At 50.6% G+C, this 57,355-nt stretch carries 54 protein-coding genes, 1 pseudogene and 1 other annotated feature (2 of these 56 running past the window's edge); of the genes and pseudogenes, 39 read left to right on the top strand and 16 right to left on the bottom strand.

From position 1 onward, the window contains the following. The 3 genes in view from ACFQ0N_RS25865 to ACFQ0N_RS25855 are tightly spaced (at most 2 nt apart) and all read right to left on the bottom strand, a layout consistent with a single transcriptional unit that may run on beyond the window. Window positions 1-490 carry the 5' portion of a uracil-DNA glycosylase gene (locus tag ACFQ0N_RS25865; protein ID WP_379331759.1) on the bottom strand. The gene continues 98 nt to the left of window position 1, outside the view, so 490 of the gene's 588 nt are visible here — the first part of the coding sequence; its start codon is at window positions 488-490; the stop codon falls past the left edge of the window. Beyond that, entirely contained in the window at window positions 487-1,272 is a 786-nt protein-coding gene (locus ACFQ0N_RS25860) for a DUF72 domain-containing protein (protein ID WP_379331757.1), read from the bottom strand. Before ACFQ0N_RS25860 ends, ACFQ0N_RS25865 begins: the two co-directional genes overlap by 4 nt. A 2-nt stretch (window positions 1,273-1,274) precedes the next feature. Further along, on the bottom strand, window positions 1,275-4,391 hold the full coding sequence (locus ACFQ0N_RS25855) for a DNA polymerase III subunit alpha (protein WP_379331755.1): 3,117 nt from the start codon (window positions 4,389-4,391) through the stop codon (window positions 1,275-1,277). Window positions 4,392-4,548: 157 nt separating this feature from the next. Here ACFQ0N_RS25855 and ACFQ0N_RS25850 point away from each other — a divergent pair, with 157 nt between their 5' ends. From ACFQ0N_RS25850 to ACFQ0N_RS25840, 3 genes are read left to right on the top strand one after another with little or no spacing between them, the layout of a single operon-like run. After that, window positions 4,549-5,640 (top strand): endospore germination permease, encoded by a 1,092-nt coding sequence (locus ACFQ0N_RS25850; RefSeq protein ID WP_379331843.1) that lies wholly within the window; start codon window positions 4,549-4,551, stop codon window positions 5,638-5,640. After that, the gene (locus tag ACFQ0N_RS25845) at window positions 5,624-7,129 is read left to right on the top strand and encodes a spore germination protein (protein ID WP_379331753.1); all 1,506 of its coding nucleotides are present in this window, start codon (window positions 5,624-5,626) and stop codon (window positions 7,127-7,129) included. Before ACFQ0N_RS25850 ends, ACFQ0N_RS25845 begins: the two co-directional genes overlap by 17 nt. Before the next feature lie 7 nt (window positions 7,130-7,136). Then, window positions 7,137-8,315, top strand: coding sequence for a Ger(x)C family spore germination protein (locus ACFQ0N_RS25840; protein WP_379331751.1), 1,179 nt, complete (start codon window positions 7,137-7,139; stop codon window positions 8,313-8,315). A 111-nt stretch (window positions 8,316-8,426) separates the two neighbouring features. Here ACFQ0N_RS25840 and ACFQ0N_RS25835 read toward each other — a convergent pair whose 3' ends face one another. After that, window positions 8,427-9,437: a glycoside hydrolase family protein gene (locus tag ACFQ0N_RS25835; protein WP_379331749.1), complete on the bottom strand. Its 1,011-nt coding sequence runs from the start codon at window positions 9,435-9,437 to the stop codon at window positions 8,427-8,429. Between the two features lie 129 nt (window positions 9,438-9,566). Between ACFQ0N_RS25835 and ACFQ0N_RS25830 the strand changes: the two genes are divergently transcribed. From ACFQ0N_RS25830 to ACFQ0N_RS25810, 5 genes are all read left to right on the top strand, one after another. After that, window positions 9,567-10,436, top strand: a complete 870-nt coding sequence (locus ACFQ0N_RS25830) for a helix-turn-helix domain-containing protein (protein ID WP_379331747.1) — start codon at window positions 9,567-9,569, stop codon at window positions 10,434-10,436. A 126-nt stretch (window positions 10,437-10,562) separates the two neighbouring features. After that, complete coding sequence (locus ACFQ0N_RS25825; protein WP_379331745.1) at window positions 10,563-11,375, top strand: alpha/beta fold hydrolase; 813 nt, start codon at window positions 10,563-10,565, stop codon at window positions 11,373-11,375. 62 nt (window positions 11,376-11,437) lie between these two features. Next, window positions 11,438-11,872 (top strand): YciI family protein, encoded by a 435-nt coding sequence (locus ACFQ0N_RS25820; RefSeq protein ID WP_379331743.1) that lies wholly within the window; start codon window positions 11,438-11,440, stop codon window positions 11,870-11,872. Window positions 11,873-11,913: 41 nt separating this feature from the next. Beyond that, a complete protein-coding gene (locus ACFQ0N_RS25815; protein WP_379331841.1) occupies window positions 11,914-13,128 on the top strand; it encodes an RNA polymerase sigma factor in 1,215 nt (404 codons plus the stop codon). Window positions 13,129-13,143: 15 nt separating this feature from the next. Beyond that, entirely contained in the window at window positions 13,144-13,485 is a 342-nt protein-coding gene (locus tag ACFQ0N_RS25810; protein WP_379331741.1) for a DUF1801 domain-containing protein, read from the top strand. A gap of 87 nt (window positions 13,486-13,572) precedes the next feature. On the opposite strand, the gene ACFQ0N_RS25805 is transcribed toward ACFQ0N_RS25810, so the two are convergent. Continuing rightward, window positions 13,573-14,334, bottom strand: a complete 762-nt coding sequence (locus ACFQ0N_RS25805) for an N-acetyltransferase (protein ID WP_379331739.1) — start codon at window positions 14,332-14,334, stop codon at window positions 13,573-13,575. 169 nt (window positions 14,335-14,503) lie between these two features. On the opposite strand from ACFQ0N_RS25805, the gene ACFQ0N_RS25800 reads away from it, so the two are divergent. The 3 genes from ACFQ0N_RS25800 to ACFQ0N_RS25790 are packed head-to-tail and all read left to right on the top strand — an operon-like array spanning window position 14,504 to window position 16,911. Continuing rightward, the gene (locus ACFQ0N_RS25800) at window positions 14,504-14,731 is read left to right on the top strand and encodes a FeoA family protein (RefSeq protein WP_379331737.1); all 228 of its coding nucleotides are present in this window, start codon (window positions 14,504-14,506) and stop codon (window positions 14,729-14,731) included. Further along, window positions 14,728-16,737 (top strand): ferrous iron transport protein B, encoded by a 2,010-nt coding sequence (feoB, locus tag ACFQ0N_RS25795; protein WP_379331735.1) that lies wholly within the window; start codon window positions 14,728-14,730, stop codon window positions 16,735-16,737. The genes ACFQ0N_RS25800 and feoB overlap by 4 nt, the downstream gene beginning before the upstream one ends. A 21-nt stretch (window positions 16,738-16,758) precedes the next feature. After that, window positions 16,759-16,911 carry a FeoB-associated Cys-rich membrane protein gene (locus ACFQ0N_RS25790; protein WP_379331733.1) on the top strand — a complete coding sequence of 51 codons (153 nt, stop codon included), beginning with the start codon at window positions 16,759-16,761 and terminating at the stop codon, window positions 16,909-16,911. Here the strand turns inward: ACFQ0N_RS25790 and ACFQ0N_RS25785 are convergent. Together ACFQ0N_RS25785 and ACFQ0N_RS25780 are read right to left on the bottom strand one after the other, a co-directional pair. Next, window positions 16,908-17,474, bottom strand: a complete 567-nt coding sequence (locus ACFQ0N_RS25785) for a hypothetical protein (RefSeq protein WP_379331731.1) — start codon at window positions 17,472-17,474, stop codon at window positions 16,908-16,910. The genes ACFQ0N_RS25790 and ACFQ0N_RS25785 overlap by 4 nt on opposite strands. A gap of 241 nt (window positions 17,475-17,715) precedes the next feature. After that, window positions 17,716-18,144 carry an exosporium protein C gene (locus ACFQ0N_RS25780; protein ID WP_379331729.1) on the bottom strand — a complete coding sequence of 143 codons (429 nt, stop codon included), beginning with the start codon at window positions 18,142-18,144 and terminating at the stop codon, window positions 17,716-17,718. Window positions 18,145-18,409: 265 nt separating this feature from the next. Between ACFQ0N_RS25780 and ACFQ0N_RS25775 the strand changes: the two genes are divergently transcribed. After that, the gene (locus ACFQ0N_RS25775) at window positions 18,410-19,156 is read left to right on the top strand and encodes an SDR family NAD(P)-dependent oxidoreductase (protein WP_379331727.1); all 747 of its coding nucleotides are present in this window, start codon (window positions 18,410-18,412) and stop codon (window positions 19,154-19,156) included. A gap of 155 nt (window positions 19,157-19,311) precedes the next feature. Here the strand turns inward: ACFQ0N_RS25775 and tyrS are convergent, their stop codons facing one another. Beyond that, complete coding sequence (gene tyrS / locus ACFQ0N_RS25770) at window positions 19,312-20,574, bottom strand: tyrosine--tRNA ligase (RefSeq protein ID WP_379331725.1); 1,263 nt, start codon at window positions 20,572-20,574, stop codon at window positions 19,312-19,314. Window positions 20,575-20,646: 72 nt separating this feature from the next. Continuing rightward, window positions 20,647-20,886 (bottom strand) — a binding site (T-box leader). Window positions 20,887-21,131: 245 nt separating this feature from the next. Between tyrS and ACFQ0N_RS25765 the strand changes: the two genes are divergently transcribed. From ACFQ0N_RS25765 to ACFQ0N_RS25735, 7 genes and pseudogenes are all read left to right on the top strand, one after another. Further along, window positions 21,132-21,533 (top strand): DUF6157 family protein, encoded by a 402-nt coding sequence (locus ACFQ0N_RS25765; RefSeq protein WP_379331724.1) that lies wholly within the window; start codon window positions 21,132-21,134, stop codon window positions 21,531-21,533. Between the two features lie 23 nt (window positions 21,534-21,556). Then, window positions 21,557-22,246: a Crp/Fnr family transcriptional regulator gene (locus tag ACFQ0N_RS25760; RefSeq protein ID WP_379331722.1), complete on the top strand. Its 690-nt coding sequence runs from the start codon at window positions 21,557-21,559 to the stop codon at window positions 22,244-22,246. 117 nt (window positions 22,247-22,363) lie between these two features. Beyond that, the gene (locus ACFQ0N_RS25755) at window positions 22,364-23,551 is read left to right on the top strand and encodes an NAD(P)/FAD-dependent oxidoreductase (RefSeq protein ID WP_379331720.1); all 1,188 of its coding nucleotides are present in this window, start codon (window positions 22,364-22,366) and stop codon (window positions 23,549-23,551) included. 13 nt (window positions 23,552-23,564) lie between these two features. After that, on the top strand, window positions 23,565-24,437 hold the full coding sequence (locus ACFQ0N_RS25750; RefSeq protein WP_379331718.1) for an RNA polymerase sigma-70 factor: 873 nt from the start codon (window positions 23,565-23,567) through the stop codon (window positions 24,435-24,437). Between the two features lie 132 nt (window positions 24,438-24,569). Further along, a pseudogene (locus tag ACFQ0N_RS25745) lies at window positions 24,570-24,788 on the top strand (VOC family protein); the annotation flags it as partial. Next, window positions 24,772-25,311, top strand: a complete 540-nt coding sequence (locus tag ACFQ0N_RS25740) for a hypothetical protein (protein WP_379331716.1) — start codon at window positions 24,772-24,774, stop codon at window positions 25,309-25,311. The pseudogene ACFQ0N_RS25745 and the gene ACFQ0N_RS25740, both read left to right, overlap by 17 nt. 212 nt (window positions 25,312-25,523) lie before the next feature. Beyond that, a complete protein-coding gene (locus ACFQ0N_RS25735) occupies window positions 25,524-25,679 on the top strand; it encodes a hypothetical protein (protein WP_379331713.1) in 156 nt (51 codons plus the stop codon). A 56-nt stretch (window positions 25,680-25,735) separates the two neighbouring features. Here ACFQ0N_RS25735 and ACFQ0N_RS25730 read toward each other — a convergent pair whose 3' ends face one another. The 3 genes from ACFQ0N_RS25730 to ACFQ0N_RS25720 all read right to left on the bottom strand — a co-directional run bounded on the left by ACFQ0N_RS25730 (window position 25,736) and on the right by ACFQ0N_RS25720 (window position 29,560). After that, the gene (locus tag ACFQ0N_RS25730; RefSeq protein WP_379331711.1) at window positions 25,736-28,243 is read right to left on the bottom strand and encodes a DUF4832 domain-containing protein; all 2,508 of its coding nucleotides are present in this window, start codon (window positions 28,241-28,243) and stop codon (window positions 25,736-25,738) included. 122 nt (window positions 28,244-28,365) lie between these two features. After that, entirely contained in the window at window positions 28,366-29,016 is a 651-nt protein-coding gene (locus ACFQ0N_RS25725) for a cysteine hydrolase family protein (protein WP_379331709.1), read from the bottom strand. A gap of 13 nt (window positions 29,017-29,029) precedes the next feature. Beyond that, entirely contained in the window at window positions 29,030-29,560 is a 531-nt protein-coding gene (locus tag ACFQ0N_RS25720; protein ID WP_379331707.1) for a hypothetical protein, read from the bottom strand. Between the two features lie 275 nt (window positions 29,561-29,835). Here ACFQ0N_RS25720 and ACFQ0N_RS25715 point away from each other — a divergent pair, with 275 nt between their 5' ends. The 7 genes from ACFQ0N_RS25715 (at window position 29,836) to pbp4b (ending at window position 39,403) form a co-directional block, all read left to right on the top strand. After that, window positions 29,836-30,870 carry a serine hydrolase domain-containing protein gene (locus tag ACFQ0N_RS25715; protein WP_379331705.1) on the top strand — a complete coding sequence of 345 codons (1,035 nt, stop codon included), beginning with the start codon at window positions 29,836-29,838 and terminating at the stop codon, window positions 30,868-30,870. Between the two features lie 43 nt (window positions 30,871-30,913). Continuing rightward, entirely contained in the window at window positions 30,914-32,236 is a 1,323-nt protein-coding gene (locus ACFQ0N_RS25710; protein WP_379331703.1) for an ABC transporter substrate-binding protein, read from the top strand. A gap of 41 nt (window positions 32,237-32,277) precedes the next feature. Further along, window positions 32,278-33,195: a carbohydrate ABC transporter permease gene (locus ACFQ0N_RS25705; RefSeq protein ID WP_379331701.1), complete on the top strand. Its 918-nt coding sequence runs from the start codon at window positions 32,278-32,280 to the stop codon at window positions 33,193-33,195. A 14-nt stretch (window positions 33,196-33,209) separates the two neighbouring features. Beyond that, window positions 33,210-34,034, top strand: coding sequence for a carbohydrate ABC transporter permease (locus ACFQ0N_RS25700; RefSeq protein ID WP_379331699.1), 825 nt, complete (start codon window positions 33,210-33,212; stop codon window positions 34,032-34,034). Continuing rightward, the gene (locus tag ACFQ0N_RS25695; protein WP_379331697.1) at window positions 34,021-35,043 is read left to right on the top strand and encodes an N-acetylglucosamine kinase; all 1,023 of its coding nucleotides are present in this window, start codon (window positions 34,021-34,023) and stop codon (window positions 35,041-35,043) included. The genes ACFQ0N_RS25700 and ACFQ0N_RS25695 overlap by 14 nt, the downstream gene beginning before the upstream one ends. Further along, complete coding sequence (gene murQ, locus ACFQ0N_RS25690) at window positions 35,024-35,962, top strand: N-acetylmuramic acid 6-phosphate etherase (RefSeq protein WP_379331695.1); 939 nt, start codon at window positions 35,024-35,026, stop codon at window positions 35,960-35,962. The genes ACFQ0N_RS25695 and murQ overlap by 20 nt, the downstream gene beginning before the upstream one ends. Window positions 35,963-36,085: 123 nt before the next feature. Beyond that, window positions 36,086-39,403, top strand: a complete 3,318-nt coding sequence (pbp4b, locus tag ACFQ0N_RS25685; RefSeq protein ID WP_379331693.1) for a penicillin binding protein PBP4B — start codon at window positions 36,086-36,088, stop codon at window positions 39,401-39,403. A 396-nt stretch (window positions 39,404-39,799) separates the two neighbouring features. Here pbp4b and ACFQ0N_RS25680 read toward each other — a convergent pair whose 3' ends face one another. Beyond that, window positions 39,800-40,375 (bottom strand): manganese efflux pump, encoded by a 576-nt coding sequence (locus tag ACFQ0N_RS25680; RefSeq protein WP_379331691.1) that lies wholly within the window; start codon window positions 40,373-40,375, stop codon window positions 39,800-39,802. Between the two features lie 201 nt (window positions 40,376-40,576). Here ACFQ0N_RS25680 and ACFQ0N_RS25675 point away from each other — a divergent pair, with 201 nt between their 5' ends. Together ACFQ0N_RS25675 and ACFQ0N_RS25670 are read left to right on the top strand one after the other, a co-directional pair. Further along, window positions 40,577-41,245 carry a DUF1232 domain-containing protein gene (locus ACFQ0N_RS25675; protein WP_379331689.1) on the top strand — a complete coding sequence of 223 codons (669 nt, stop codon included), beginning with the start codon at window positions 40,577-40,579 and terminating at the stop codon, window positions 41,243-41,245. 41 nt (window positions 41,246-41,286) lie between these two features. Next, complete coding sequence (locus ACFQ0N_RS25670) at window positions 41,287-42,030, top strand: MerR family transcriptional regulator (RefSeq protein ID WP_379331687.1); 744 nt, start codon at window positions 41,287-41,289, stop codon at window positions 42,028-42,030. A gap of 128 nt (window positions 42,031-42,158) precedes the next feature. Here the strand turns inward: ACFQ0N_RS25670 and ACFQ0N_RS25665 are convergent, their stop codons facing one another. Beyond that, complete coding sequence (locus ACFQ0N_RS25665; protein WP_379331685.1) at window positions 42,159-44,912, bottom strand: alpha-mannosidase; 2,754 nt, start codon at window positions 44,910-44,912, stop codon at window positions 42,159-42,161. A gap of 153 nt (window positions 44,913-45,065) precedes the next feature. Here ACFQ0N_RS25665 and ACFQ0N_RS25660 point away from each other — a divergent pair, with 153 nt between their 5' ends. After that, window positions 45,066-46,193, top strand: coding sequence for a GntR family transcriptional regulator (locus ACFQ0N_RS25660; protein WP_379331683.1), 1,128 nt, complete (start codon window positions 45,066-45,068; stop codon window positions 46,191-46,193). Window positions 46,194-46,518: 325 nt separating this feature from the next. Here the strand turns inward: ACFQ0N_RS25660 and ACFQ0N_RS25655 are convergent, their stop codons facing one another. Beyond that, window positions 46,519-47,001: a YfbM family protein gene (locus ACFQ0N_RS25655; protein WP_379331681.1), complete on the bottom strand. Its 483-nt coding sequence runs from the start codon at window positions 46,999-47,001 to the stop codon at window positions 46,519-46,521. A gap of 137 nt (window positions 47,002-47,138) precedes the next feature. Between ACFQ0N_RS25655 and ACFQ0N_RS25650 the strand changes: the two genes are divergently transcribed. The 10 genes from ACFQ0N_RS25650 (at window position 47,139) to ACFQ0N_RS25605 (ending at window position 55,863) form a co-directional block, all read left to right on the top strand. Continuing rightward, window positions 47,139-47,888: a cyclase family protein gene (locus ACFQ0N_RS25650; protein WP_379331679.1), complete on the top strand. Its 750-nt coding sequence runs from the start codon at window positions 47,139-47,141 to the stop codon at window positions 47,886-47,888. After that, complete coding sequence (locus ACFQ0N_RS25645; protein WP_379331677.1) at window positions 47,816-49,840, top strand: beta-N-acetylhexosaminidase; 2,025 nt, start codon at window positions 47,816-47,818, stop codon at window positions 49,838-49,840. Before ACFQ0N_RS25650 ends, ACFQ0N_RS25645 begins: the two co-directional genes overlap by 73 nt. 20 nt (window positions 49,841-49,860) lie before the next feature. After that, window positions 49,861-51,186 carry a M20 family metallopeptidase gene (locus ACFQ0N_RS25640; RefSeq protein WP_379331675.1) on the top strand — a complete coding sequence of 442 codons (1,326 nt, stop codon included), beginning with the start codon at window positions 49,861-49,863 and terminating at the stop codon, window positions 51,184-51,186. A gap of 2 nt (window positions 51,187-51,188) precedes the next feature. Then, the gene (locus tag ACFQ0N_RS25635) at window positions 51,189-51,569 is read left to right on the top strand and encodes a Rid family detoxifying hydrolase (RefSeq protein WP_379331673.1); all 381 of its coding nucleotides are present in this window, start codon (window positions 51,189-51,191) and stop codon (window positions 51,567-51,569) included. A 27-nt stretch (window positions 51,570-51,596) separates the two neighbouring features. Then, entirely contained in the window at window positions 51,597-52,355 is a 759-nt protein-coding gene (locus ACFQ0N_RS25630) for an SDR family NAD(P)-dependent oxidoreductase (protein ID WP_379331671.1), read from the top strand. Window positions 52,356-52,370: 15 nt separating this feature from the next. Continuing rightward, a complete protein-coding gene (locus tag ACFQ0N_RS25625; RefSeq protein ID WP_379331668.1) occupies window positions 52,371-53,471 on the top strand; it encodes an alanine racemase in 1,101 nt (366 codons plus the stop codon). A gap of 70 nt (window positions 53,472-53,541) precedes the next feature. Then, window positions 53,542-54,114, top strand: coding sequence for a DUF1697 domain-containing protein (locus ACFQ0N_RS25620; RefSeq protein WP_379331666.1), 573 nt, complete (start codon window positions 53,542-53,544; stop codon window positions 54,112-54,114). A 45-nt stretch (window positions 54,115-54,159) separates the two neighbouring features. Further along, window positions 54,160-54,933: a TetR/AcrR family transcriptional regulator gene (locus tag ACFQ0N_RS25615; protein WP_379331665.1), complete on the top strand. Its 774-nt coding sequence runs from the start codon at window positions 54,160-54,162 to the stop codon at window positions 54,931-54,933. A 381-nt stretch (window positions 54,934-55,314) separates the two neighbouring features. Beyond that, a complete protein-coding gene (locus ACFQ0N_RS25610; RefSeq protein WP_379331839.1) occupies window positions 55,315-55,563 on the top strand; it encodes a helix-turn-helix domain-containing protein in 249 nt (82 codons plus the stop codon). Between the two features lie 66 nt (window positions 55,564-55,629). Continuing rightward, window positions 55,630-55,863 carry a hypothetical protein gene (locus tag ACFQ0N_RS25605; RefSeq protein WP_379331663.1) on the top strand — a complete coding sequence of 78 codons (234 nt, stop codon included), beginning with the start codon at window positions 55,630-55,632 and terminating at the stop codon, window positions 55,861-55,863. Window positions 55,864-56,076: 213 nt separating this feature from the next. On the opposite strand, the gene ACFQ0N_RS25600 is transcribed toward ACFQ0N_RS25605, so the two are convergent. Together ACFQ0N_RS25600 and ACFQ0N_RS25595 are read right to left on the bottom strand one after the other, a co-directional pair. Next, entirely contained in the window at window positions 56,077-56,847 is a 771-nt protein-coding gene (locus ACFQ0N_RS25600) for an ABC transporter permease (RefSeq protein WP_379331660.1), read from the bottom strand. After that, on the bottom strand, window positions 56,844-57,355 hold the 3' portion of the coding sequence (locus ACFQ0N_RS25595; protein WP_379331658.1) for an ATP-binding cassette domain-containing protein. The gene runs 376 nt beyond the window's last position; 512 of the gene's 888 nt are visible here — the last part of the coding sequence; the start codon falls outside the window, past its right edge; it ends in the stop codon at window positions 56,844-56,846. The genes ACFQ0N_RS25600 and ACFQ0N_RS25595 overlap by 4 nt, the downstream gene beginning before the upstream one ends.

Raw genomic sequence — 57,355 nt, 5'->3', positions numbered from 1 at the left:
AGGTTGGCATAATGTGAACCCCGTCTTTCTCCTGCCATACGCCGCGGATTTCCGTAATTTTTGCCTTTCGGTCCACAATAGCCTGTACGGCTATGCTTCCCAGGCACACGATAACCGCCGGGCGAATCAGTTCAATTTGCCGGATTACAAGCGGAAGAGCTTCCTTGACTTCCGAGGTGCGCGGCGTCCGATTTCCGGGAGGTCTTATTTTGAGTACATTCGTCACATAAGCGTCTTCCCTGCGAAGGCCTGCCCGCTGCAAATATTTATCCAGCAGCCTTCCCGAATTACCGACAAACGGGCGGCCTGCAGCGGCTTCTTTTTCCCCGGGAGCCTCCCCCAGCAGCAATAGACGGGCGTGATCCGGTCCTTCCCCGAATACAAGCCGCTCATCCGGATCCGGTATAAAGAGGCGCTGACAGACGGCATGCAATGCTTCCAGATTGCCGATCGCTTGCCAATCCTGAGGTACGGCCGCTTCGACGGTCATTGGGGTACGGCCTCCTTTTTCAGCAATTCTCGCAGCATCCGTCCGTTGATGACGGCCTGCGCCCGGTAATGGTTGTTCATACTGACGAAAGTCTTTTCCGTTTTCTCCATAAGCTTGCGAATATTTGGCACCCAGTCTTCCAATTCCTGTTCGTTATACAAATAGTCATACCGTTCATACGCCTCTTTATGATGCCACCATTTTTTATAGTTCCGGCCATGGAAGCGAATATAGCCAATGGGGCCTGATGCTCTAACGATCGGCGGAACGAGCGTTTTAAACTGCGGCTCGTCCACGCATACATAGCCCAATTGTTCTTCATCAAGCAGGTCGAATATGCGTTCATCAATCCATTCTTCATGACGAAATTCGACGACAACGGGAATGTCACCCATTAATTCTTTAAATTCCTTTAAATAATCGCGGTTTTCATCCCGATTGCGGAAGCTGGTTGGAAACTGGGCCAGTACACATCCTAGTTTGCCCACTTCTATTAATGGCTGCAATGCTTCCTTAAAATCGTGAAAATGTTGTTCGTTATCTTCCCTTTTGTGCGTCATCCCTCGATATGCTTTGATCACGAACTGAAAGTTCTCGGGGGTTTTTTCCCGCATATGATACAGCATAAACCGGTTAGGCATCGCATAAAACGATGAGTTTACCTCTGTAAAGGCAAATTCCCGGGCATAAAAGGAAAGTCTCTCTTTTTTGTCCAGATCTTCCGGGTAAAAGACCCCGCGCCAATCCTCGTAACTGTAACCAGCCGTTCCGATCAGTAGCATGCTCATCCTCCAAGCGCCTTGATTTTGTCCGCAACGACCTGCACTTGCCCGTTCTGCATCCGGACGTTGCCCTCAAGTAATATGCCCCTAGGATGCAATTCGTATAAGAAATTGTTGTATGCTTCGGGATACAAAACGACTTCGACCATTTCGGTATGATCCTGCAAGAGTAGCATAAGCACGTATTCACCGCTATTGGTCGGATACCGCCGGCTGTGGATGACTGTTCCGCATATGCGGACACGTTTATTATTGCTGAAATGAGATAATGCTTGGATGGGAACGATGTTGTAACGCTGCAAAAAAGCTTTCCATTTCCCCGATGCAGACGGCTGCAGCGCAAAACCGAGCAGCGCCATTTCCATCTTTCTTTTTTCCGGTTCGGTAAAATCGGGGAGCGTTGCGAATACTGAATTGCCGCTCTCTGTCCGCGGAAAACCGTTCAAGTAAGCGATCATCTCTCGGCGGTGGCCAAAATGATCGCAGGCGCCCGCAGCAATCCATGCTTCGAGCACCGGCCTTTTGATCCGGCTCGCTTTCATCCGTTTCACCCATTCGGGAAAATTTTGAAATTGGCCATCGCGGCAGCGGGAGCGCAGCAAGGAGATGACCGATTCCGGACCAGCGCCTTGAACCGCATCCAGACCTACGCGGATTCCTTCCGCTTCGGCATGAAACCCAAACCCGCTCCGGTTAATATCGGGGCCAAGCAAGGAAAGTCCCATTTTGGAGATCTCTCTAATATATACTTTTTTATCGTAATACCCTCCCTCTATACTTAATAAGGAGGCCATATAATCTTTCGGGAAATGCGTTTTTAAATAAACAGTCCAGTAGGCCAGATAAGCGTAGGACACACTATGGGCTTTATTGAAGCTGTACCCGGCAAACCGGACCAAAAAATCGAATACGGCCAAAGCATCCTGATTCTTAACGCCTCGTTCTGCCGCTCCCCGGAGAAACTGCAGCTGGTGGCTGGACAGCGCTTCGACTGATTTTGCGGACAGCGCACTCCGGAACAAATCGGCTTCACCCATAGAACATCCTGTAACCGCTTGAGCGATGCCCATCACCTGCTCCTGGTAAAGAATCAAGCCGTAAGTCGGCGAAAGTATGTGCTCCAGCTGAGGCAGTATCACTTTAAAATTTTCTTCTCCCCGGTGCCGGCGCAAATATGTTTCCGCGATTCCCTCATTCCATGCTCCAGGACGATATAAAGCAAGCAGATCGGCTAAATGGCCGATGCTATGCGGCTGCATTCTGCGCATTAACCGGCGGATTCCCATACTTTCCAGTTGAAAACATCCTAGCGTATTCCCGCTGCCGATCGCGCGATACGTGTCCGGGTCGTCCAGGGGGATCGCGCCCACCTCGAGTTGTTGGCCCGTTCGTTCACGAATCGAAGCGAATGTATCGTGAATGATCGTCAGATTGCGCAAACCGAGCAGGTCGATTTTCAATAAGCCTATTGTCTTGAGATCTTCCTTAGTGAAGGGAGTCACCGGTTCCCCGTTCGGCCTTCGCTGCAGAGGAATTGTGCTGGCCAAATGTTCATCCCCGAGTATAATCCCCGAAGGGTGGGTGGAATGCTGGTGAGGCAATCCTTCAAGCCGTTCGGCGAGTTGAAACAGCGACTTGAACGGCTCCTGACCGACAGGCAGCTTGTTCAGCTCCGGCAGGGTGTCAAGACAGTGGCGGATTCCGCCTTTTCCGGAAAAAGAAGGGAGCAGCTTTGCAAGCAAATCAACTTGTTTTTTCGGCATGCCCAACAAAGTCCCGGCTTTCCGCACCGCCCCGCGCGTCCCGAACGTGTTCAGTACGCCGATATGCGCAATTCGGTCTGCTCCGTATTTGTCTTTGATGTACTGCAGCAGTTCGTGGCGCCTTCTTTGGCAAACGTCCACATCGATATCCGGCAAATCAGCCCGATCCGGACTCAAAAAGCGTTCAAACGAAAGGCCGTGCAGAAGCGGATTAACCTCTGTTATGCCAAGCAAATACGCCACAAAGCTTCCTGCGGCGGAACCTCTTCCCGGACCAATGGGGATTTGCCGGTTTCGCGCATACTGAACGATATCCCACACAATCAGGAAATAGTCTGAGAGCCCTCGTTTTGTAATGACCTCAATCTCTTGGTTCATTCGCTCAGTCCTTCTTTGCTCTTCTGAACCTTCGAAAGCTGGAACAGACGAATCAAATCGGCGCCGCATGCCATCCAGGCATAGTTGGTATAATGCTTCATTTGCGCTTCGCGGCGAATTGGCAGCGTCTATTCCTGCCGTAGCGGAATCGCTGCACAAATGGCCATCTGCGCTCCGCGCCTGTGTAATAGGAAAGCTTGGCAGCTTATATGCTCCTTGTTCCAGTTGAAACCGGCATCGCTGCGCGATGCGGACAGTATTTGCCAAAGCGTCCGGGAGATGGCTGAATTTCGCCTTCATTTCAAGGGGGGAAGGGAGATAAAACGGCCCTGTCTTGCACGGGGCTTCCGGCCTTGGCCGCTTTTTATCATATTGGATCATATGAAGTAAAGGGGCGTCTTCGGGAGTGAGGTAATGCACGTCATGAGTAGCCGCTAACGGGATTTTCAATGCTCGGGAAAGATGAACGGTCCGTTCGAGCCACAAATCATCATCTTTAAATCCGTGATGCTGTACCTCCAGAAAGAAATGTTCCTTCCCAAACCATTCTACATATTGAAGTGCTTCTTTTTTTGCCAGATCCATTCGTCCGCTCGTGATCAGGCGATGGATCCTTCCGGTTCTGCCGCCGCTCAAAGCAATGATATCGCCATGGAAGGCTGGAGGATGAAATGAGCCGCTGTTCAACAACTTGACGATCTGCTCGTAGCCCTGAGCGGTAGCCGCCAATAAAATGAGAGATTCTCCTTCATCGACAACTTGCATTTCGCAGCCGATAATCGGGTGGATGCCGTATTTCTCTGCAAGTTTGCAAAATGGAATCGATCCGTTGATTGCCCCCTTATCGGCTATCGCCAGCGCATCCATACCCCATGATTCGGCCGTTTGCAAAAGTTCCTCCAAGCGGCATGACGCTTCCCTCAAACTGTATTCTGTATGAACGTGAAGATGGACGAAGTTTGTCGTAGGCCTATCCATGCCAGCCCTCCTTTGGGTGGGAACGTTTGTTTCCATTATATCTGCATGAATGATTGCTGTCTATTGGAGGTTATTTCCGGGCGTATAAACAATTGAAGGGAGGGGATTATACCGAATAATGTAAAATATTGAAAGATTGGAGGGATTGTGAGTGGAGATGTCCTTCTCTAGATTGCAAATTATATTTTTATTGCTGTTATCGCTTGGCATCTCGAATCATGTGCTTATTATCCCTCATCTTCTTCAGGCCGCGGGGCGCGATGCCTGGGTCAGTATTATGATCGCTTACATAGGACTGATTGGTTGGAGCTTGATTTTATTTCTGATCTTAAAATCAATGCGTACTTCATCTTTTGACAGTTGGCTTGAAGAACGGATCGGAAAATTTGGATGCTGGATCATCAGCGCCGGGTTCGCTTTATATTTGCTGGTCGCGGGAACGATGATTATTTTCGATACGACGAAAAATATAAACATCTATTTTCTTCCGAGAACGCCTGATACGATTATCATTCTCAGTTTTGTTCTATTGTCTTTCGGTGCAGCACGATCCGGACTAAGAACGCTAATATACTTATCCACTATTTTGCTCCCTATCGTATGGATATTGGGAATTGGCGTATCGATGATGACGATGGACAGCAAGGACTATGGCATGTTGTATCCCGTGTTTACAGAAGGAATAAGCCCTGATCTCCGTGGAGGGGTAGTTGTGTTTGGCGGGAGTGTAGATTTGCTGGTGCTGTTGCTTTTGCAGCATAAATTGAACAAACCGTTAAATTACGGCACTGTATTTATACTGCTAACGATACTGGTAGGGCTAATTATGGGACCAACAGTGGGAGCTACCGCTGCATTTGGCCCTTACCAGGCAGGAAATTTGCGCTTTCCGGCATTCGAACAATGGAGGCTGGTCATGATCGGCAGGCAAATATCCCATGTTGATTTTTTGGCAGTATTTCAGCTGATGGCCGGAAGTGTGATGAGGACGGCTCTTGTTATTCATTTATTATCCGATCTGATCGGTAACCGATTCCCGAAATATCGGCTAACGGTTAAGCTAATCATTACGGCAATGATGTCCTTGCCATCGCTATTGCAAATCAGTGACATCAGGATACAGAAGATTACTCATGATTACTTCTACATCTGCTCGCTATGGTTCGGGCTCGTTCTAACGGCAGTGCTCCTTGCTGTAGCCTATTTTCCGCGCAGGAGAGGGGGGAATAAAAATGAATCCATCGTCTGAGGAAGCTGCACTTTTTGCCGAATTAGATATGCGGCTGCGGAGCGGCGACCTGCTGATCGAACAGTTGAAGGGTGCATTCTCGCGCTATGCGGATATCTCCTTTCCAGAGCTCCCGCAACTGGAGCAAGCACGCCCGCAAACAGATAAGCAGATAAATAAGTTAACGGTATTCTATTGTGAAGGTATGGTCGATAAAATTCAACTGAATGAGTACTTGGCGAAGATATGTCAGCACGCCCTCAACCAACCGCCAGCAGGAGCAAACGAAAGCTCGAAATATGTGGACGACTTGCCGTTATTCGAAATTAAATTTTCAATCGGCGACATGATCACAAAGCTGTTTACCGGCAGTGTGATTGTTTATCTGGAAGGGGATCCGAGCTTCTGGGCGGTCGGGCTTGCCAATGTTCCGCAACGGGCGCTGCAAGAATCCAATACGGAAATTTCGATCAAAGGGCCGAAGGATGCTTTTACGGAAGATATGTATACAAATATATCGCTTATTCGCAAACGGATGCAAACGGGATTGCTGTTCAGCGAACAGTTCGTCATCGGGAGCTTGAGTAAGACGCGTGTAACTTTGCTCTATTTAAGCCATAAAGCGAACCCGGACATGCTTGCCGAAGCGCGTAAACGATTAGAAACCTTTCAGGCGGAAAGCATTGTAAGCAGCGGCCAGTTGGAGCAATGGCTGTCAAACCGGACGTTTTCATTATTTCCCTTGATCGATTATATCGGTCGCCCCGACTTTGTCATTGAAACGCTATTGCGCGGGCGGTTCGCCATTATTGTAGACGGATCCCCCATGGTGCTGATCGGACCAAGCAACTTTCTGGAACTGTTAAAGACGCCGGAAGACGTTCATTTCCCTTATCATTTTGTGATGTTTCAAAGGGCTCTGCGAATTTTTGCCCTGCTGCTCAGCATTTTGTTGCCTGGTTTCTGGATCGCGATTGCAACCGTCAATCTGGATCAAATTCCCTTTGCCCTTTTGTCGACGGTCATCACTTCCCGGGAAGGTATTCCGCTTCCTACCATTCTCGAAGCGCTGCTGTTAATTTTTCAATTCGAACTGCTTCGGGAAGCTGGCATCCGGCTGCCAAAAGCAGTTGGACAGACGATCGGCATTGTCGGCGGTCTGATCATCGGCGATTCCCTCATCCGGGCAGGCCTTGCCTCCCCTACTTTGCTGGTCGTGATTGCGATATCGGCGGTATCGACGTTTTCCTTGGTGAATCAGTCGTTGTCGGGTGCCGTCAGTTTGCTTAGGGTGTTCATTTTGTTAATCTCCTCCTGCCTCGGCATATACGGTTTTTTTCTGAGCATGTTTGCGGTTCTGATCTATCTCTGCAGGCTCGATTCCTTCGGCCTCGCCTTTCTTGAGCCGATCACCTCATTGCGATTTAAAGAGTGGCTGAGCGCGATATTAAAGAATCCGTTCAGAAGATCCCGATTCTCGTCATCGATGATAAACAAATGGAAAAGGTGAGCAACCATTGAAGCGAAAATCGTTATGCATGCTTTTATTAACCGCCGTCTTGACGGTCGTCTCAGGCTGCACCATCACCACTGATATCCAGGATATTGAAAAGATGAATTATGCGTCAGCCGTTGGGGTGGATTACAAGGACGGAAAATATTATGGGTATATCCAGTTCATTGATTTCCAGTCGATTGCGAAAAAGGAAGGCGGCGGCCAGAAACAACCGGCAAGAATATGGGTGGGAGAAGGTGTTGGAAACTCTTTTGAGGAGTCGTTTTTTGATCTCTACCGAACAGCTCAAGAGCGAATATATTGGGGGCATGTGACAGCTGTATTGATTACCGAATCGGCATTTAAACAAGGGTTCGAAAGCATCTCTGACAGCTTAAGCCGATATTATGAATTTAGGCTGACACCCTGGGTGTTCGGCACCAGAGAGTCGATCAAGGATATCTTTTCGTCAGCTGGTTTCTTCGGAGAATCTCCGCTCAGTACGATTCTCCATGCACCGGAAGGGACTTACACGCAGACCTCCCTGATCAAATCTATTAAGCTTCACCGCTTGATTGCTCAAGTCTATGAGCCGGGATATACATCTTGCATCCCGGTGCTTGCATTGAATAAAAAGCAATGGAAGGAAAAAAACAAGCCGGAGCCGAAACTAATGATTGATGGGGCGATTTTTCTCAAAAACAAATCGTTTCGAAGCTATATCTCTTTAAAAAAGCTGAACGGGCTTCGATGGATCCAGCACGGTTCGGAACGTGCGGGTATTCCTGTGCCGAATAAAGCGGCGCCAGTGGCACAAATCGTTGTCGACAATCCGAAAACCAAACTGAAGTTTGTCAATCGGGGAGACGGACCGCAGTACAAGATCAAGATGAAAGCGACAGCATACATCGTAAACCGAAGCAGTAATAACTTATCAGAGCTCCAGCAATTAACCGATAAGACCAAGGAAGCTATTGAAAAAGAAATTAGGGAAACATTCCAGGCGGGACGGGAGAAACAGACAGATGTTCTGAACCTTGAGCACAATCTCTACCGGAATCATTACCGTGAGTGGAAGGCTTTGTCGCCTGCAGAAACTAAACTGCTTGCCGAAGATGTGATCCGTGAAATTAAGATCGATCTCAATATAACGCATTCCAGTTCGAAGAAAAATGCAAGGATCAGGGAAGTAATCCACTAATACAGGCTGACAGTGAAGCGGATCTGATCGGACCGGAACGGACCGTGGATCCGTTATCTGAAGCACGATAGCCCTCGCGGTGAACTTACGCCGCGGGGGCTTTTCTCTAACTTAATTGTCCGTCAACGGCTGTGAAGCAGCTACGGCAATCGTCCTGAATTCATTGCCAAAGTTAACTGTAATATCGCCAGGCTGGCTTGGCCGGCAGGCACAATAGAAATGATATAAAATACCTTCATGACGGATCACAGAAGGCTTATGCGCATGCTTGCTGTCGAGGCTCCCTTCCGGACCGCTGCGTACTATCGGTTCAGGATGCTTCTCCCATGTCAGCAGATCGTCGGATAAGGCGATCCCCTCTTGCGCATGCTTGCCGTCATAGCCGAAAAAAAACATCGCCCATTTGTCCCGATGCTTCAGCACGCACGGATCGCTGGCGAACTTGCTGTCCCAAGCTTCGGGCGTAACTTGCAGCAGCGGATTGCTGGCCGCTCTCGTCCAGTTGACCAAATCGGGCGAGGTGGCCAGCCCTGTTTGCTCGATCCAGCCGATGGATTTATCGGCTTCGTTTTTGGCATTGTAGTACAGATAGAAGAGGCCATCATGCTCGACCAGACATTCCTTGTACAAGCCGCCCTTCTCCCATTCGGCGCCATCCTCTGGAGAAAGAATCGGATCTGGAAGCCGGTTCCACGTCAGCAGACTTGGATCTTCTGTCCAGGCCAGCCCGATGCGGCCCGGGCCATTCTCATAGCCGTCTCCGGGATAGGCATGATAGACGAGCCAATATTTGTTGTCCCATTTTTTGAGCGCGGGCTGTCCGTTCATATCGTTCTCGCGCAGCATCCAGCACCCGGCGGCATTCAATGAATCCCATCCATTCCCTCCGCCGCGCCGCAAAATCAGGCCAAGCGGCTGCCAATCGAGCAGATTGTCGCTGATCGCCAGCCCTGTCTGGTAGCCGTGGCCGTCAAAGCCGACATACATCATGTAAAATTTGTCCTGATGACGGAATACGAAGGGACAGTCGACAGCATGCTCGTCAAATGAGCCGGCAGTACCAGAGCCGGTAAGTACCGGTTTACCCCATTTGTAAGGGGTTAAGTAGTCGGCAATATTCATGACAATCGCTCCTTATAAATCAGTAATTTGATCTTTTCATAACGATACTAGCACGGAAAATCGTTTATTCCCATGACTGGATCAGGTATAATTTTGATCAAATCCGACTTTAAGGAGAGCAACAATTTAATGGAGATATGTCCTACGTTGCAATTTGAATGCAATCCGTTTCCGGCATATATCTCTTCTGGAAAGGTGATTTATAAGCCGGAGGATATGCATCCGGAGCGGATATTTTCGACCTTTGTAGCGATGTTTATTGAGGAAGGCGTGCTGTATTTTACAGAAGGAGATCAAGCATTTACGCTTACACCGGGGCAATGGTTCATCCAGACACCGGGCGTTCGGCATTATGGGCATCGGGCTGGCGGCGTGCGGACGGTGTTCCGCTTTGTTCATTTTTTGCCGCAGGCTGGCTGGCGCATCGAAATGCAGGAGCAGCCGGCAGTTCACGTAAAGCAGCTTGATGGCGGAGAAGGTGTGCGGGCTCCCTATTACGAGGTATCGCTGCCAATGCGCGGCGTATATCCTTATCCGGACTGGCAGGAGTTATTCGAGCGGCTGCGCCAAGAACATCCGCCCGGCAGAGGGGCGCTGTACAAGCAGCAGCGCTTTCTTGAGCTGCTGGAGCGGATGGTGTGGCTGGAAGGGGAGAGCGGGGCGAAGGCTGATCCTGTGGCTGGGGTGGTGACGCATATCCAGCAGCATTATACGGAGCCATTGACAGTTGCGGCGCTGGCCAGCCGCTTTCACATTTCGCCCGATTATTTGACCCGGCGGGTCAAGCAGGCGATCGGCATGACGCCATCGCAGCTGCTTATTCAATGCCGGATCAATAAAGCGAAGCAGTTGCTTGTCCATACGAATATGGCGGTTCAGCAAGTAGGTGAGGAAAGCGGCTTTAATGATATTGCCGTATTCAGCCGGCTGTTCAAGAAGCATGCTGGGCAGTCTCCGTCGCATTACAGGAACGCGCAGTGGGGAAGGGAGAAGGGATGAGACGTCGAAATTTTTAGGAAAAAAATTTTTTTCGATATGTCGATTTTGCCGTCAGCTGTTCGTCGTCTTATTAGAGGCTTAGAAGAAGTATTACAAAATCTATTACAACAGAAGAGGGGATATATTATGTACACGGTAACTTCAAAGGACGGCACGAAGATCGTATATGACAAATCCGGTAAAGGACCTGCGCTTATTCTGGCAGCCGGGGCGTTCAGCTATCGGAAATTTCCGGGGATGGCGCAGTTGGTTAATTTGTTGTCCGAGCATTTTACGGTCTACAATTACGACCGCCGCGGCCGCGGTGACAGCGGAGATACGAGGCCATATGAAACAGCCCGCGAAATTGAAGATCTGCAAGCATTAATGGAGGCAGCCGGCGGCCATGCCTATGTGTGGGGATTGTCCTCCGGCGCGGTTCTTGCTTTACAGGCAGCGGCAAGCGGGGTAAGTATGAAAAAGCTGGCACTGCATGAACCGCCATTTGTAGTCGATATGGCCGACCGGAAGCCGCCGAAAAATTTTGCCAAGCATGTTACTGAGCTGATTGAGGCTAATCGCCGGGCAGAAGCGATCAAATACTTTATGACCAAGGTCATGGGGGCGCCTTCGTTTGTTATCGGCATGATGCGCATAATGCCAGGCGTCTGGTCCAGGCTCATGTCTGTTGCTCACACGCTTCCTTATGATGCAGCCTTGCTGGACGGATATATGGACGGCAATCCGCTGCCTGCCGAACTGTGGAGTGACGTGACGATACCAGTTCTGGTGCTTGAAGGAACTGAAAGCCCGCCGGCACTTCGTCATGGCGCGCAGGCACTCGCGAGCGTCCTCCCTAATGCGCAGCTGCTGAGCAAAAAAGGACTCGGTCATACAAAAAAATTGGATGCACAGAAAATTTCTGCGGAGCTTCAAGCATTTTTTCTGGGCAATCACTAAGAACTCATGTTAATTTGGAAAGAGCAGGGATAGCTTTACCATTGAAAAGGAGGAATTGAGCGATGAGATTTATGATGATTGTTAAAGCGACTATTGATTCGGAGGCCGGGGTTATGCCGAGTCAGGAGCTGATTGAAGCCATGCAGAAGTATAATGAGGAATTGGTAAAGGCCGGCGTGCTGCTCGCCGCTGACGGGCTGATGCCCAGCTCAAGCGGCATCCGGATATCCTATCCCGAGCCTGGAGGCAAGCCGAAGGTTGTGGATGGCCCATTCACGGAAGCGAAGGAGATGATCGCCGGATATACGCTGATTGAAGTGAAATCCAGAGAAGAAGCGATTGCATGGGCGATGCGCATGCCTGATCCCCATGGGAATGGACAAGGCGAGATTGAGCTTAGGCAGGTGTTTGAGCCTGATGATTTAATGGACGACCCTGAGACGCTTGCCAAGGAAGCGGCGCTTCGCAAACAGGTTGAGGAGCAGAAAAAAGCGTGACTGCCTCCCAAATTGAACGGACAATTGATGCGATATGGCGAATGGAGTCTGCCAAGCTGATCGCCAGTCTTACGCGAATGGTGCGGGATGTTGGGCTCGCCGAAGATCTGGCCCAGGATGCGCTGGTCATTGCGCTCGAAAAATGGCCCAAAACCGGCATTCCCGACAATCCGGGGGCTTGGCTGATGACAACAGCCAAACGGCGCGCTATTGATCTGATGCGCAGATCGAAGCTGCGCAAACAGAAGTACGAGGAAGCGGCTCACAATATGAGCTTGTATACGGAAGATGATATGGATTATCGCCTGGACGGGGAGGTAGAGGACGACCTCCTCCGGCTGATCTTTATGACCTGCCACCCGGTATTATCGCAGGATGCGCGGGTTGCTTTGACGCTGCGTCTGTTATGCGGGCTTAATACGGATGAAATAGCGCGCGCTTTCGTAGCGCCCGAATCGACAATCGCCCAGCGGATTGTCCGGGCGAAAAGAACGCTCAGCGCCAAAAAGGTGAAGTTTGAGGTTCCTGCCGGAGAAGAGCTTGAGGAACGTCTAAGCGCTGTGCTCGAGGCAATTTACCTGATGTTCAACGAAGGGTATTCGGCCACCTCCGGGGAGCACTGGATTCGGCCGCTGCTGTGCCAGGAGGCGCTAAGACTGGGACGCGTGCTGGCCGAGATTATGCCGCATGAGCCGGAAATTCACGGGCTGGTCGCCTTGATGGAGCTTCAATCCTCGCGCTTAAAAACGCGGGTCAACGCTAATGGCGAACCGGTCCTGCTGATGGATCAAAACCGGGCGCAGTGGGATCGCCTGCTGATCCGCCGCGGCCTGGCGGCGCTGGAGCGCAGCCGGAAGCTTGGACGGCGGCCCGGTCCTTATTCGCTTCAGGCGGCAATTTCCGCTTGTCATGCCGAAGCAGCTACCGCGGACGAGACGGATTGGATTCGCATTGCTGCACTTTATGAAGCGCTGTCCAGCGCGGCGCCTTCCCCGATTGTAGAATTAAACTGGGCGGTTGCCATATCGATGTCATTTGGACCAGCCTTCGGATTGCAAATTGTCGACGAGCTAAGGGACAACCCAACCTTGAAGGAATACCATTTGCTGCCGAGCGTGCGCGGAGACCTGCTGGCGAAGCTTAGAAGGTTCGATGAAGCCCGTACAGAATTCGAACGGGCGGCGTCGATGACGCGGAATGTCCGCGAGCGGGAGCTGCTGCTGAAGCGCGCCGCTGAATGCGGAAATGACAAATAAAGGAGAGACGATAATATGAACCAGGAAGTAACGGATTTTATTGAGGCTTTAAAAGAACCGTGGCAAGGGGAGCTGGCCGCCGGTTTGCGTGAGGTTGTCCGCCAGGCGATACCGGATGTGCAGGAGCGGATGCAGTATAAGAAGCCCCATTTTTTGAAAAATGGCAAATATGCCGCTGTCATCTCGACCTCAAAAGATGCAGTCAGCTTTACGATCTTTAATGCTGCCGCACTGGAGCTGCCGGAAAATAAGTTTGACGGTCCGCCGGAAAGAAAAACATGGAAGCTGCGCAAAGGGGACACATTTGACTCCGGACAGTTGGCCGAGTGGCTTTCCCAAGCTTCCGGCAGCCTATAACTCAACGGTTCCGGATGAATATTGGCGCATGGAGTCTGTAAGCCGATACGCATCCGGCCCTTAAATCCGGCGGAAAGCCGGCCTATTTTACTCCGCCAGCAACTTGGCAAGCACCTTCTCAAGCTTATTGCCGCTCATAATCTCGTGGCTTACATAGCGGCCGTTGTAGAAGAAAGCGAAGGTTGTCCAGGGGGCGGGGGCGGCTTGCGCTTCTTCCCTGGTACGAATTTGATGAGCGTGGAATGGGATATTGTGCTTTCTTGCAATGGCTTCCCACTCACCCAAAATGCCGACCGCAAAAGGACACTGTGCAGTAAAATAGACGGTTATGCCGGACTCGCCCACCTGTAATTGTCGTGCCGAATCATTAAATCGCGGGTTGGGAGCGGCAGCGTTCCATTTATGAGTTACCAGCTCGAAGTAGGGAGGGGCCTGATCGGTCACGGTGAACCCATGATGAAGAAAAAAGGTTTTGTCACTAAGAAAAGGCATTTTCTTGCTGCCCAACAGATGGACAATGCCGTCCATGCCTTTGCTGCGGGCCTCTTGCTCGCAATGTTCAAGTAATTGCCGTCCGTGACCGCTCCCTTTATATTTGCCGCTTACCCAAAGACAATTGATAACCATATAATTAGGTGCATGTACAGGAACCCAGGCTGCTTCAGCAGGTAAATATTCGATAAACACTTTTGCCCGCTCATCCAGCCGGTAAAAAGTAAGCCCTTCCTCCATTCGCTCCGACAGCCAGCTCTTTTTCTCTTTGACCGCCTGCTCGTACTGTTTTGCACCTAATGCACAGCATATATGCTCGCTCTCCAAATTCTCCTGCGTCAATTCGATGAAGCTCACCGTACCTCACTCCTAATCTTCCACCATTTACAATAAATATAGCGATATTTGCAGATAAATCCTAGTGCGGCAGCAAACAAATTTATTTACAACTGATTATTATTCTCATATAATTGATTCTGAGTGAGATTGATAATGGTTATCATCAGCTTAACAGAGGTGGACGGAAATGCTGTTGACAGATATAAATAAAGGCGAAAAGGTACGGATAACAAGCACGCACCGGATGGATGCTCTCGTTCAGCGGCGCTTGATGGATTTGGGCATTATGGAAGGGACGCTGGTTATGATCAAGCGCATTTTGCCTTTAGGAGGACCGATTGCGATCGAAGCGGGAGGGCAATTGATCGGCCTCCGCCGCCGCGATGCCGGAATGATCCGAGTGGAGAGCGTATGATTAATGTTGCTTTAGCCGGCAATCCCAATACGGGGAAAACCTCGCTGTTCAACAAGCTTACCGGTTCCTACGCATATGTGGGCAACTGGACTGGGGTTACAGTGGAGAAGAAGGTCGGCGTTTTGAAAAATAAAAGCGGGCAGCTGATTGATTTGCCTGGCGTGTATTCCCTTAATCCATTATCGAGGGACGAGGGCGTCGCAACTCATTTTCTGCTGTATGATGAGATTTCGACGATTTTGAATATTGTCGATGCTTCCCAGCTGGAAAGAAACTTATATTTGACCTTGCAGCTTCTCGAATACGGGAAGCCGCTTGTCATTGGCCTTAATATGATCGATGTGGCCAAGGCGAGGGGGATTCAGATCGACGACCGGCTGCTGGCCGAACGTCTCGGCTGTCCGGTCGTGCCTATTGTGGCCCGCTCTGGGGCAGGCTGCGACGAACTGGCGGGGAGACTCTCGCCTTCCTCATGCGGGCAGCCAGCTCTGCAGATTGATTACGGCGATGCACTGGAGGGCTTGATCGCGCAATTTGTTGCTATGCTGCCGGAGCGCGAGGAGCTGCCGCCTGGCAGATGGCTGGCGCTTCAGCTTTTGGAAGGGAATCAAGTAGTCCGGGAGCTTGTATTGCAGCATTTGCCGGCTGCCGCTTTGGATGAATGGGTTCAGCAGGCGGAAAAAGCGGTGCAAGCGGAATCGGCGTCCAATTCTATCGCTCAATATATAAGAACGATTCGCGGCAACCACATTGAGTCTTTGCTCACCAGCTGCGTCACTAACACGAAGCAGATCGAACTTACGCTTACCGACCGGATCGACAGCATTGTGACCAATAAGGTGCTGGGGCTGCCGATCTTTCTACTGTTTACTTATTTGATCTTCAAATTGACTTTTGATTGGGTCGGTTCGCCGCTTTCGGACGGACTGGATGCCTTCATTACCGGCCCGCTTACCGATACGCTTGGCAGCTGGCTGGAAGCGGCCAGCACAACCGAGTTTATTCAAGCGCTTGTATTGCAGGGGATTGTTGCCGGCGTCGGCGGCGTGCTCGTGTTTGTACCGCAAATATTTATGCTTTTTTTCCTCATTTCGTTCATTGAGGATTCCGGATATATGGCAAGGGTCGCCATGGTCATGGATAAAATTATGGAGAGCATCGGCTTGAACGGCAAAGCGTTCATCCCGATGATTATCGGCTTTGGCTGCAATGTACCCGGCATTATGGCGGCAAGGACGATCGAACAGCCGAAAGAACGGCTCTTGACGATCATTTTGTCCCCGCTTATGTCATGCTCTGCCCGACTGACCGTGTACAGTTTATTCGTCGGTGCGTTTTTCAAGCAAAATCAGGCGCTGATCGTTTTATCGCTCTATTTGCTCGGTATTATGATCGCATTAACGCTGGCAAAACTGTTCTCATCTACGATTTTGAAGCAAGCAAGCTCGTTTTTCGTCATCGAATTGCCGCCATACCGTGTTCCGCAGCTAAAAACATTGCTGCAAAGCACATGGGAGAAGGGCAAAGGCTTTGTGCGCAAAGCCGGGACGTTTATTTTCGGCGGCTCTGTTGTTATATGGCTTTTAACCTATGCCGGCCCAGGCGGCCTCAATGTTGCGATGGATAAAAGCTTCCTGGCTTACATTGGCGGCGTTGTTTCTCCGATACTGGAGCCGCTCGGATTCGGCAACTGGCAAGCAGCGGCAGCTTTGATTACCGGATTCCTTGCCAAAGAAGTCGTTGTTTCCACGATGAATATTATTTATGTCGCTCCTGATATGCATACCTTGCAAGGAGTGATGGCAGACTTTTTTACGCCGCTATCGGCCTACAGCTTTTTGGCTTTTATTTTGCTGTACGTTCCTTGTCTGGCTACAGTAGCCGCGATCAAGAAGGAGACGGCCTCGGCCAAGTGGACGTGGTTCTCGGTGATCTATGCGCTGGTTATCGCCTATATTATCTCTATCCTCATTTACCAAGGCGGGCGTCTATTAGGATTCCATTAAATCAGGAGGAAGGGAAAAGGAATGATCCCAAGCATAATAATTGGTGTGCTAATTTTCGGATATGCGGGTTTTTCGCTGTACCGGTTTGTGCAAAAAAGCAAGGCGGGCAAATGCGCAGCATGCTCGCTTAACAAGAGCTGCTCCTCGAGCTGTACGCCGGAAGAAGCACGTTAGCCTCGTATACAAGTTGAGCGAGTCGTATCCCCCGTGACTCTATAAATACAAAAACACGCCAATTTTGGCGTGTTTTTGTGTTTGGTAGAGAAATTTGACATCCTCCCCCGCCTTTCCCCGGTCAGAAGATAGTTCACCCAAAACAAAGCATAATCGTTGACGCTGGCAGGCACATATTTATCGATGGTTAAATGCCCTTCGATGGTGGGGATGCCAATTTTCAGGTGTCCTTGATCGAAACGGAGCCGCCAGTTCTGATTGTCAAACAGAATCGAGATATTCGCTCGAAAGGAAGGAAAACCTTTGGTGTTGGCATGCTTCCGCCAATCTTGATACCGGCTGACAGCCAGTTTTCTTGCTTCTTGAAGCAGGGTTGATGGTAGTGGTATGGAACGAAGCAGGCGATCCAGCTCTGTTGCCTTACGTACTGGGACTTCCTGTAGGTACAGAAGGGCTTGGTTGCTAGCTTGTGAAAAGTGGGATCGCATGGTTTTATACATGTCTTGTTTTACCAATGTGGGCCGATACAAAGGAAGTTTGATCGTAATCGTAGTCAGACTCATTTCCAATCCCCCCATATCTATCATTATACCAGAACACCAGTTCGATTTCAAATAGGGAAGGAACTGCTTTAAAATCATGTCGGACAATTGAGATAGCAAAATTGCCACCCTTGTCCGAAGACGATTCATCTCCTACCTAAGCTTCCGCTTTGAGGAAGGAGTCTTCTCGTCTGTATTTGATAAAAAGAAGGCCGCCGATAACAATAGATCGGAGCCCTCTGTGTAACAGGAAATTTCCCAATTAGGTTCTCGTTTTAACGGCCAGCCCGCTAAAAGTAACCGGACCAACAACATCAGCTCTCGTATTTGCGGTTTGATTTTCTGCGGTTACTGTGTAAACATGACTGCCTGCTCTTACATTTTTATCGATCGCCTGGAATGTAACCGCATAGTTTTGTTCAGAACCAGCCGATTCAATACCTTGCAGTGTATTAAAAATCTCTCTTCCGTCACGGAAGATTCTAAAGCGGATTTGAGCGATACCGGTAACCCCCCGGACACCAACAGTTGCCACTAATTCAACCCGATTAGGTTGGGCATTCAAAACAGGTATTCTTATTCGAATTGTTGCCAGGGTAGACCTTCCAGGCGAACGTCTGATAATGATTGACTTCGCTAAGTTGAAAGTGCGCCGCGGGCTAACGGCAGCTTTATCGAGAATACGTGCCAAAAAATCATCTCCTCTTGTTTGATACCTCAAAATATGTTCGACAAAAGGAGAATGTTTGGACTACTATTTAATTGTTTTGAAATAGTCAGCTGCTGATCGATGAGCTATATTGACGCGATTGAGTGCCATACTATGGAAGGAGTGCTGGCGTATGTCCTCTAATATTTCTTGCGACGGTAAGTATCTTTACATATGATTTAATAGAACGGAGGTCTATAATAGAAGCAAGGCACTAGAAAAACATTCAAAACGGAGGCGTTTGCAAATGGCAAGACTGGAAGGGAAAGTAGCGATTGTAACAGGAGGAGCCAGCGGAATCGGCGAAGCTACGGTACGTCTGTTTGCGAGTGAAGGAGCCAAAGTCGTCATTGCCGACTTTTCTCCGCGAGGACAGGAAGTGGCCGAACAACTGAACGCCGAGGGCCGTGAAGCTTTGTATGTGAAGACCGATGTAACCAAGGAAGATGAAGTCAAGCAGATGGTCAGTGCCACAGTCGAGAAATTCGAGAGAGTGGATATTCTGTTTGCCAATGCGGGCATCGCTAAAGACAATGCCGCTCATAATCTGAGCCTCGATGATTGGCAACGTACGATTGATATAAACTTGACGGGTGTCTTCCTGTGCGATAAATACGTTATTGAGCAAATGCTTGCGCAAGGGACTGGCGGAGCCATCGTCAACTGTGGCTCGATTCACAGCCATGCCGGGAGAGCAGGGGTTACCGCTTATTCGTCAGCTAAGGGCGGGGTAAAGCTGCTGAGCCAAACGCTGGGAATTACTTATGCTCCCCAAGGTATCCGCGTCAATGCAGTTTGCCCTGGCTATATCGATACGCCGTTGATTGCCGGGCGTACGGAAGAGATGCACCAGCATCTGATCAGCTTGCACCCGATGGGCCGCCTGGGCAAATCGGAGGAGGTAGCCAAAGCCGTTCTGTTCCTCGCCAGCGATGATGCCTCGTTCGTGACCGGGACTAGCTTGCTGGTTGACGGCGGATATACAGCTCAGTAAGGTTTAGTCGGGGGCATATTCCAGGAGATGGTTGGCCGCGAACGAAAAGGAGTCGAGGTCTCTCCGGCTAGATTGTAGGCCGAGAAATGGATTTTATAAAAAAAGTGGACATTCGTTTGAAAGAACGGAAATGCCCACTTTTTTGTTCGTTTACCCTAGTCAGCTAATTTCACCAGACTGTAGTTTTTCTTGCCTTTGCGGATAATGATGAAGCGGCCGCCGATGGCATGATCCGCTGTGACGGTGAAGTCAAGATCGCCAACGCGCTCGCCATTCATCGATATGGCGCCCTTCGTAATATCCTCGCGGGCTTGGCGCTTGGAAGGCTCAATGCCCAGCTCGACCAGCCAGTCGACGATATTTTTCGACTCCTTGCTTGTTTCGAAGGTCGGCATCTCTTTGAAGCCTTGCTCGATCTCGTCTGCGGTCAGCGAGCTGATATCGCCGCTAAACAGCGCGGCCGTAATTCGCTTGGCCTGATCCAGCAGCTCTTCGCCGTGGACGAAGCGGGTCATTTGCTCAGCGAGCATTTTTTGTGCTTCGCGCTTATGTGGCTCGGTCGCAACCTTTTCAGCCAATTCATCGATTTCCTCTTTGGTAAGGAAGGTGAAGTATTTCAAGTATTTGACGACATCGCGATCGTCGGTGTTGGCCCAGAATTGGTAGAACTCGAACGGCGTCGTTTTGTTCGGATCGAGCCAGATCGCGCCGCCTGCCGTTTTGCCGAATTTAGTTCCGTCCGCTTTCAGCATTAGCGGAATGGTCAAGCCGAATGCTTTGGCCTCTGAACCTTCCTTGCGGCGGATAAGATCCAAGCCGCTCGTAATGTTGCCCCATTGGTCGGAGCCGCCGATTTGCAGCTGGACATCTTCGTGTTTGAACAGGTGCAAGTAGTCAACGGATTGCAAAATTTGGTACGTAAACTCGGTAAACGAAATGCCGCTTTCGAGCCGGCTGGCGACAACGTCCTTGGCGAGCATGGCGTTGATGCTGAAGTTTTTGCCGTAATCGCGCAGAAACTCGATAATATTAATTTTACTCGTCCAGTCGTAATTGTTCACCATGCGAATTTGATTGTCGCCCTCGGTGATGAACAGCTTTTTCATTTGTGCCGTCAGGGCATCAACGTTGGCCTGTACTTGCTCCATCGTTTGCAGGGAACGCTCGGTTTGGCGCCCGCTAGGATCGCCGATTGTCCCTGTTGCGCCGCCGATCAGAATGACCGGGCGGTGGCCGGCAAGCTGAAATCTTTTAAGCATAATAAAAGGAATCAGATGTCCGATATGCATACTGTCGCCGGTCGGATCGACACCGCAGTACAGGGAGATGGATTTTTCCTCCGTTAATGCTTTTAATCCTTCTGCATCAGTCTGTTGATTAATGGCATCGCGCCATTCGAGCTCATCAATGATGTTCATCTTATTCTCTCCTCGCAAAATTTCTTGATTTTATAGACATAAAAACAAAAAAAACGCCCCAAGTCATAAAAGACAAGGGACGATTGTTTACCGTGTTACCACCCAGCTTGCATGCCGCGACCAAAGACGAAACTGTCTAAGTCAACAATGCATGCCACTCTTGACGAGTTATCGATCGCCAATTCCGCTCGGCATTACCCGAGATACTCCAGAGTGTAATTCGCGCGCTATTGTGTGTACCGGGTTGCATCAACCCCCGGCTTTCTGAGACAGGGACGATAAGCGGCTACTGGGCTCCTTCAACGTAAATCAATATTTGATTAATGACCAGTATAGTGAATGTAGTTGCGGTTGTCAAACTTTGTTTTTCCCGATGCTTCTGATAGACGGGAACGGCAATCGTCTTGTAGCCGGTTGCGCAAGTATTATATAATTGCTGCATGGAGGGATCTATGTAAGCGAAACAAGTATTGCAAAAAAAGCAGCCTTAAAGTAATTCAAATGAAACCACAATCGACAAGCTCGTATTGTGGCTTTTTTAAAAAGGAGGGATTCACTTGAATTACTATAATACTTTCATATTAGTTTCAGAGGATTGCCCGGTTGAGGAGAGCAAGGCGCCAGAGCTGAACGGCAAGAAGAAAACAGTCGCAGCATATGAATATGAAATGCTGAAAGAAAAGCCGGCACATTATACCCAGGATGAGCTGCAATTTGAGGTGCATATGCGCCATAAAGAAATTGCGGAATCGGACCGGGACGAGGAACTGAGCAAATTTTTGGCCAAAAGCCGCGCCTGCATGCGCGCTTCGGCATTGCCCAAGCGCTATGGATACGGCATCTATTTTGATCAGGAGGGCAAGGCCGAGCTTGTGCCTGTAGAATCAGATAAATATAAGCAGATGCAAACGAGGAAGGATTTGCAAATTGTTAAAGGGATGAGATCGAAGAGAAATTGATACTTATAGCGAGGGAGTTAAAAATGACTGGAGTTATTGATTTTTTACGCGACTTCCCTTTTTTTGATAATTTAGATGAAGAGTCGTTAGGCAAAATTGCTAAATTTATTTTAAAACGCAAGTATGATAAGGGGACGAATATATTTCTGGAGGAAGACCAGGGAGACGAGCTTTATTTTATTGAATCTGGTCTTGTGCAAATCTACCGCCTAAATGAGGCGAGGGAAATTATTCTTTCGCTTCTTAAAGAGGGGGATTTTTTCGGCGAGATGGCTGTGCTGGAGGATGAGCAGGTTCGCTCCGCCTCCGCCAAAACAGTGGAGAAAACAACTCTGTATGTGCTGAAACGGCGCGATTTCGATTGGCTAATGAGCAGCAACCCGGATATTGCCATTAACATTTTGAAGACGGCTTTGACGCGGTTAAGAAGAGCCAATGAGTTGATCACCGATTTGACGGTTCACGATGCCCGCGCCCGTATTGCGAGAGGGTTGCTGCGGTTAATTGAAATGCACGGTGTCCACACAGCAGAGGGGATTTTAATTAATATGAAGCTGACGCATCAGCAGATTGCCGATATGACTGGAACGGTGCGTGAGACGGTCACCAAGGTAATGTCCGATCTGCAACTTCAGCAGATTGTCGCAGTGGAAAAAAAGATCATTCTAGTTATTGACTTGGCCAAGCTGAAGCAGTTGGTAGATACGGTCTAGCGCCTTAGTACAGGGGGATGCTTTTAAGAGCATCTCTTTTTCAATGCCTTTGTCACAAAAAATAACGCACTCTCGTTCTATTTGCAAATGCAGCAAGTAGAAAGGGAGAGAGCACTTATGAAACCATTGAACTGTGTTGTAGTCGGAGGCGGATTTGCCGGAATACATGCGCTTAAGGCGATTCGCAAAGCCTATAAGGAAGAAGATCGCCGCGGTAAGCTGCAGCTCACTTTAATCGATCGGGAGAGCAGCCATACGCGCAAAGTATTGTTTTTCCGCCCGGCTGTCAGTGAGGAAGCCATTACCGTTCCATGGGAACATTATTTGCCGGAAGATGCGCGCTTTGTGCAAGGAACTGCCTTGTATTTGACAAGTGACGACAAGCAGTTGATTTATATCGATCAAAATGGCGTGGAGCAGCGCATGCATTACGATATTTTAGTTGTTGCCATCGGCAGCGTGGTTCGCGAACAGGGGGACGGTCAGGGCGGAATCGCGCTGACGGGCGCGGCGGCAGCCGTGCAGATTCGGCAGCAGTGGCAGCGGAATTTGCAGCTTGCTGCCAAAGAGACGAATGAAATAGAGAAACAAAGATTAATGGCTGCAGCAGTTGCTGGTGCCGGCATTACTGGAGTGGAGACCGCAGCGGAGCTGGCATTTGCCATGCGTACTGAAGCCGCTAGGCTTGGTTTGAGCCAGGACGATGTACAGGTGCATTTGCTAAATTCCCAGCCGAGATTGTTTATGGAAGCTCCGCCCAAGGTGAGCCACAGATTGGAGCAGGAGCTGCAGAGCATCGGCGTCACGGCCCATCATCGCACAAAAGTGCTGCGCGAGGATGGTGGGCAATTGGAGCTGACTTCATCGACTTCGATACCTGTCGGCTTGACGGTCTGGACGCTTGGACTTGTGCCTAATCCGGGCTTGGGCAAACTGGGACTGCCTTTATCCCCCGATGGACGGATCATTGTAGATGAAAGCTACCGTGTCAAAGGAGCGCACGGAGTATATGCGATTGGCGATTGTGCGCTTGTTATTGAGCGCGAAAGCGGGAAAGTTGACCGTATGACTTGCAAAGAAGCGGTACCGCAAGCACAGCGGCTGGGGAAAATTATTTGGGCTGATTTGACCGGCTCGGATGCACCGCGGCACCGGCGCGTGCTCGAATCGTTTACAATAGGTTTAGGACCGGGACGAGGATTGTTATGGACACGTAAGTGGGGGCTAAATATAATTATTTCGGGTAAACTTGCCTATCGGATAAAAGTTTTTTTATGGGAATATTCCAGCATGCTTAATAAATAAGCGGGAGGATAAAATGAATGAGCTTAATGAGTGGTATATCCAGTATAAAGCATTGTTATTCAGTCTTGCTTATCAATTGACCGGCTCAGTGGCCGATGCGGAGGATGCTGTACAGGATGTATTTTTAAAAGTACAAGGAGTACAGCCGGCCAAGCTGCAAGAGCCTAAAGCCTATTTATGCAAAATGGTTACGAACCGCTGCCTCGATTTGCTGAAATCGGCGAGAAAGCGACGCGAGCATTATGTCGGACCATGGCTGCCGGAGCCGCTGCCGGCTACTTATGATGACAGCAGCTTTGAAGCGGTTGTGCGCCAGGAGCTGCTGTCATATGCGATGCTTGCTTTGCTGGAAAGGCTGACGCCTGCTGAACGTGCGGTATTTGTGCTTAGGGAAGCGTTGTGCTTTGATTATCCTGCGATTGCGGAGTTGACCGAAAAAAGTGAGGCGAACTGCCGCAAGCTGATGAGCCGCGCCCGCAGTAAAATGGGCATTTCTGAAGAAGAGCTGGCCGCACCCGGCGGTGCCGCAGAAGCATGGATTGAGAAATTTCTTGCCGCTCTCTCGCATGGGGAGACAGAAACGGTATTATCTATGCTGCACGATGACGTCGTCTTGTTCTCGGATGGCGGAGGCAAAGTATCAGCTGCCACTCGTCCGGTTGAATCCAGCATGCGCGTCGCCAGCTTCCTGATTGGCATCATGCGCAAGGAAGGCGGAGAAGCGGACTTCGAGCTGGCAAACGTTAATGGCCAGAGCAGTATCGTTATTCGTGAGCAGGGTCATGTTATAGCTGTCGCTTTTCTGCAGATGATCGATAATAAAGTGAAGTCGGTTTATTTTGTGAGAAATCCTGACAAGCTGCAGCATATGAAAGGGAGGAACTAGAACGGTTATGGGGAAACAGCAGGGAGCAGCGTACGATAAGCTGGACCTGCGGCCTATGCTACATGATTCGATATACACAGAGCTATTTGCGCAAATTAATGGTACAATCTGGTTGATACTATCGACCAACTGAAAGAGCTGATTGCCAAGATGCAGCCGGAAATGAATTTGGGCACTCCGTCGATTATGTTTTTCAGCGCAAATCTCGAACAATTGTATAAGGTTTATATTGCCAAAAGTATAACAGTCGGAGAAATTGTAAATATGCCGTCCGGACGCGTATTCAATTTTTCTGATGATGAGAACAATTATTTTGGTGTAATGGAGGAGTATAATGATGATACCAAATGATCAGGAACTCGACTTTTTATTTGCCGGCAGCGCAGAGCAGGTTGACGCTTTTTTGGAGCAGCATGGCGATGAGTTTAGCAAAAGTGACCGCACTGAGTTCAGTCATGCCGCCAGAGAGGAGTCGCTCGCGGCAACGCGCAGCAATGTATTTGCCTGGGTTTTTGCCATTACTATCGACTGGCGCGAGGAAGACGATGAAATTGTCCGCCTGTTCGGTAAACGGCTGCCCGGCAAGCTGGCGGCTGAATTTACGGATAAAGGCTTAACGGTCAGTTATAATGAAGCGGTCTATGAAATTCCGTTAAGCTTCTCGCCGGCAGACCGCTATATTACAATCCGCGGGGTAGCAAAAATCATTGAAGACGGCTACGAAATCCGTTTAATGAACGATTCTTATTATTCGGATACGCATGCTTTTATTCTATTGCCTCATGCATCCTGGCAGCGATTAGAGCAGCGCTACGGAAAAGAGCAAGTGGATGAAGTTTTCCGTAAAATTACCGATACATTGGATTTTCCTTAAAAACTATTATGAAATTGGCTTCAAAGAAGGAGTAGAGCTAGCTGTAACGAACCATACAAGCGCTATTCGGGCAAAATTGGGCTTCTGAATTTTCTAACGAAACTGGATATCGTTATTTGCCAAAATAGCAAGGAATAAAGCAGTATTTCGCCATCATAACGATTGTGAGATTCGTTAAAATATTTATGTTGCCATTTTTGCGAAAATAACGATTGGCAAGTTCGTTAGCTGCTTGGGGGTACTACCTTGGCTCCCCGAATATCAAGGGGCCAAACGGTGCAGTGAACAAGGAGGCTCAAATACCGGCGCGGACATTAAGGTGGATGATGGATTTGACCAATGGCGGCGTCCTGCTGCCCAATCTGTAGATAGAAGAAGACGGACATGCTGGCATCATGTCCGTCTGTTCGCATGAACGCTATCTTTAACGATAGCGTTTTTTTGTTACCTGAATTGTTACTTTAGCGATATCCGAGTAGCTTTGCCCGTCATGCACGCGGAAAGTGAACGTATCCGTGCCCGTTTTGCCGGATTTCGGCGTGTAAATGAAAGCGCCGGTGCTTGAATTGATAAGGGTAGCTGTGCCTAACCGTCCATTGGACACGATGCTGAATTTTAAAGGATCTCCGTCGCGGTCTGCTGCACTAAGCTTTCCTTTGACCGAACTGTTGCGAGTCGTATTGAACATAGCATTGAAGGCGACAGGAGGACGGTTCACTGCGGCTGGTTCGATATTAATGAATACCGTTGCTATATTGGAATACTTCTGTCCGTTGAACACGCGGAAGGTAAAGCTGTCTGCACCGGATTTTCCAAATTTTGGCGTATAGGTGAAACTACCTGCCGATGAATCTGTCAGGACAGCCTTGCCTAATTTACCGTTGGAGACGATGCTGTATTTTAAAGGCTTGCCTTCCGCATCAGTTGCAAGGAGAGTACCGTTCACCGCTTTATTCTCCTTTGTAGTAATCGTCTGATTTTGTGCGGTAGGCGGCGGCACAGGAATAATGGTTACGGTCACTGTAGCGACCGCTGAATAATTGTGTCCGTCGGATACACGGAAAGTAAACGTATCTAACCCTGTTTTGCCCGATTTTGGTGTATAGGTGAAGGTCCCGGTGCTTTTATCCTTGATGGAGGCTTTGCCCAGCTTGCCTGTGGATACAAGACTAAATCTTAACGGATCGCCGTTTTCATCTTTAGCCGTGAGGAATCCGTTTAACTGGCCGTTCTCAGCTACAGTGAAGGCAGCATCCTCTGCGATCGGCGGCATATTCGGGATAATCTTTACAACAACTGTAGCGGTACCTGAATATTGCTGTCCGTCGAAGGCGCGGAAAGTAAAAGAGTCTGTGCCGGATTTTCCGGATTTCGGAGTATAGATAAAGGCGCCGGTATGATTGTCAAGAAGGGTGACTTTGCCTAAACTTGGCTCCGAAACGATGCTGAAGGTTAATGGATTTTGGTTTTCGCTGGACCCGATTAACTTACCTTCAACAGCTGTGCCTGCTGTCGTGAACAGCTCCATATTTTCTGCTTTCGGCGGGTTTTTCGGACCCTCTTCTTTGGGAGCGACCTTCACTTGCTCGGATAAAAGATTGTAGCCTTTACCAGCATCCCATATTTTTTCATTGGCTAAGCGGACGGCGTATTCCGGGCGATTTTGCAAGGCTGCGGCTTCGTCAGGCAGCCATAACGCCAATTGGTAATCCCCCGGCTTCACATTTTCCGGTACGGAAAATTGAGTCTCGACATGTGTTTTCTCGCCAGCCGCCCAAAATCTGGGGTCAACGCCCGCGAGCGGAATATTGTACCGGTCCTTGCCGTTATCGAGTACGAGGAAAACCGGCCGCTCATTGAACATCGAGGCAAAGCCGACATTCCGCAAATTCAGTTCGATAGAAGCGAGTTGCCCCACATGAAATTCAGTTGTCCAAGCGGCATCGTCGAGAACGATTCGGTAGCCCATGCGGCGGCTGATTTCCTCGAATGCGCCTTCGCTTTTCCAGCTGCTGTAGACCGGCTGAAAATACTCGCTGGAAAGATAGCTGGTATGCAGCCTTTCCATCTCAAGAATTGCATTTTTGGATGTGGAATAAGGGGACAGATCGCAGGTTTCTCCTCCATGAGGCGTGTAGCGCGTATCTGCGCTTATATAGCTTTTCCATCGTTCGATTTCTTTGGCCGGGTAGGTGCCGACATCTGTCGCAGATGAGATAAAGCAATCGTTATGATGGCCGACGCGGGCGCGATCGCTTCCGCTGAAAGCCTCCTCGGGTTGCAGCGGGATACCGTTATTCGGCAGCAATTCTTCTTTTTTCATTGGCGTGCGCATTTGAATCATCCGGTTTTCCGGCAAAGCATTAAGCAGCGCCTTTAAAATTGGCAGAGCATTACTAGTCGTTGTCAAGTTGTTGGCGGAAGAATGCCATTCTCCCCAGGCTCCGATAAAGCCGGCCTGCAGGACAGCGATCACATCGCTATTTTGCGCCAAGAGCGGTTTTAATTGCTCGATATGGCCCAAGACGACAGATAGCGCGGCGTCATTGCCTTTGGCTGTCGAATCATACGAGAAGCGGAGCACGACTTTTATGCCCGCTTTGCGCACAGCTTGAAATTGCTCTTCAATTTGCTTGAGATATTGCGCACTGATGGGCTTTGTCCTGAACTCGTCCAATTTGATGTTCCAATAAGCGATGCTGTACCCTTTCAGTCTGGATTGGTCTGCGGCATAATATGGATCTCCAGGGCTATAATTATACATAAATCCACGCTCTGGGTTCATAAAATTTTCATTATTCTCGCGGTAAGTGCGGGTAGTCTTGTCCAGTTCAGACGATGCTTGTGCAGTTACACCCGGAAGGAGTGCTACCAACAGCAAACAACTTAGCAGCCAGCTGAGAAAGCGGTTAAACTTGCGTTTGTTTCCCATAAGATCACCTCCTGTTTTTCTAGCATATTCGCAATCTATTAAATCGGTTTGGGTGTTTTACCAATTGATAGAGTATATTTGGCGCATAAAAAAAACAGCCTTGGCGGCTGTTATAGCTATCGTTATCGTTGTCCGCCGGCTTGAATGGCGGAGATCGCTTCCTCGCTGCTGCTAATGTGTACCCCGATATTGCTCATTTCCTGCAGTCCCTTTTCATAGACTTGCGACATCGCGTCCGGGATCATCACAATGCGAAAATCGCGTTCACTCGCTTCATAGATCGACGTTCGCGGGCAATTAGGGAAATTGCAGCCGATAAATACAAGGGTGTCGATGCCCCGCTCCCGCAAAAATGTTTCAAGGCGAGTTTGGTAGAAAGCCCCCCAGCGCGGCTTATACATGACCCACTCCTGCGAGCCGACAAGTTGAAAATCGCCTTTGAGCAGCAGGTCGGCGTCCAGTGCGGTATAAGCAGCGGGGCGGATTTCGCGCACCAATTCTGCGCCTTTCGTAGAAGGGGCGGCAATTCTCGCTCCCCGCTCGACTGCTTCTCTGCGGCAAAGATCGACATTGGAGCCATCCTCCTTATAAAGCCGGATGACATGGATGACAGGCAGCTTCTGGGCGCGGCAGACTTCCAGCAGCCGCGCCATATTCGGCAGAACTGCCGAAGTGCCGGCAATCTGGGCGGGAGCTCCGTCTAAAGTAAAGTCGTTCTGTGTATCAATGGTCATAATTGCGGATGAGTTCCAATGTGGTTGTGTATAGTTCATCGTATACCTCCGTTTAAACAGACAAAAATCGGATTAAACCAAGCAAAGCAAATGCGAATAAAACAATACCGGCGCCGATACCGGTTATCGCACTGTTTGCAACCTGCAGCCGTGGGGATATATATAATGACAGGATGGAAACGGCAACAAGCAGCGCGGCTAAAATATAAAGACTGCTGTCATCGAATACCGATTTAAGTCCAATAAAATGAATGCCAACAATGAAAGCAATCCAGGGCGCGACATAATTTTTAAGTTTCCGTCTCATGAGAACAAATGCCCCGATGCCAGCTATCGCGAATTCAATATAAACAGTAATTAAGTAGGTGCTGAACGCGGTTGTTTCTGATAAAGCTGAGGCTGCATGCCAATTTGTCACACTTAAGTAGACACCAGTAAGACATAGCAGAAGCGCGACTCCGGAAGCGATACCGAGATATATGCGCCAGCTTGGGCGAGGATTTTCCTGAGCCCAGCCAAACCAACAGAAACTGAACATGCCGAATATTGAAGCATACATGGCGTAGTCGCGTATATAGTCCATAAATTCCCTCCTATAATTTAAAATGTCTTTTTACTATAGCATAAGGAAGCGACACAGTCAGCGAAAAGGAATAAATCCCTATTTGTAGCTTGTATGATCCAAATAAGTCGCCGGGGGGAGCCTGAGGTACAGGCCGTAAAAATTTTTGCAATAATATTTCAAAAAACATATTGATTTGTTAAATAAAATTTTATATACTCGGATTACAAACGAATTGCAAAGGCTTTCATCCAAGGTGTCATGAAAAATACGCCAAGCAGTTGGGGTGTCAGGGAATGAAAAATGCAGCGCCTTATGATAGTTTGATTGAGAAATGGGTTAGGGAAAAGAAATTTCCCGCTGCGGTGCTCGACATCAGTATCGGCAGCAGCTTTCGTTTTCAGAAGGCTTACGGGACATGGGAAAATGCGCAGGGTTCGTGCACAGCTACACTTGAAACATTATTTGATCTGGCTTCATTGACGAAGGTCGTAGTCACACTTCCGGCAGTCCTTATACTCATTAGCGAGGGCAAACTGAAGCTGGATGATAAGGTTGAGGCATACCTGCCGCGCTTTCGCCATCATGAGGTTGCGATTCGCCATCTGCTCATGCATTCGTCCGGCTTGCCCAGCGATCTGGAGCTTCGTCCCAGGGCGGCGGTCGGCCGCGATGTGCTGGGGGAAATTTATGAGCAGGGGCTGCAGTTCGCGTCAGGCAGCCAGACGCTGTATAGCGACCCGGGGATGATTTTGCTGGGAAAGATCATCAGCGAGCTCGCCGGAGAACCGCTGGATCAATTTGCGCGCCGCATGATCTTCGATCCGCTCAAGATGAATTCGGCCCGCTATCGGCCTAAAGGAGAGTGGAAGGAACGGGCGGCGGCGACAGAAATGGTGGACGGTCAATTTGTCAGCGGCGAGGTGCATGATGAGAAGACCTTTCAAATGGGCGGTGTCTCCGGAAGTGCGGGGCTGTTCGCTACAGCGGGTGACCTTCATAAGTATGCGCAGTGCTGGCTGAATCCGGAGCAAACAAGGCTTGCGATCGATCCCGTTCTAATGCGGGAATGTCTGGCTCATCCGCTAGAGACGCGCGGTCTTGGCTGGGAAATGTGGAACGGCAGCGATTATGTCAGCTGCGGCCAATATTTCTCGCCTGGCAGCTTTGGGCATACCGGCTTTACCGGAACGAGCCTGTGGATGGATCCGAGGTGCGGGCTGACGGTTGTCTTTCTTACCAATATGGTTCATTACGGGCGAAGCAGTCTGATGCGAACTTTGCGGCCGATGCTTCATGACTCGATTTATACCTCGCTTTTTGAGGTTTAAATACATTTATAAGGTTCTATATAAAAGGGAGGAATTACTCATCATGAAACGTTGGAGCACGGTAGCATTGACGACAGTCGTCGCATCAGCGCTGGCATTTACCGGATGCGCAAAGAAAGAAGAGCCGCCTGTCAATGAAGGTACCAATAAGGGGAATAATCAAGAGACAGAGAAAGTAGAACCGCCAAAGCAGACAGAAAAAGTGAAGTTGACGATCGGCAGCTGGAGAACAGAAGATACTGAAGCGTACAAAAAAATTATTGCCGCTTTTAATGAAACGAATCCCGATATCGAGATTGAGTTCAAACCGACGAAAAATACCGAGTACAATACGGTGCTGAACACAGCCTTGCAAACCGGCGGCGGCCCGGACATTATTCATCTTCGTCCTTACGCAGCAGGCAAACAGCTTGCCGACGGCGGGTATTTGGAGCCGCTCGACAATTTGCAAGGGATGGACGTCTTCTCCAAAGACACGCTGCTGGCGGCGACAGGCAGCGACGGCAAGGTGTATGGCGTGCCGACTGTTTTCAGCTCAACGCAAATTTTTTACAACAAAAAGCTGTTCGAGCAATACAATTTACAAGAGCCGAAGACTTGGGATGAGCTTTTGAAAGTAGCGGATACGCTGAAGCAAAACAAAGTGACGCCGTTTGCCTTTGGCTCCAAGGAAGGCTGGCTGTTGTCGCTTACGCACGGCGCTCTTGGGCCTAGCAGCTATGGCGGCAGCGATTTTACGAACAAAGTTGCTTCCGGCGAGGCGAAGCTGACCGATCCGGCCTATATCGATTCGATCAAAGCGATGAAAGATCTCGTGCCTTACTTCCCGGACAATTATGTGGGACTCGGCATGGATGATATCCGCAATCTATTCGTAACGGAGCAGGCAGGAATGTTTGTGATGGGCGACTGGGAAGTAGCGGTTATGAAAAAAATGAATCCGGATCTGCAGCTTGATCTCTTCCCGGTTCCGCCGAAGGACGCGGGCGGCAAGGCGACAGTAACCACCTGGGTTGACGGATCGTTTGCCGTCAATAAGGCATCGGCGAACAAAGAAGCTGCAATGAAATTCGTGGAGTTTATGACGACCAAGCAGTTTGGCGAAATCGTCATTAACGAATTGCAAAAACCGAGCACGATTCCTGGCGTAAGCGCCGCTGATCCGCTCGTCTCCAAAATTGCCCAAAATGCGGATACCATCGCGACGCCGTATATGGCGGTCGTTTACCTTGGCGGCGGCAACCCGACTACAAAGGCGACGCTGGAAACTTCGCTGCAAGGCATGTATCTGGATAAGATGACGCCTGAGCAAGTAGCGGATGAAGTGCAAAAAAGTGCTGATACTTGGTTTCAACCGCAAAAATAACTAAAAAATGAGTTTTCTAAAGGGGCGAGGACATGGGCAAGATGAAAAAAATTAAATGGACCAGGGGGGCGATTCACCTCTTCCCCCTCCCTGCCCTCGCGGTTTATACCTTGTTTATCGTGTATCCGATATTGGCTGCGTTCAGCTACAGTTTGTACGATTGGCAGGGGTTTCAAAAAGGGGCATTTATCGGGTTCGAAAATTTCGTCAGTCTGTTTACGAAGGAACCGTTTAATCACTTGTTCTGGAATGCATTTGGCCATAATGCGTACTATTTTATTCTTGAGATGGTTGTGCAAAATGGCATTGCCTTTGTGCTGGCATACATCATCTACTCTAAAATTAAAGGCGCGGGCTTTTTCAAAATGGCCTATTTTATCCCCCGCCTGCTGTCCGTCATCGTCGTCGGCTTTTTATGGCAGCTTATTTTGAATCCGAACAGTGGCGTGCTCAACACGCTGCTGCGCCAGCTTGGGCTAGACGCTTTGGCGAAGCCGTGGCTTGGCGATCCGGATACGGCGCTGACGGCGATCATTTTGGTCAACAGCTGGTTCGGTATCGGCTTTTCTGTCCTTATTCTGCTCGCAGGGCTGCAAAGCATTTCCCAAGAAATTATCGAAGCAGCCCGCATTGACGGCGTAACAGGCTTCAAGCTCATTCGTACAATGATCATTCCGATGATGATGCCATCGATCATTATAATAACGGTTTATACCTTTATTCATGCTTTTGAATCGTTTGAACTGATCTACGCGATGGAAGGTTCGCAGGGCGAACCGTTCAATTCAACCGATACGCTCGCGATTTTCTTCTACCGGATTGCCTTTGGCGGAGCAGGCGGCGGAGACTCGGTAGCAATCGGCCTTGGCTCGGCGCTGGCTGTTGTCCTGTTTTTCATCATTGCCAGTCTGTCTGCCGTATTCCTGTATTTTACTCGTAAAAAAGAGATTGAGCATTAAGGGGGGATGTCGACATGAAATCAAGCAGAAGCATTCGGGTTATGCAATATGGCATTGCTTATTTGCTGGCCTTCATCAGTCTCTACCCGGTTTTCCTTATGCTGATCTCGTCGCTTAAGACTAACATTGATATTTTCAAGCATCCGATGGGGGTGTCAACGAAATTAAGCTTTGCTGCTTATGAGAAATTGATTGACCAGCTGCCCTATCTCGATTATTTGACGAATAGCGTTCTCGTCAGCGTCGTTTCGGTAGCGGCAATCATTGTGAGCGGCTCGCTTGCTTCTTTTTACATTGCCCGCTACAGATTTCGCTGGAATGGCGCGCTGTTCTTCTTTTTCCTGCTCGGGATGATGATTCCGATCAAGCTGGGCATTGTGCCTTTATTTCTCTTGATGAAGCAATTCGCCATCATCAATACGCAGTGGTCGCTCATTTTCGTCTACACGGCGATTGGCATTCCGCTTTCGGTTTTGATTTTGACCGGATTTTTCCGCACGCTGCCTAAAGAGCTGGAAGAGGCGGCGCGGATTGACGGCTGCTCGGAAATCGGCATATTGGGGCGTATTTTGCTGCCGCTTATGCGCCCTGCATTAGGAACGGTTATGATTATGAACTTTATTACGGTATGGAATGATTTCTTTTTCCCGCTTATTTTTATTCAGGACGAAGCCCGCAAGACGATCCCGGTCGGCATGCTGACATTATTCGGGGAGTATTCCACCGATTGGAGCGTACTGTTTGCCGGATTGACGCTGTCATCCCTGCCGATGCTCGTGATTTTCTTCCTGGCTTCCAAGCAATTTATGGAGGGGTTGACAGCCGGTGCCGTCAAATAACACTTATAAACGCTATATTGGAATCGACGGCGGCGGGACGAAGACCATTGGCATCCTTGGCGATGAGACCGGACAAATACTCGCAGTATGCCGGGGAGAGGGCACGAATGTGAAGTCGAAGTCCTGGTCCGAAGCGCAGCAAATTGTAAAGGCGTTGATTGAGGAGACGCTGCAGCAGGGGCAGTCGGATCTCTCGCAGCTGGAGGTCGTCTACTTGGGGCTTGCCGGAAGTGACCGGCCGGAAGATAAAGCGCGCTGGAGCGCTTTTCTGCAAGCCGGCTTGCCGGAGCATGTACGCGCCGTGATTCATAATGATGCGATTAATGCGCTGGCAGCCGGCACATGGGGGCGCGGCGGCATTGTCCTCATTGCCGGCACAGGCTCAATTGCATATGGGTTTGATCCCGCAACTGGCACCAGCATTAGGGTAGGAGGCTGGGGCTATCTGCTCGGCGATGAAGGCAGCGGCTTTGATTTGGGGCGGCAGGCATTGACGGCCGTAATGAAAGCGTACGACGGCCGCGGGGAAGAAACTATGCTTACGGAGCTGCTGCTGGAGCGGCTGGGATTAGCTGCGCCGCCGCAATTGATCACGCACTATTATGAGCAAAAGCAAATTCGCCCGGTCATTGCCGAAGCTTCGCGGTTTGTCATGGAGGCTGCTGAGCAAGGAGATGCAGTGTCGCTGAGCATTATAGATGGGGCAGTTCATGAGCTTGGACAATTAGCGGCAACCGCAGCGAAGAAACTGGGGATGCGAGGAACGGTTCCCCTCGTGCTGGGCGGGGGGCTGTTCGCCAGCGAGTTGTTTGCCGGCCGGTTTGTCCGGCTTCCGGCAATTCGTGCAGGCAGCTTCTCGCCGGAACGTCTGCTGCTGCCGCCAGCCATTGGTTCCTACGTGCTCGCTCTTGCCGAAGCGGGGCATCACATGACTGAGCAGATGAAACAGCGCATCGTAGAGCACTTTAAAGAACGGGAGGAACTATACTATGGAGCAGACAAACATTAATAAATTGCTCACCGAACAAAAAAATGATCGCACTCAGCATCTGGATCAAATGAATATCGCAGAGATCGTTGATTTAATGAGCAGCGAGGATGAAACAGTAGCGCATTCTGTACGCAAGGCGCTGCCGCAAATCTCCGCTGCGATTGAGAAAATTGCAGCTGTCCTGCAAGCTGGAGGACGACTGATCTATATTGGAGCAGGCACAAGCGGCCGGCTCGGCATACTCGATGCTTCAGAATGCCCGCCTACCTTTGGCGTCAGCCCTGATTTTGTACAAGGCATCATCGCGGGAGGCGATCACGCGATCCGTCACGCCATCGAAAATGCGGAAGATGATGCCGAAGCGGGACACCGCGATGCGCTTGCGGCCGTCACGGCAAAAGATGCGGTTGTGGGCATAACTGCAAGCGGAAGAACGCCTTATGTCATTGCCGCGATTGAAGCGGCCCGGCAGCTGGGAGCAGTAACGGCAAGTATTTCCTGCAATAGCAACACGCCGCTTAGCGATGCGGCGGAGTATCCGATCGAGGTGCCTGTCGGACCGGAAATCATTACAGGCTCGACCCGCCTGAAAGCGGGAACGGCGCAAAAAATGGTGCTGAACATGATCTCGACCGTCTCGATGATTCAGCTTGGCAAAGTATACGGAAATTTAATGGTCAATGTACAAGCGACCAACTACAAGCTGCAGCAGCGGGTAGTAAATATCGTAATGGAGGCGACGGGAACTGACCGGCTGACTGCTGCGCATTATTGCGAGCAGGCGGATGGGGATGCCCGGGCAGCCATTCTGATGTTGCGATATTCAATTAACAAAGAGGAGGCGGATGCTGTATTGTCCCGGACAAGGGGACATTTTGGCCACGCGGAGCAGATGCTTGCCGCAGACAGGCAAGCGGAAGATCGTACGAGCTCGTAGCGAAACTATGCTGCCGGCTCCTGCCTGTGCCGCTGCCGGTCGATCGTTTGCTTGCATAGCGCAGCGACAAAGGAGGCCGGCAGCAAATGTTGTAACAACTACTACAAGGAAAGAGGGATGAAGTTGAAAAGAGTATTTGCCATGCTTATGTTTGCAACACTGCTCGTTTCCAGTTTCACCGGTTTTTCCGGTCAGCCGGCATCAGCCGCAGCGGACGATGTCCAACTTATAGTCCATTACTATAAAGATAGCGGCATTTATAGGGGGGATATTGGAGCCAAGCTGCTTCATGGCGGAGCTGGCGAAGTCACTGAAAAAACGGTGGACGACTATGGACTGAAAATGACTTTTAAACTTAATAGCAATAATGATGGCGCTTACATTGGGCTGACTGTAGCTGAGGACAGCAACTTCCCGAGCGACCTTCGTTATGTCAGGGCAAGCAACGGGGTTGCTGAAGTGTGGCTGATCGATGGCGACGCCCGGGTTTACAGCAAGCCGATTGCAATTGCGCCCGAGCTTATCGTCAAGAAAAATTTCAAAGGCTACGTGGCGATTGAGGATTTGCAAGACTTGCTGGGCGTGACGCACAGCTATGGCAAAAACGGTTATCTGTTTGACGACTTGGCCCCAAATACGGCGAACATAGTGACGTTGTTTTATGGCCGCGACTATTTTGAAATCAATATCGACAGCAATCGGATCGGTTCCAATGTGACAGGGAATATGCTGAAAGAATATACGAAGTTCGTCTTTTCCGACGTTGACGGATTCAGGCAAGGGGACCGATATTATTTGTCGCTTGGCTACATTGAAAGGCTGTTCCAAGTGAGAAGCCTCTCCGTCGGCAGCCAGCAGTATCTGTTGAAAAAGCAGGAAGCGGCCTATAATCAGCTCGCTTATGCCGACCGTCCGGAGGATGTCGGGTTTTCCTCGGCCAAGCTGGATGCAATCGATCAATATGTCGAGCAGCAAATTGCCGCAGGCTTTCCGGGAGCGGCGATGATCGTCGTCAAGGATGGCAAGATCGTCAAGGAATCGGCCTACGGCTATGCCAAAAAATATAGCACCAAGACTGTGACGGAAGGGGTTTATGAGTCGGCAACGCTGCTGCCGGAAAGCGAGTGGCAGCCGGTGACGAAAGATACGCTCTTTGACCTGGCTTCAAACAGCAAAATGTATGCGACCAACTATGCAATTCAAAAACTGGTTTCCGAAGGCAGGCTTGATCTGGATCAACGGCTGGTCGATTTCCCGGGCTGGGAAAATTTCCGGGATGACTATGCCGTTTATACTGGGAAATTTACGGAAGCATACACGAAAGGGAAAAAGCTCGGAAAAAATATCATTACAATTCGCGACATTTTGCATCACTATGGCGGACTTATTCCCGATCCTGAGTATCCGAATTTGACATCGGCAGACGAACTGTGGTACCAAACGAGCGATCCGTCCAACCGCGACGGCATTATCGATGTCATTTGCAAAACACCGCTGATGTACGAGCCGCGCACGACTTTTGCCTACAGCGATGTCGATTATATGATTTTGGGGCTGCTCGTTGAACAGATTACCGGCATGCAGCTGGATCAATATGTCGAGCAAGAAATTTACGGCAAAATGGGCCTTTCAGACACGATGTTTACTCCGCTGAAGAAAGGCGTTCCGCAGTCGCGCATTGCGGCAACGGAGCTGAACGGCAACACGCGGGACGGAAATGTTACATTTGGAGCGATGCCGGACGGCGCGCCTGTACCTCAGCGCAAATATACGCTGCAGGGCGAAGTGCATGACGAGAAAGCTTGGTACTCCATGGCTGGTGTGGCCGGACACGCGGGGCTGTTTTCCACAACAGGAGATATGGCAAGACTTACCCAATTAATGCTTAACGGAGGCATTTACAACGATTCACAATTTTTCACGCAGGAAGTAAGAGATGAATTTATAACGCCATATGATCCGAAAAATCCAAACAACTCCACCATCGGATTAGGCTGGCGTCTGCATTCCAAATCGGCGTCTGCATATTATTATTTCAACTGGGGGCCGAGCAGAAGCACATACGGGCACCAGGGATGGACGGGTACATTGACGATTATTGATCCGGTCTATAATATGACGATTACCATTTTAACGAATTCCAAGCATTCGCCTGTGGTTACTCCTCCTAACGGCTTTGCGACCGGCGATTTTGCCTTGGCTGATATGGTTACCTTGTCGGCCCAGGTATATCAGGCATTGAATTGGGATAAAGAGCAATACAATACAATTCAATCCGTCGCTGCAGTTAAGGATGTAGAGGTTGACTACGGCACATCACTGGAAGAGTCGCTCGCGTCGCTGCCGCAAGCGACAACGATTACTGATGCCAAAGGCAGCAACCATACAGTGGCGCTGAACTGGACGATTGACGGCTATGACGGCAGCAAGGCAGGCAGCTACACGGCAACCGGAACATTTGCTTTGCCAAGCGGTGTTGTGCAATCCGCACCTCCGCTGAAGCTGGAGGTAACAGCACAGGTGACAGTGAGAATGCCGAGCAGCAGCGGGCCGGGCTATATCTACATCCCGTCCAATAATGCGGAGCTGCAAGGGCTTGAGGTGCGGGACAATGGGGAAGCCGTCGCGTTGACGCCGGAATTCGCACCTGATACAACGGCATATGAAGGACAAGTGAAGGGCGGGCAAGTCGAGCTTACGGTGAAGACAGCGCATGCTGCCGCGAAAGTGACGCTTGATGGCGCGCCGATAAACGGCACAACAACACTTCAGCTTGCGCCGGGCGAGAACAGACTCAAGCTGACCGTGCAAGCCGAGAATGGCACGACGAAGACTTACACGCTGACATTGCAGCGCGATTCGTCGGAGACGGGAACGCCGGAGCCGGAGCTTGGCCAGCAGCCGGTGAGGCTGACAGACCTGGTCGGACATTGGGCGGAAGCCGTTATTAAGCAGGCGGCAGCTCAGCATATTGTAACAGGCTATACAGATGGAACCTTCAAACCGGATCAGCAAATTACGCGTGCCGAATTTACAGCGCTCCTTGCGCGTGCGTTGAAGCTTGAAGGCGACGGCGCAGCAGTGAAGTTTACCGATCAGGGCAATATTGGCAAGTGGGCTGCCCGGGCGATCGGGCAAGCGGTTCAGGCAGGAATTGTTACCGGTTACGCAGACGGCAGCTTCCGTCCGGATGCGGCGATTACCCGCATAGAGATGGCGGCGATGTTTGCCAGAGCGATAAAGCTTGATCTGGCAAATGCTGCGAATGCGGCGACCGGATTTGCCGATGACAAGGAAATTTCGAAGTGGGCCAAGGCTTCGGTAAAAGCAGTTAAAGAGCAAGGAATTGTGCAAGGCCGCTCCGGCAACCGCTTTGCTCCGCAGGAGCAGGCAGCACGGGCGGAAGCAGTCGTAATGCTGATGCGGATGCTGAGTAAATAAAGAGTTAACGCCCCTTCAAGTGCCGGCACGGTGCCGGGAGGGGCGTTTTTTTGACCGTAGAAGAATTTATCCACTCAACTTTCAAATGGATGCCCGTTGACGATCAGGGCTAACGAATCTGAGACACGCTATTGGCCGGAATATCGGCTTGCTCCGCTTGTAACGAACCTGAGACACGCTATTGATGGAAAAAAGATGTGGAAGCGGCCGATTTTCGGTGAATAACGATCGGTAGATTCGTTAGAACCCACAAGGCCCCATTTTAAGCCGAATAAGAGTTGTCAGGTTCGCTAGCAACTCCAACAATGGTTCTTGGGTTTACCTAGCTACACCAAGGGCTACCTGTCTTTTTCGTTCAGCAACCTGTCTAAACTGCAGCATAAGCTGCAAGTCTTACTAGTCTAAGAAGGCAAGGGCGGCTACAACCACCAGCAAAACGCCGCTAATGACCGTCCCGAATTGTCCCACCGTGTATTTGCCGATCCGTACATGCGCGAGACGGATTCCGAAGGCGACGCCGATCCACACTGTGACGAAGCTGCCGATTGCCGCCAGCAATGAGATGAGCATTGGCGAAAGACCAAGCAGTCCGGCGCCGATGCCGTTCGTCAGTGCATTGGCCGATAGTGCAACCCCAAGCGCCATGGATTCGCCCCAGCCAATCGTTTTGGCCGCCGGTTCAGCCGGGCCATCGTCTGATTGCTTGCGCGGGGTCGCCAGCAAAATAATGCGAATCCCGATAATAACGAGAATAAAGGCGCCGACAATGACCGGAAGCAGGCCGGGGAGCAGAGAAGAAAGCCACAGCCCGAAATATATTCCGCACACACTGAAGAGAAAGCATATTACGGCGATCAGCAAGTTCTGGAGTAGACGAATTCGTATATTCCGGATGCCATACGATAATCCGACGCCTAAATTGTCAACACTGGACGAAAATGTTAAAGCAGCGATGATCAACCATGATGCCATGTTTTAAAACTCCTTTTGTTGAACGATTTGCTACGCGAGCAACTGAGCTTGCTGCGTGCTTAATGCAATATATGAGATCTGTTGTCGAAAGTGACAACACTGTTGATAAAAAATCAACACCAATATAAAGGAGGCTCTTGCTCATTTATTCGTATCTGTAGAATAACATATATTATACAGGCTTGAGGAGGGATGTCGCCAATGACGGAGGAGCGCGAGAAAGCAAGCCGGCTTGGATCGGAATTAAGAGCATTAATGCAGGAGCATTCCCTGTCTATGCGCAAGCTGAGTGAATTGACCGGAATCCAGACGGCGACGATCTCGAGAATTGTGAACGGCAAGCAGAAAGCTAAGCTTGAGCATATCGAATTGTTTTCGAAAACATTGCAGGTTCCCGTCAATAAGCTGCTGGAAGCGGCTGGCGTAATTGAGCTGGAGGCGGGCAAAGCGGCAGCGGAGCATGTCGCGATCGTGGAGATGCTGGAGGACGCCCTGCAGTTTACAGAGCTGATCAACTATAATTTAATTATTCCGCGCATCCAGGAAGAATTGGACCGATATGAGCGATATGCCCTAACCGAGGAGGGGCAGCAGCTCATCCGCAACCAGTTTGCCGCGAAGGCGCAGCAGGTGGATGGCATGGGTCCTTATATTGATCACCTCATGGATATGTACAGGCAATATGCGGATGCTGAAAAGTCTGAAGAGGCGGAGCAAATCCGCGCAACGATCGGCAGTGTGCTGCTTTATTTTATTTTATCGACCGATGTGATTCCGGATTATATTTTCCCGATCGGCTATTTGGATGATGCGATCGCGGTGAAGCTCGGGCTTAACCGGCTGCAGGAAAAACGGTTGACTCTATCCTAAGAGGAGGCTGTACACTTACAGCTGAAAGGAGGAAACATGAATTGCTTTACACGGTTAAGGAAGTTTCCGCATTGTCCAACGTCACGATCAAGACACTGCATCACTATCACAAAATCGGTTTGCTTGTCCCATGTGAGCTGAGTGAGGCCGGCTACCGCCTGTACGGAAAAAATGAGCTGGAGCGGCTTCAGCAAATTTTGCTGTATAAGGAGCTGGATTTCTCATTGGAGCAGATTCAACAGCTCATGGAAAAGCAGGCTGACCGGGCGGAGCTTCTCGCCAAGCAAGAAAGCATGATCAAAGAAAGACAAAAGCGGCTGGCGAAAATTGCCGCGACAATACGCAAAACCATTCTAAGTTTGGAGGAAGGAGTCGCGATGGAAGATAAGGAGCTGTTTGCCGGATTTTCGACAGAAGAGGAGTGGCGGGAAGCGCTGCGAGAACAAAACGATTATTTGCAAGCTAATTATCAATATGAGCTGCTTGATGCGGCGGCTTTGGATATTGAGCGGATGAACGATGCGGCGCAAGAGGCGGCATTGTTTATGTCGGCGATGAGTGAGGCGTTGCGGGCCGGCATCAAGCATACGGATGAAAAAATTGCGGCGCTGCTGCAGCGGCATTTGGATTTTCTTGGGGAAAATGGGCATCGTCTGTCGGCAAGCGATTTTGCTGCACAAACCCAATTTTTCCTGAAGGATGATTTTCATTTGCAAATGCTGGAAGGCCAGCAAGTTGGCCTGGCCTACTATTTGGCTGCCGCTGCAGCAGCATATGCGCACTAAAGAAAGCTTAAAAAGGATGGAGCTGAAAGATCAGGCTCCATCCTTTTTGGTTAGGCGGATCGATTTGTTGCGCAAAATGCAACATTTGAAGGTGATCTCGCCGATATTTAGGAAAATGCTGCGCTTTTTTATCGGCCGCAGCCCAGTGTGAAGATTTCGTAAGGCTTGATCGTGATTTGCAGCTGTTGGTTGGCATCGGCAGTCAACGGCTGCAACCGCTCTTCCAGTACGTTGCTTGCAAACCAGTGGGAGCCGCGCCCGATCAGACTGTTGCTGTCTACAGTAAGTGTAACCGTCTCACCGGACAGATTGTACCAGCGAATCAAGGTGTCGCCGCGTTCTTCATTGCGCTTCACGGAGGAAAGCACCAGTTGCTTACCGCTCGACCATTTTATCCAGGATTCACTTGCTGGGAGCGTCTGCTGCTGCTCATCAATTGCTTGCTGGTGCACATCCGTTTGCGCGCTGTAGAGCGGGATTTGATATGCGTAAGCCTCTTGCGCAGCTGCGTAACGCGCCGATTGATCCGCATAAGGGATTATGGCGAATTCTACCTGCTGTTCTCCGATACATTGCGCTTCAGGGGTCGGGAAGACGCCCCAGTCGCCAAGCTCGCCAACAGCGCGCAATAGCGTAACCGCGATTGTGTTGCGTTCGTCGCGCAGCAGCTCATACTCATGCAGGCCGATATTGGCGACAGCCAGCCCGCGGCGCTCGTCATCAATGGCGACAAACGCTTGCTGATGTTGGGCGTTGCTCGGATTCGTCCATTCGGGAGCCGGCTCATTGTTACGCTTGGCGATTTCGAAGATCGAATCGGCGTAATGAACGGCAGCAGCCGTATCGGACGGGAACAGCGCGCGCAGCCGGTGATCTTTGGCCTTGTTGTCGAACGCCGTTTTCACTTTGACAGCTTTGACGCCCTTTTCTAGTGTGACTTGCGTGCGCAGCGTAAGCGGCACAAGCTTGGAAGAACGTCCGGCTTTCCGGTTCATGAGCGGGACCATCGACTGCTGCTCGATGAACAGCGTATCATCCGCGCTCTCCGGAATTTCCCAGTGATGCACAATTTCCACCGTCTTGGAAAAAGCATTCGCAGACACCACACGCATGTCGGCTTTCAAATTCTTCGTAGTCAGCGTCAGGGCGCTGTGATCCTGCTTGAATACATATTCATTGCCGATGTCGCCAACATTTTCATAGATGCATAGATCAGTATATTGATTGCCGCTCGTTTTATCCGTCAAGATGAGGCTGCCGTTCTCGGCAAACGCGATATGATAATATTCATTCGACAGCTCCAGCTCATGCTGGTCAGCTGCTGCCGTATTTTGTGCTTCCTTGGACGGAACCCAAGCATACGCCCGATAGCCAAGTGCCGGCAGCTGCTCTGCATGAAGGGTTACGCGAATGCGGCGGGCGATATAAGGCTGGCGGAAGCGGTCGTCCGGCAGCGTATAATTGAAATGAGCGCCAAGATCTTCAATTTCGGCTGCTGCAGGCTGGCCAAGATGATCGATAATCGCGCCGCGCGGCAGCTCCATTTCGGCTGCTTGCTGGTACAATTGCGCTGGTGTTAGTTCAGGCGTGAACGGGAAACGCTTCACTTCCAGTTCAATGCTTACGACGCCGGAGCGCATTACGCCGGCCTGATTGAAGACGATAAAAGAAACGGCGTCATCGTTTGCGCTGCCCGGCGTTTGGATGCGTGCAGCGATATGCTGCAGGCTGTCTTGCAGCAGTACATCCGCTACATCGTAACTTTTCGCGAAGCGGGTCATCATCTCGGCATGTACGGCGTCAACGCTGCAGCCGCAGATGCTGTCATGCGGATGGTTTTGCATTAATGTTTTCCAGGCATAAGTGAACAGATGATGCGGATAATCGAGTCCGGCCTGTGACGCGAATACCGCAGCCGGCTCGGCGCCTTTTTCCAGCAGCAATTGGCCGCGCACATTAGCTTGCTTGATATAGACGCGGGCTGATGCAGTGTTGACCAGCGTGCCCCAGCCATCCGTACGCTGACTGCGCAGCTCGCCTTCAATTTCCTTGAGCGGGCGCTTCAGAGAGGCTGCAAAGGCCTGAACATATTCTTCAAAGCTGCTGTGCTTGAATTCATAATCCGGGTACGCTGCCCGCGCGGTCTCCAGCGCGGCGCTAAGGTCGGTCTGGATCGGCTGATGGTCGCAGCCATTCAAAAATAGCAGCTGATCGGTGGAAGCAAAGCGTTCGGCATCATGCAGCTTTTGTTTCCAGTAGGCTTTTGCCTGCTCTGGATCGACCGGAATCTCCATGCCGTTGCAATACCAGTTGGCAAATAATATGCCTGTTACCTCCGAGCCGTCCGGCGCACGCCAAATGAGCTCGGAAAAAGGGGATTCGTAAGCAGCCGAATCCATTACGGCATTGTTGAAGCCGGTTGGCTTCACGCCGCGGCCGAAGGCGGCGAAGGTAATGCCCGCCTGCTGCAGCAGCTGCGGCGCCTGCCCCATATTGCCGAAGGAATCGGGGAAATAGCCGAGCTTGGAAATGACGCCGTATTTTTTGGCATCGGCATGGCCGATTTGCAGGTTGCGTATATTGGCCTCCGGACTGGTCAGAAACTCGTCCTGCAGGATATACCAGGGGCCGATAACGATGCGGCCCTCGCGAATAAATCGCTCCAGCTGCTCGCGCTTTTCCGGACGAACCTGCAAATAGTCCTCAATAATGATGGTCTGTCCATCGAGGTGAAAGCTGCGGAATTGCGCGTCCTGCTCAAGTGTATCCAACAATGTATCCATTAATGCGATAAGACGTACATGATGCTTCTCATAAGGCAAATACCATTCCCGATCCCAATGCGTGTGGGAAATAATATGTGCGACGGGCTTACTCAACATGAGCACCTCCATTTAATATAACAAATAATACAAGTTTTTATTGTCTTGTTATACTCGAATGATAGTGTTTATAATAAGGTTTGTAAATGGTAATTACCAGGTTTCGGCGAGAAAGTTGTACATTTGTTATAATGATGTGAGGAGTTAGAGAGTATGAATGGGGAGCGCACGCCGCTGTATACGCAAATTTACAGTTTTTTGCGGGATCAAATGGAATCGGGCAAGTGGCAGGAGGGCTTCAAGCTGCCGTCCGAAAATCAGCTCTGCCGCAAGTTTGATGTCAGCCGCATTACGGTGCGCGGGGCAATGACACAGCTGGTAGAGGAAGGGTTTATTTACCGGATACAAGGGCGGGGCTCTTTTGTTGCCGGGAAGGACAAAACAAAAGAGCCTGTCCGCTATGCGCCGAGAAGTGCGCAGTTGCAGCAGGCTGAAAGTTCATTGCCGCTAATCGCGGTCATTGTCCCCCGGCTGAGCGGTCTGCTGATTACCGGAATTATTAGCGGGCTGAATGAAGGGCTTGCGTTTTCATCCTATCGCATTTTGCTGCTGCTGTCGGACGGCGTGCTGGAGAAGGAAGATGAGATGCTGCGGGAGGCGCTGGCGCTTGGAGCGCAAGGAATTGTCGTCTATCCGACCGAGGGCCGCGTCTATAATGAAACGATGCTGCGGCTGTCTTTGGATCGTTTTCCGATCGTTGTTATTGACCGTTACTTGTCAGGAGTGCCTACAAATTGCGTATGCTCCGATCACTATTCGGGAGCTTATGAGGCCACCGAGCATTTACTGCAGCTCGGCCACCGCAACATTGCTTTTGTGACGACGCCATTTGGCGATACAACGAGCAGCATTGAGGAACGGCTCGGCGGATACCGACAGGCAATGAACGACTATAGCGTCGTCATTGAGCGCAGTTTTATTCAAGTGCTGTCAGCGGATGAGGAGCTGCGCGCCTTTTTGGATCAGCATCGCGAGATGACGGCTTTATTCGCCATCAATGAACAGCTGGGGCTTAGACTGATAAAGGCTGCGGACGACACGGAGCGGGTAGTGCCGGACGATCTGTCGGTCGTTTTCTTTGACGATTATGCTCATTCCGAATTTGCGCGTATCCCGCCTACCTGCGTAACGCAGGACGGGGAGCAGATCGGGCGGGATACGGCCGCGCTGCTGCTGGAGCTGCTGGAGCAGCCTGAGCATGAACGGGAGCGTAAGCTGATCCGGGTGCCGACGCGACTGAAAATCCGCCAATCGACAAAAGCGCGCCAGCAGCCGATTTAAGCATGAAAAGCAAGTTTGGGCGACCCCCAAATTGATTGAGCGGACCTGCGATCTGCTATTTGCTGGAAAAACAGGCGATTGGAAGTACTTATGGGCATAGAGAGGCTGTCGATTAATTGTGGACATCTGTACTCGCGGGCGAAGCGGGCACGAGCGGATCGTAGATCCGTTATCTGTGAACAAATCTGCCCAAACGACTGGTCCCCGGACCGTGGTTCCTTTATTTGCCTCAAATGGCTCCAATAACCCGGTAAAATTCACGAATAACGGATCGTCTGTCCGCGTGCCTCAAAGTTCAAATATCAGCATCATCGTTTAACAGAGCCTAAAAAATATAGAAGACAATGCCCTGACCGGCGGCGACTGCCTTTTCAAAGTAATTGCGGATTTGCTCCAAGTAGCTGAAGATGTAGTCAAAAAACTGGTCGCCGCTTTCCTCATCTCCGCTAAAGAGCGGATATACCTCGTCTTTCAGCATCGCCTCAAAATTATACAGCGCGAGACAGTCGCTTCTCGTCAGCGGCTTGATTGCCTGATAGCCCTCTGCAACTTGTTCCGGCTTTAGATAGAAGGCCCCGAACTCGGCGAATTCCAAATAATTGTCATTCCCCAGTGGAACAATATAGCCAAAAGGCGGCTCGCCATCGCTGATGTCACCGCACAGCATATAGTGGATAGCTTCCCACGATTTATCGATATCGAGCTTTTCTCTATCGTAAGGATCCAAATCCTCTAGCTTTATTTCTGCAGAAGCAAGCTGGTTAATTTCTTTTTCGTCCAAAGCAACGTAGCAGCCGATCATTCCCATGCGCGCATTCTCCTTGTTCTGTCATTATTTGTCTTCATTAGCATAACGAAAAAGAGAGATGATGGAAATTGGACTTTTCGACTATATGCTGCGCCACCTGTGGAAAGCGGTTGCACATTTTACCTGACTGTGATTAAATGGGATTAACATCATACGGGATTATTACAGGTGCCGGCGCCATTCGTTCAAGCATGCTGCTAAACGATTCATGCGAGAAAATCCGGGAGGATGAGACGGTGAGCCGCACCATTGATATTACAGGGACGATTGCTAATGGGATGTGGAATTATGGCATGCCATTCCCAGATATCGCAATCAAGCCAGTCGCAACATTAGCTGAGCATGGCTTTGATGGCCATGCCTTTCAGCTGCATTCCTTTGCAGGCACTTATTTGGAAACCGCCAACCATTTATTCGCCGGCAGAGAACAGCTGCATCATATAGACCCGAGCCGTTTTTTTATGCGTGCATGGGTAGCGCAGGTTCCGGACAAAGCGCCGCTTGAGCCGATTTATGCGCATGAATTGGAAGAGGCAGTCGGAGATGTATTGGAACCCGGCGATGCGTTATTGATCGCTACAGGCTGGGATTCCCGCTGGAATACAGCGGAATTTACGACAGCTTCGCCGTTTTTTAGCGATGAGACGATGGAGTGGATTGTACAGCGCAGCGTCAGCTTGCTAGGGGTCGATATTACATCGATTGAAGATCCCCGCAAGCCGCCTGATGTGATGTCGCAATTGGCTCATTATTTTGCAGGAGACCGCTTGCTACTTGCGCCGGTCGTACGCCTCCGGGAAGCGGGAAAAGGGCCGTGGACGTTAACGGTGCTGCCGCTTGCAGTCCATGGCGTATGCGCCGCGCCGTGCCGGGCGATTTTGCGCTAGAAGCGCTTCAGTTGATGCAACCTCATACTCACCCAGGGGACAGCAAATTTATTTTTGCAGAGGTGACGGTTATGAGATTATGCTTCACTGGAGATATTGAAGGCTTGGAGCAAGGGATCGGGCTTTTGGCCAAGGAAGCCGGATTCGAGGCTGCAGCCGACGGAAGAGTTGTACAGGTTGAACAGTGCGAAGACAATCATTTGCTGGTTGAAGCCGCGGATGGAAAGCTGCGGATCGTCTATGCGCGCAAAATTCATTTTTTCCGTGCGTTAGGGCTGCTGATGGAGTCATTACGCGAGCAGGACAGCTTCCGTCTAGAAGAAATTCCGCAGTTTACGATGAACGGGCCGATGTTCGACGTCTCGCAAGGCGGCGCTGTCATCCGTCCTGAGTCTGTCAAAGCCTTTTTGCGCAAAATGTCTCTAATGGGGCTCGATATGCTGATGCTGTATTGCGAGGATAGCTTTGATGTGGCGGAGCAGCCTTACTTTGGCTATATGCGCGGCCGCTACTCGCAAGCTGAAATTCGCGAGCTGGACGATTATGCCGATCTGCTTGGGATCGAGCTTATTCCGTGTATACAGACGCTTAGCCATCTGGCCGATGTGCTCAAATGGAACGCGTTTGCCGATATTCGCGATGACCATGAGACGATGCTGGTCGGTGAAGAACGAACTTATGCCTTTATTGAACAGATGATTGTGGCAGCTTCGGCGCCGGTGCGAAGCAAGCGCATTCATATCGGGATGGACGAAGCCTGGAAGCTGGGGCTTGGCGAATATTTGATACGCAATGGCTATCATTCCAAATTCGATATTATGAATGAACATCTTCGCCGGGTAGTGGCGATGACGGAGCGTCTTGGCTTAAAGCCGATGATGTGGAGCGATATGTATTTCCGGGCAGGCTCGCGCAGCGGCGATTATTACGACCCGCAATGCGTCATCTCCGATGAAGTCATTGCCGGAATGCCAAGCGATGTGCAATTTGTATATTGGGACTATTATCATTATGACGAGGCGTTCTATACAGACTGGATTCAGCGACACAAAAAATTCGGCTCCACGCCGGTCTTTGCCGGCGGCATATGGAATTGGAAGGGCTTTGTCCTAAATTACGGCGCAACGTTCGTGTCGACGAATGCCGCGCTGAACGTCTGCAAACGCGAAGGCGTACGTGAAATTATTGCCACGCTATGGGGCGATGACGGTACGGAGTGCGACTGGTTTTCCGCGCTGCTTGGTCTGCAGCTGTTTGCTGAGCACGGCTATGCGGAGGCGCTTGACGAGGAGAAGCTGGCACGACGGTTCCATTATTGCACAGGCGCCCGGATGGACGATTTTATGGCGATCAAAAATGTCGATGAGCCGCCAGGCATTAAGCCAAACAATCTGGAAACCTACAACCCGTCGCGCTACATGCTGTGGCAAAATGTGATGATGGGGCTGTTCGACGAAAATATTCGCGGACTGGATATGGCTGGCCATTACAAAGAAATGCAGCAGCAAATGGCATTGTATGCGGAACGTAACGGCGAGTATGGCTTTGTGTTCAAAGTTTTGGAACTGCTCTGTTCTGTGCTCACCCTGAAAGCGGATGCCGGCAATCGGATTACAGCGGCTTACCGGGAGGGGGACCGTGAAGAGCTGCTTGAGCTGGCCGTCTCGGTACTGCCGGAAATTGCTGCGCGCGTGGAGCGGTTACGGGCTTATCACTTTGAGCGCTGGCATATTGTGAATAAGCCGTTTGGCTGGGATATTATTGACCTGCGCTACGGCGGGCTGCTGAGCAGTCTCCGCACCGCCAAAAGCCGGATTTCCGCTTATTTGGACGGCTCGGTGGAGCGGCTCGAGGAACTGGAGGAAAAGCGGCTGTTGTTCCAGGGGACAGAAGGTATGGTAGATTGTTACTTTTATAAAAATATGCCGACTCCAAGCCGGATTTCGCAGTAAGGAAGGGGAGGAGTACGGATATGAACATAAATACAGATCGTATGGCTGCAGACATTCGCAACTGGGCCGAGCAAAATCGCGAACGGCTGATTGAACTGCTGGCCGAGCTGGTTTCACATCATACGGTCAATCGCGTTACAAGCGGCTCGGAGCAGCAGTGCCAACAGGCGCTTCATAAGCGGTTGCTGGAGCTCGGGTTCGAAGCTGAGCTGTATGAGCCGGAGGCTGTGCAGGGCTTTCATGAGCATCCGGCTTACTATCCGGGCAAGGATTACAGCGGACGCCCTAATGTTTGGGCGCAATGGAAGGGCAGCGGCGATGGACAATCGCTGCTGTTCTCCAGCCATATCGATACAGCGGCTGTCGCTCCCGGCTGGCCGGAGGATCCTTTTACGCCGCGAATAGAAGATGGTTGTTTAATCGGGTTGGGCGCCTTTGATATGAAAGGCGGACTTGCCGCTTCCATTATGGCAGTCAGATGTTTGATGGAGCTCGGGATCGGGCTGCAGGGCGACGTTCTGATCGAATCGGTAGTGGATGAAGAATTTGGCGGCGCCAACGGGACCGTGGCCGGCCGGGCGAAAGGGATAACTGCCGCTGCGGTTATTATTCCTGAGCCGACGAATTTGGCGCTCTACCCGGCTACCCGCGGCGGCGCGCTGTGGCGCGTCACTTTTGAAGGGACGACCGGCCTGTCGTTCAGCGGCGAGACTGTGCGCAATCCGGCTGCAGCTGCCGCGCGCTTTATTGTCTTCCTGGATCAGTTTGAACAGCAGCGGGCAGATGAAGCGGGGCCTGCCCCGTGGTACAGCGGTTCTAAAGAAGCGCTGCCGGTCATTGTAACGCGCCTTGCGGCGGGAGATATGTCAGCGCCGTTATGTGATGTTGGGCCTGTTGAGGCTCATGTTGATATTTGGGTGGAGTGTTATCCGGGGATAACCGAGGAGCAGCTTCGCCAGCAATTGCTGGACGGATATGAACAGTTTTGCGGCACTGCCTATGCCGATGGGCTTGATCGTCCGCGCTTTAAACAAATGATCCGCTTTTTGCCCGGTTCGGAGGTTGAAGCGAATCATCCGCTCATTCCGCTGCTTGCTGAGGAGATAGAGAGAGCAACTGGCGATAAAGCGGTCGTAACCGGTTCTCCATTCGCCTGCGACGCATTTGTATTTAATGAATTTAGCTCCAGTCCCGCTCTGGTCATCGGCCCTTCAGGGGGCAATGCGCATGCGCCGGAGGAATTTGTCGAGCTGGACAGTTTGGTCAAATTGGTCGAAATCTATGCACTTACTCTTATACGCTGGTGCGGCCTTGCCGAGAGCGGGGAACTGAGGATGGAGGGATGACAATGCGAAGAGCGGTGAATACCGGCAATGCTTCTATTGGCAGCGGCCCCTATTCTCAAGGGATACTGGCCCGAGGCATGCTGTTTGTATCAGGACAAGGCCCTCTTGACGCTGCCGGAAATATTGTTGCGGGGGATATCGAGGCGGAAACAAGAATGACGATGGACAATGTGAAAGCGATCGTCGAGGCGGCAGGCTTTACGATGGACGATGTGGTCAAGGTAGGTGTCTATCTTGCGGATTTGCAAGAGTTTGACCGCTTCAACGCGGTTTATGAAACCTATTTTTCTGCGCCGCTGCCGGCGAGAACCTGCGTTCAGGCCGTGCTGGACAACATCAAGGTAGAGATTGATGCGATTGTGTGCCGGGATCAAGAGGAGTAAGCCTACTAGCTTATAGAGGGGACGACAATGACCGTGAGAAGATTCGACAATAAAGTGGCGCTTGTAACCGGCGCCGGTCAAGGGATTGGTTTTGCCATTGCCGAGCGGTTTGCCGCAGAAGGCGCCCGCGTCATTATGGCCGATATTCGCGAAGATTTGCTTTCAGAAGCGGCAGCAAGCCTGCGCGCAGCTGGCGGCGACGTTTCGGAGCATCAGCTTGATGTCTCCGCTGCGGAGCAGGTTGACGCTGTCATCGCCGAAATTGCTGCGAGCTGCGGCAGAATCGATATTTTGGCGAATAATGCCGGTATCGCCAAAGAAGAGCCGTTCGTTGAGATTGAGGATCAGCAATGGCGGCGGATGATCGATGTTAATTTGAACGGCATGTTCTATGTTGCCCAGCGCGTCTCGCGCCTGATGGTGCAGCAAGGCGGCGGGGCGATTATCAATATGGCTTCGACCAACGGTCTTGTCGGCGAAGCTGGCTATGCGCATTACAATGCCTCGAAGGGCGGGGTGGTCCTGCTGACGAAAACGATGGCGATTGAGCTTGGCAAATCTGGCATTCGCGTTAATGCGGTATGTCCGGGGTATATTCAAACCCCGCTCTCTCAATCCATCGACAGCCCGGAGACGGTAGAGCGTTACATCGAGCAGTTCATCCCGCTGCGGCGCACAGGGACGCCGCAGGATGTGGCCGGTGTATTCGCATTTCTTGCTTCAGAGGATGCGACCTTCATTACTGGCGAATGTATCGTCGTTGACGGCGGCCAATTGTCATTCTAAAGGAGAAAGCAGTCGATGAACAAGTTGATGCTTGACACGCCTTGTATTGTTGTTGATGAAGCGAAGCTGCTGCAAAATATTGAACGGATGCAGCAGACTGCGAATGCGGCCGGCATAAGCTTGCGCCCGCATATTAAGACGCATAAGACACCTGAAATTGCCAAGCTACAGCTAGAGGCGGGCGCAGTAGGCATTACCTCCGCCAAGCTGGGAGAGGCGGAAGTGATGGCAGAGCAGGGGGTTAGCCCGATTGTTATCGCTTACCCGATCGTAGGTGCCGCCAAGCTGGAGCGATTAATGAGGCTGACGGAACGGGCCGCTATTACTGTGGCGGTAGACAGCATCGAGGTTGCGCGCGGGATCGCTGAAGCGGCGGCTGCCGCAGGCAGGACGATTTCCGTCTGGGTTGAAGTGGATCCGGGGTATGGCCGGGTCGGTGTACAGCCCGGGGAAGCGCTGGAACGGCTCGGTGCAGCGCTAGCGGAACTGCCCGGTGTGCGAGTGACAGGTGTGCTGACCTTTGGCGGCCAGTCCTACGATGCGGCAGATGACGATGCCTTGCGGCAAGTTGTGCATGAGGAAGCGCGCATTGCCCGGGAGGCCGCGGCGACGCTGCGGCGGCTTGGTTGTCCGGTTGAAGCGGTCAGTATCGGTTCAACCCCGGCAAGCCGTCTTGCTGCGGCAATGGAAGGGGCAACGGAGATGCGGCCGGGGACGTATGTATTCGGCGATCTGACGCAAGTAAAGGCGGGGGCAATCTCGCTTGCCGATTGTGCGCTGACCGTCCTGGCGACTGTAATTAGCCGTCCTGCACCGGATAGAGCCGTCATCGATGCCGGGACCAAGGTGTTTACGATGGATGGCGAGCAGTCGCCGCTCGGAACAGGACGCGGATATGTGCTCGATCATCCGGGCATTGAAGTGGCATGGTTTAATGAGGAGCATGGTGTGCTGCACCTTCCTCCGGAGGAGCAGGGGCTGCAAGTTGGCGATAAGCTGCAAATTATTCCCGTTCATTGCTGCGCGGTTGTAAACATGCTTGATGTGATTCATCTGGTGCGCGATACCGAAGTCCAGCGCATCTGGAAAATCGCTGCCAGAGGAAAAGTGAATTAAGATACGTTATGATAAGGATATCCAGGCGCCGGGGAGCGGCCGGATATCCTTATTCTCATAAAGGAAAGCGGTGGAGCTTTTGACAATCTATATTGCGCTGTTACGCGGTATTAATGTGGGCGGCAACAACAAAATCAAGATGGCTGAATTGCGCGCGGCGATGGAGCAGGCCGGGTTTCTGCGCGTGCAAACCTATATTCAAAGCGGGAACATCCTGTTTGTGGCGGAGGAGGACGCCGATCTGCTGCGCCTTCGGCTGGAGCAGACGATTGAGCAGTCATTCGGGCTGAAAATTCCGGTAGTGCTTCGTACGGCGCAGCAGCTCAAGCAGATTATTGCGGGCTGTCCGTTTACAGAAGAGCAAATTGCCGCTGCCGCAGCGACCGCGATCGGCAAATGCCTGCATGCCGTAATGCTGTCAGATAAGCCGGCGGAAGAACGGGTGGCTAAACTAGCGGATTATGCTTCCGCTGCGGAGCAATACGTCTGGGATGGCGGGGGTCATATTTATCTTTTATTTTATACAAGCGTGCATCAAGCCAAGCTCGCTGTTCAGGTCGACAAGCTGGGGGTTACAGCGACGACACGGAACTGGCAAACATTGAGCAAGCTGGACGAGCTGGCAGATGCCATGATTGAATGATATACTGTTTATATGATAAACAATTTGGAGAAGGAGTCCGAACGCGTGAAGTCTAACGAGGATCAGTTATTTCAGGATTTGCCGCGCGGGGTGGCGATAAGCTGGGGGAAGGTTGAGGCGCCGCGGCGCGGGCCGAAGCGGGAAATGGACGTTCAAACCATTGTCGCAACCGCTATTGAAATTGCTGACAAGGACGGACTTGCGGCTGTGTCGATGAACCGGGTTGCAGCTGCTTTCGGCTTTACCGCGATGTCGCTGTATCGCTACATTCCGAGCAAAGAGGACTTGCTGCTGCTGATGCAGGACGCAGTATGCGCCATGGTCGAGCTGCCTGTCATTGACGATTACGAGGATTGGCGGGGAAATATGCGCGTGTATGTCCATGCATCGATTCAGGTGCTGCGCGATCACCCATGGTATAGCGACATTCCCATATCAGGCATACCAATAATGCCCAATATACTGAAAATGGTGGACTGGTCGCTGCGGACGATGCGCTATTTGCCTTTGAACGGCAACGAGAAGATGGCCGTCACGCTTCTGCTAAGCAATTATGCAAGGGGGTGCGGCACTCTGCAAAGAGATATAGACCGGGCTATGCTGGCAGGAGTGTCGCCGGAAAGCTTTAGCGGTCTTCAGTACACGCAAGCTTTAAAGCTGCTTGTGAAGGCGGAGCAATACCCGGATCTGCAGCCAATTGTCATGTCGGGCATTTATACGGAGGACGGGCAAAATGCCGAAGAGAAAATCGATGATATGGAATTCGGACTGGAGCGGATTTTGGACGGGATTGAGCAATATTTAAATAGCAAACAATAAAAAAACAGCCGTTGCTGAAGAACGGCTGTTTTTTCAACCCCCCGCCTTTTTTCCAGCAATAGCGTGTCTCAGGAGGCTCATTCGCCCACAAATCCAAGAAGAGGTGTCTCGCCATGCGAAGCCGATCCTTGGATGAGTAGAAAAGGCGCTCAAATGTTGCAGTTTGTGCAACAAGTTGATTGGAGGAAGGAGGTATGCTGCAAATTGTTGTATGAAATGCAACAAATCTCTCCTCCAGGGCGCATAAATAGCGATGATTGTTGCACAACGTACAGGCCTGTTAAATGGATTTTCTACAGTTCGTTTTTTGTTTTGTTCGCTAGATCGTCGGACTAGATATAGCTTTTAATTAAGTTGACGGTCGATATTCGTTATCGTATAATGGACATAATTTTTCTATGGAGGAATTATGCAATGCCCGCTATAATAAAAGTTACGCCACGTTTGTCAGAAATATTAAAAGAACGTGGTCTAACTCAAATGTGGTTATCGCAAGAAACCGGAGTTCCGCAAGGGTCATTATCACGCTTTGATAAGAACGATAGACATGTAGATGTGCACGTAGTCGCTATCATGACGGCACTTAACATTACATACGATGAATTATTCGCTATCGAATATTCCGATTGACATTCATTATACGATATCGCATAATTTTCTTGTGAGGTTAATTACACGTGAAGGGAAAGTTGATAAATGGATGAACTTAAAGATATGATTACAGCAATTTTACATCGCCTAGAAGTAGAGTCTGCTAAGAATGAGGCATTTCGTATAGAGATGACAAAGTTTCAAGGTGAGATGCGAAGCAACTTCAAAGAATTGCAATCTCAAATGGATTATTTGGCTGGAAAACTGGGGCAGCATGACAGAGACTTGTATATATTAAGACATAATACTTCGTCCATAACAACGGAAGAATCATACTAAGATAAAGGAAAAACCGCTACCGAATTGGATAGCGGTTTTTTTTGAATCTTATTACTTGTACTTTCTCTTAGCAAAAGCAAGTATTCTTCATTTTCATTCATGAGTTGATAACCCGCGGTACTGCAAACCTCGTTTCCTTCAAGGGCTGCATTCTCTTGACGTTTCCAACTTCTTCAATCTTGGAATATTAATTTTTACACTGTAGAGTTTTCTTTATCTGCGGCCCGCTTTGCGGCGGAATGCCAACACCGACCAGACAAAGGCAACGAGCAATAGCAGCAGGCACCAGCCAAGCGCCCACCAGTGGCGATTGGCAAGCGGCGAGCCTGTCAGCAAGCTGCGTATCGTCTCAATCACCGGGGTAATCGGCTGATGCTTGGCGATGCCTTGCAGCCAGGAGGGCATTGTATCGATTGGAACGAAGGCGCTGGACAAGTAAGGAAGAAATAGCAGGATAAATCCATAGCCGCTTGCTGCAGCGGGGCTTCCGGCCACGAGGCCGATTGCCGCGAATAGCCAGGTAATGGTCAAAATAAATAATGCAATCATGCCGAGCGCCAGCAGCCATTGAACCGGAGTCGCGGACGGCTTGAAACCGAGCAGCAGCCCGATGGCAATGACGACAGCAGTAGCAATCAAGTTGCGGAACAGGCTGGCGACAACATGGCCGGTGATGACGCTTTGGCTGTAGATCGGCATCGTTCGAAACCGCTCGATAATTCCATTCGTCATATCTTGCGAAACATCTACCGCCGTGCTTGAGGAGCCGAAGCCTGCACACAGCAGTATAATCCCGGGTACGATATAGTCGACATAGCGGCCTTCATGGGAGATCGCGCCGCCGAAGACGTAAGTGAACAGCAGCATTAACATGACGGGAAGCATGATCGCCATAATGAGCGCTTCTACATTGCGCAGACTATGGCGGATGCTGCGTCCAATAAAAATCATGTTGGTAGTGAGAAGGGATGCGGATGTTTTCATACGTGTGTATCCTCCATTTTATGACTTGTCAGAGCGACAAAAACATCATCCATGCTCGGCCGTCTGAGATTGACGCGGACATCCGAAGGAAAGGAGGCGGCGAGTTCGTTAAGCGCACGCTGAACATCATGGATTTGTCCGCTTGTCGGCACCGTACAGAGTACTTCGTCTTTATCGGACAGCAGCTCCAGCTGTTCGCCGCCTATTCTTGCCTTCAGCTGTTCAGGCGTACCGCTTGCAACGATGCGGCCATCGGCGATGACGGCTATCGTATCGGCTAGTTGATCGGCTTCCTCCAGGTACTGGGTTGTCAAAAAAATCGTAATGCCTTGACCGGCAAGCTGAAGAATAATATCCCATAACGTGCGTCTGCTATGTGTATCAAGCCCGGTTGTCGGTTCATCGAGAAAGATGATTGGCCGGGGAACGATGAGGCTAATCGCCAGATCAAGGCGGCGCCGCATGCCGCCGGAGTAGGTTTTCACTCTTTTTTTGGCGGCTGCTGTAA

Source organism: Paenibacillus sp. GCM10027626 (genome assembly GCF_042676285.1).
Taxonomy (GTDB): Bacteria; Bacillota; Bacilli; order Paenibacillales; family Paenibacillaceae; genus Paenibacillus_Z.
This window is presented reverse-complemented; position numbering and strand designations above follow the sequence as displayed.

What these genes read in the sequence shown, in the direction of transcription:
- ACFQ0N_RS25860 (WP_379331757.1), bottom strand. Translation starts at nt 1,272, where the DNA reads ATGCTACTGATCGGAACGGCTGGTTACAGTTACGAGGATTGGCGCGGG.
- ACFQ0N_RS25855 (WP_379331755.1), bottom strand. Translation starts at nt 4,391, where the DNA reads ATGGATAGGCCTACGACAAACTTCGTCCATCTTCACGTTCATACAGAA.
- ACFQ0N_RS25850 (WP_379331843.1), top strand. Translation starts at nt 4,549, where the DNA reads ATGTCCTTCTCTAGATTGCAAATTATATTTTTATTGCTGTTATCGCTT.
- ACFQ0N_RS25845 (WP_379331753.1), top strand. Translation starts at nt 5,624, where the DNA reads ATGAATCCATCGTCTGAGGAAGCTGCACTTTTTGCCGAATTAGATATG.
- ACFQ0N_RS25835 (WP_379331749.1), bottom strand. Translation starts at nt 9,437, where the DNA reads ATGAATATTGCCGACTACTTAACCCCTTACAAATGGGGTAAACCGGTA.
- ACFQ0N_RS25830 (WP_379331747.1), top strand. Translation starts at nt 9,567, where the DNA reads ATGGAGATATGTCCTACGTTGCAATTTGAATGCAATCCGTTTCCGGCA.
- ACFQ0N_RS25825 (WP_379331745.1), top strand. Translation starts at nt 10,563, where the DNA reads ATGTACACGGTAACTTCAAAGGACGGCACGAAGATCGTATATGACAAA.
- ACFQ0N_RS25820 (WP_379331743.1), top strand. Translation starts at nt 11,438, where the DNA reads ATGAGATTTATGATGATTGTTAAAGCGACTATTGATTCGGAGGCCGGG.
- ACFQ0N_RS25815 (WP_379331841.1), top strand. Translation starts at nt 11,914, where the DNA reads ATGGAGTCTGCCAAGCTGATCGCCAGTCTTACGCGAATGGTGCGGGAT.
- ACFQ0N_RS25810 (WP_379331741.1), top strand. Translation starts at nt 13,144, where the DNA reads ATGAACCAGGAAGTAACGGATTTTATTGAGGCTTTAAAAGAACCGTGG.
- ACFQ0N_RS25800 (WP_379331737.1), top strand. Translation starts at nt 14,504, where the DNA reads ATGCTGTTGACAGATATAAATAAAGGCGAAAAGGTACGGATAACAAGC.
- feoB (WP_379331735.1), top strand. Translation starts at nt 14,728, where the DNA reads ATGATTAATGTTGCTTTAGCCGGCAATCCCAATACGGGGAAAACCTCG.
- ACFQ0N_RS25790 (WP_379331733.1), top strand. Translation starts at nt 16,759, where the DNA reads ATGATCCCAAGCATAATAATTGGTGTGCTAATTTTCGGATATGCGGGT.
- ACFQ0N_RS25785 (WP_379331731.1), bottom strand. Translation starts at nt 17,474, where the DNA reads ATGAGTCTGACTACGATTACGATCAAACTTCCTTTGTATCGGCCCACA.
- ACFQ0N_RS25775 (WP_379331727.1), top strand. Translation starts at nt 18,410, where the DNA reads ATGGCAAGACTGGAAGGGAAAGTAGCGATTGTAACAGGAGGAGCCAGC.
- tyrS (WP_379331725.1), bottom strand. Translation starts at nt 20,574, where the DNA reads ATGAACATCATTGATGAGCTCGAATGGCGCGATGCCATTAATCAACAG.
- ACFQ0N_RS25760 (WP_379331722.1), top strand. Translation starts at nt 21,557, where the DNA reads ATGACTGGAGTTATTGATTTTTTACGCGACTTCCCTTTTTTTGATAAT.
- ACFQ0N_RS25755 (WP_379331720.1), top strand. Translation starts at nt 22,364, where the DNA reads ATGAAACCATTGAACTGTGTTGTAGTCGGAGGCGGATTTGCCGGAATA.
- ACFQ0N_RS25750 (WP_379331718.1), top strand. Translation starts at nt 23,565, where the DNA reads ATGAATGAGCTTAATGAGTGGTATATCCAGTATAAAGCATTGTTATTC.
- ACFQ0N_RS25740 (WP_379331716.1), top strand. Translation starts at nt 24,772, where the DNA reads ATGATGATACCAAATGATCAGGAACTCGACTTTTTATTTGCCGGCAGC.
- ACFQ0N_RS25730 (WP_379331711.1), bottom strand. Translation starts at nt 28,243, where the DNA reads ATGGGAAACAAACGCAAGTTTAACCGCTTTCTCAGCTGGCTGCTAAGT.
- ACFQ0N_RS25725 (WP_379331709.1), bottom strand. Translation starts at nt 29,016, where the DNA reads ATGAACTATACACAACCACATTGGAACTCATCCGCAATTATGACCATT.
- ACFQ0N_RS25720 (WP_379331707.1), bottom strand. Translation starts at nt 29,560, where the DNA reads ATGGACTATATACGCGACTACGCCATGTATGCTTCAATATTCGGCATG.
- ACFQ0N_RS25715 (WP_379331705.1), top strand. Translation starts at nt 29,836, where the DNA reads ATGAAAAATGCAGCGCCTTATGATAGTTTGATTGAGAAATGGGTTAGG.
- ACFQ0N_RS25710 (WP_379331703.1), top strand. Translation starts at nt 30,914, where the DNA reads ATGAAACGTTGGAGCACGGTAGCATTGACGACAGTCGTCGCATCAGCG.
- ACFQ0N_RS25705 (WP_379331701.1), top strand. Translation starts at nt 32,278, where the DNA reads ATGAAAAAAATTAAATGGACCAGGGGGGCGATTCACCTCTTCCCCCTC.
- ACFQ0N_RS25700 (WP_379331699.1), top strand. Translation starts at nt 33,210, where the DNA reads ATGAAATCAAGCAGAAGCATTCGGGTTATGCAATATGGCATTGCTTAT.
- murQ (WP_379331695.1), top strand. Translation starts at nt 35,024, where the DNA reads ATGGAGCAGACAAACATTAATAAATTGCTCACCGAACAAAAAAATGAT.
- ACFQ0N_RS25680 (WP_379331691.1), bottom strand. Translation starts at nt 40,375, where the DNA reads ATGGCATCATGGTTGATCATCGCTGCTTTAACATTTTCGTCCAGTGTT.
- ACFQ0N_RS25675 (WP_379331689.1), top strand. Translation starts at nt 40,577, where the DNA reads ATGACGGAGGAGCGCGAGAAAGCAAGCCGGCTTGGATCGGAATTAAGA.
- ACFQ0N_RS25665 (WP_379331685.1), bottom strand. Translation starts at nt 44,912, where the DNA reads ATGTTGAGTAAGCCCGTCGCACATATTATTTCCCACACGCATTGGGAT.
- ACFQ0N_RS25660 (WP_379331683.1), top strand. Translation starts at nt 45,066, where the DNA reads ATGAATGGGGAGCGCACGCCGCTGTATACGCAAATTTACAGTTTTTTG.
- ACFQ0N_RS25655 (WP_379331681.1), bottom strand. Translation starts at nt 47,001, where the DNA reads ATGGGAATGATCGGCTGCTACGTTGCTTTGGACGAAAAAGAAATTAAC.
- ACFQ0N_RS25650 (WP_379331679.1), top strand. Translation starts at nt 47,139, where the DNA reads ATGGGATTAACATCATACGGGATTATTACAGGTGCCGGCGCCATTCGT.
- ACFQ0N_RS25640 (WP_379331675.1), top strand. Translation starts at nt 49,861, where the DNA reads ATGAACATAAATACAGATCGTATGGCTGCAGACATTCGCAACTGGGCC.
- ACFQ0N_RS25635 (WP_379331673.1), top strand. Translation starts at nt 51,189, where the DNA reads ATGCGAAGAGCGGTGAATACCGGCAATGCTTCTATTGGCAGCGGCCCC.
- ACFQ0N_RS25630 (WP_379331671.1), top strand. Translation starts at nt 51,597, where the DNA reads ATGACCGTGAGAAGATTCGACAATAAAGTGGCGCTTGTAACCGGCGCC.
- ACFQ0N_RS25625 (WP_379331668.1), top strand. Translation starts at nt 52,371, where the DNA reads ATGAACAAGTTGATGCTTGACACGCCTTGTATTGTTGTTGATGAAGCG.
- ACFQ0N_RS25610 (WP_379331839.1), top strand. Translation starts at nt 55,315, where the DNA reads ATGGACATAATTTTTCTATGGAGGAATTATGCAATGCCCGCTATAATA.
- ACFQ0N_RS25605 (WP_379331663.1), top strand. Translation starts at nt 55,630, where the DNA reads ATGGATGAACTTAAAGATATGATTACAGCAATTTTACATCGCCTAGAA.
- ACFQ0N_RS25600 (WP_379331660.1), bottom strand. Translation starts at nt 56,847, where the DNA reads ATGAAAACATCCGCATCCCTTCTCACTACCAACATGATTTTTATTGGA.